This window comes from Marinobacterium sp. NO-S09 (assembly GCF_059179545.1).
Genome location: NZ_CP168954.1, coordinates 1,094,823 through 1,151,282 on the forward strand (window position 1 = coordinate 1,094,823; position 56,460 = coordinate 1,151,282).

General features: G+C 55.8%; 53 protein-coding genes, 4 tRNA genes and 1 pseudogene (2 of these 58 running past the window's edge). 27 read left to right on the forward strand and 31 right to left on the reverse strand.

The window, feature by feature from the left end:
• The 11 genes from alaS to O3C79_RS05225 form a co-directional block, all read left to right on the forward strand.
• Window positions 1–337: the 3' portion of an alanine--tRNA ligase gene (alaS, locus tag O3C79_RS05175; RefSeq protein ID WP_494385775.1), read on the forward strand. It extends 2,258 nt beyond the left edge of the window; 337 of the gene's 2,595 nt are visible here — the last part of the coding sequence; the start codon falls outside the window, past its left edge; the stop codon is at window positions 335–337.
• A 54-nt stretch (window positions 338–391) separates the two neighbouring features.
• On the forward strand, window positions 392–1,627 hold the full coding sequence (locus O3C79_RS05180) for an aspartate kinase (RefSeq protein WP_010323509.1): 1,236 nt from the start codon (window positions 392–394) through the stop codon (window positions 1,625–1,627).
• Between the two features lie 178 nt (window positions 1,628–1,805).
• Complete coding sequence (csrA, locus tag O3C79_RS05185) at window positions 1,806–1,994, forward strand: carbon storage regulator CsrA (protein ID WP_010323508.1); 189 nt, start codon at window positions 1,806–1,808, stop codon at window positions 1,992–1,994.
• Between the two features lie 64 nt (window positions 1,995–2,058).
• A tRNA-Ser gene (locus O3C79_RS05190) sits at window positions 2,059–2,146 on the forward strand.
• Between the two features lie 9 nt (window positions 2,147–2,155).
• Window positions 2,156–2,232 (forward strand) — tRNA-Arg (locus O3C79_RS05195).
• 28 nt (window positions 2,233–2,260) lie between these two features.
• Window positions 2,261–2,337 (forward strand) — tRNA-Arg (locus O3C79_RS05200).
• Between the two features lie 20 nt (window positions 2,338–2,357).
• Window positions 2,358–2,434: transfer RNA gene (locus O3C79_RS05205), tRNA-Arg, on the forward strand.
• Window positions 2,435–2,503: 69 nt separating this feature from the next.
• On the forward strand, window positions 2,504–3,964 hold the full coding sequence (thiI, locus tag O3C79_RS05210) for a tRNA uracil 4-sulfurtransferase ThiI (RefSeq protein WP_494385076.1): 1,461 nt from the start codon (window positions 2,504–2,506) through the stop codon (window positions 3,962–3,964).
• Between the two features lie 346 nt (window positions 3,965–4,310).
• On the forward strand, window positions 4,311–4,559 hold the full coding sequence (locus tag O3C79_RS05215; RefSeq protein WP_010322725.1) for an OadG family protein: 249 nt from the start codon (window positions 4,311–4,313) through the stop codon (window positions 4,557–4,559).
• A 44-nt stretch (window positions 4,560–4,603) separates the two neighbouring features.
• Window positions 4,604–6,397, forward strand: a complete 1,794-nt coding sequence (gene oadA / locus O3C79_RS05220) for a sodium-extruding oxaloacetate decarboxylase subunit alpha (protein WP_494385077.1) — start codon at window positions 4,604–4,606, stop codon at window positions 6,395–6,397.
• 11 nt (window positions 6,398–6,408) lie between these two features.
• Window positions 6,409–7,710: a sodium ion-translocating decarboxylase subunit beta gene (locus O3C79_RS05225; RefSeq protein ID WP_076464548.1), complete on the forward strand. Its 1,302-nt coding sequence runs from the start codon at window positions 6,409–6,411 to the stop codon at window positions 7,708–7,710.
• A 95-nt stretch (window positions 7,711–7,805) separates the two neighbouring features.
• Here the strand turns inward: O3C79_RS05225 and O3C79_RS05230 are convergent, their stop codons facing one another.
• Window positions 7,806–8,729 (reverse strand): histone deacetylase family protein, encoded by a 924-nt coding sequence (locus tag O3C79_RS05230; RefSeq protein WP_494385078.1) that lies wholly within the window; start codon window positions 8,727–8,729, stop codon window positions 7,806–7,808.
• A 317-nt stretch (window positions 8,730–9,046) separates the two neighbouring features.
• Between O3C79_RS05230 and O3C79_RS05235 the strand changes: the two genes are divergently transcribed.
• Window positions 9,047–10,654 carry a response regulator gene (locus O3C79_RS05235; RefSeq protein WP_494385079.1) on the forward strand — a complete coding sequence of 536 codons (1,608 nt, stop codon included), beginning with the start codon at window positions 9,047–9,049 and terminating at the stop codon, window positions 10,652–10,654.
• A gap of 1 nt (window position 10,655) precedes the next feature.
• Here the strand turns inward: O3C79_RS05235 and O3C79_RS05240 are convergent, their stop codons facing one another.
• Together O3C79_RS05240 and O3C79_RS05245 are read right to left on the reverse strand one after the other, a co-directional pair.
• Window positions 10,656–12,185 (reverse strand): cryptochrome/photolyase family protein, encoded by a 1,530-nt coding sequence (locus tag O3C79_RS05240; RefSeq protein WP_494385080.1) that lies wholly within the window; start codon window positions 12,183–12,185, stop codon window positions 10,656–10,658.
• Between the two features lie 165 nt (window positions 12,186–12,350).
• The gene (locus O3C79_RS05245) at window positions 12,351–12,572 is read right to left on the reverse strand and encodes a hypothetical protein (RefSeq protein WP_494385081.1); all 222 of its coding nucleotides are present in this window, start codon (window positions 12,570–12,572) and stop codon (window positions 12,351–12,353) included.
• Between the two features lie 175 nt (window positions 12,573–12,747).
• Between O3C79_RS05245 and O3C79_RS05250 the strand changes: the two genes are divergently transcribed.
• Together O3C79_RS05250 and katG are read left to right on the forward strand one after the other, a co-directional pair.
• Window positions 12,748–14,004, forward strand: a complete 1,257-nt coding sequence (locus O3C79_RS05250; RefSeq protein ID WP_494385082.1) for a GGDEF domain-containing protein — start codon at window positions 12,748–12,750, stop codon at window positions 14,002–14,004.
• Window positions 14,005–14,248: 244 nt separating this feature from the next.
• Complete coding sequence (gene katG, locus O3C79_RS05255) at window positions 14,249–16,429, forward strand: catalase/peroxidase HPI (RefSeq protein WP_494385083.1); 2,181 nt, start codon at window positions 14,249–14,251, stop codon at window positions 16,427–16,429.
• Window positions 16,430–16,525: 96 nt separating this feature from the next.
• On the opposite strand, the gene O3C79_RS05260 is transcribed toward katG, so the two are convergent.
• Window positions 16,526–16,948 carry an acyl-CoA thioesterase gene (locus O3C79_RS05260; RefSeq protein ID WP_494385084.1) on the reverse strand — a complete coding sequence of 141 codons (423 nt, stop codon included), beginning with the start codon at window positions 16,946–16,948 and terminating at the stop codon, window positions 16,526–16,528.
• A 110-nt stretch (window positions 16,949–17,058) separates the two neighbouring features.
• The gene (locus tag O3C79_RS05265; protein WP_494385085.1) at window positions 17,059–17,982 is read right to left on the reverse strand and encodes a LysR family transcriptional regulator; all 924 of its coding nucleotides are present in this window, start codon (window positions 17,980–17,982) and stop codon (window positions 17,059–17,061) included.
• A gap of 97 nt (window positions 17,983–18,079) precedes the next feature.
• Between O3C79_RS05265 and O3C79_RS05270 the strand changes: the two genes are divergently transcribed.
• Complete coding sequence (locus O3C79_RS05270; RefSeq protein ID WP_494385086.1) at window positions 18,080–20,014, forward strand: FAD-dependent monooxygenase; 1,935 nt, start codon at window positions 18,080–18,082, stop codon at window positions 20,012–20,014.
• 77 nt (window positions 20,015–20,091) lie between these two features.
• Here the strand turns inward: O3C79_RS05270 and pobA are convergent, their stop codons facing one another.
• The 5 genes from pobA to O3C79_RS05295 form a co-directional block, all read right to left on the reverse strand.
• Complete coding sequence (pobA, locus tag O3C79_RS05275; RefSeq protein ID WP_494385776.1) at window positions 20,092–21,303, reverse strand: 4-hydroxybenzoate 3-monooxygenase; 1,212 nt, start codon at window positions 21,301–21,303, stop codon at window positions 20,092–20,094.
• A 216-nt stretch (window positions 21,304–21,519) separates the two neighbouring features.
• Complete coding sequence (gene aroQ / locus O3C79_RS05280; protein ID WP_417533414.1) at window positions 21,520–21,948, reverse strand: type II 3-dehydroquinate dehydratase; 429 nt, start codon at window positions 21,946–21,948, stop codon at window positions 21,520–21,522.
• A gap of 15 nt (window positions 21,949–21,963) precedes the next feature.
• Entirely contained in the window at window positions 21,964–23,232 is a 1,269-nt protein-coding gene (locus O3C79_RS05285) for a TRAP transporter large permease (protein ID WP_076464574.1), read from the reverse strand.
• A gap of 1 nt (window position 23,233) precedes the next feature.
• Window positions 23,234–23,707, reverse strand: a complete 474-nt coding sequence (locus tag O3C79_RS05290; RefSeq protein WP_076464576.1) for a TRAP transporter small permease — start codon at window positions 23,705–23,707, stop codon at window positions 23,234–23,236.
• A 93-nt stretch (window positions 23,708–23,800) separates the two neighbouring features.
• Entirely contained in the window at window positions 23,801–24,820 is a 1,020-nt protein-coding gene (locus O3C79_RS05295; protein ID WP_076464579.1) for a DctP family TRAP transporter solute-binding subunit, read from the reverse strand.
• A gap of 447 nt (window positions 24,821–25,267) precedes the next feature.
• Between O3C79_RS05295 and O3C79_RS05300 the strand changes: the two genes are divergently transcribed.
• The 3 genes from O3C79_RS05300 (at window position 25,268) to O3C79_RS05310 (ending at window position 29,135) form a co-directional block, all read left to right on the forward strand.
• Complete coding sequence (locus tag O3C79_RS05300; RefSeq protein ID WP_494385087.1) at window positions 25,268–26,119, forward strand: shikimate dehydrogenase family protein; 852 nt, start codon at window positions 25,268–25,270, stop codon at window positions 26,117–26,119.
• Window positions 26,120–26,298: 179 nt separating this feature from the next.
• Window positions 26,299–26,970 carry a GntR family transcriptional regulator gene (locus O3C79_RS05305; protein WP_494385088.1) on the forward strand — a complete coding sequence of 224 codons (672 nt, stop codon included), beginning with the start codon at window positions 26,299–26,301 and terminating at the stop codon, window positions 26,968–26,970.
• Window positions 26,971–27,290: 320 nt separating this feature from the next.
• Window positions 27,291–29,135 carry a bifunctional sugar phosphate isomerase/epimerase/4-hydroxyphenylpyruvate dioxygenase family protein gene (locus O3C79_RS05310; protein ID WP_494385089.1) on the forward strand — a complete coding sequence of 615 codons (1,845 nt, stop codon included), beginning with the start codon at window positions 27,291–27,293 and terminating at the stop codon, window positions 29,133–29,135.
• Window positions 29,136–29,189: 54 nt separating this feature from the next.
• Here O3C79_RS05310 and O3C79_RS05315 read toward each other — a convergent pair whose 3' ends face one another.
• The 8 genes from O3C79_RS05315 to O3C79_RS05350 form a co-directional block, all read right to left on the reverse strand.
• Window positions 29,190–30,122 carry an AEC family transporter gene (locus O3C79_RS05315; RefSeq protein ID WP_494385090.1) on the reverse strand — a complete coding sequence of 311 codons (933 nt, stop codon included), beginning with the start codon at window positions 30,120–30,122 and terminating at the stop codon, window positions 29,190–29,192.
• A 72-nt stretch (window positions 30,123–30,194) separates the two neighbouring features.
• Window positions 30,195–31,118, reverse strand: coding sequence for a helix-turn-helix domain-containing protein (locus O3C79_RS05320; protein WP_494385091.1), 924 nt, complete (start codon window positions 31,116–31,118; stop codon window positions 30,195–30,197).
• Window positions 31,119–31,177: 59 nt separating this feature from the next.
• Complete coding sequence (locus tag O3C79_RS05325; protein ID WP_076464596.1) at window positions 31,178–32,464, reverse strand: TRAP transporter large permease; 1,287 nt, start codon at window positions 32,462–32,464, stop codon at window positions 31,178–31,180.
• Window positions 32,461–32,973, reverse strand: coding sequence for a TRAP transporter small permease (locus O3C79_RS05330; protein ID WP_494385092.1), 513 nt, complete (start codon window positions 32,971–32,973; stop codon window positions 32,461–32,463). The genes O3C79_RS05325 and O3C79_RS05330 overlap by 4 nt, the downstream gene beginning before the upstream one ends.
• Before the next feature lie 21 nt (window positions 32,974–32,994).
• The gene (locus tag O3C79_RS05335) at window positions 32,995–34,023 is read right to left on the reverse strand and encodes a TRAP transporter substrate-binding protein (RefSeq protein ID WP_494385093.1); all 1,029 of its coding nucleotides are present in this window, start codon (window positions 34,021–34,023) and stop codon (window positions 32,995–32,997) included.
• Between the two features lie 105 nt (window positions 34,024–34,128).
• Window positions 34,129–35,124, reverse strand: coding sequence for an aldo/keto reductase (locus O3C79_RS05340; RefSeq protein WP_494385094.1), 996 nt, complete (start codon window positions 35,122–35,124; stop codon window positions 34,129–34,131).
• 47 nt (window positions 35,125–35,171) lie between these two features.
• Window positions 35,172–36,125 carry a Gfo/Idh/MocA family oxidoreductase gene (locus tag O3C79_RS05345; protein WP_076464607.1) on the reverse strand — a complete coding sequence of 318 codons (954 nt, stop codon included), beginning with the start codon at window positions 36,123–36,125 and terminating at the stop codon, window positions 35,172–35,174.
• A 164-nt stretch (window positions 36,126–36,289) separates the two neighbouring features.
• Entirely contained in the window at window positions 36,290–37,510 is a 1,221-nt protein-coding gene (locus O3C79_RS05350) for a LysR family transcriptional regulator (protein ID WP_494385095.1), read from the reverse strand.
• 184 nt (window positions 37,511–37,694) lie between these two features.
• Between O3C79_RS05350 and O3C79_RS05355 the strand changes: the two genes are divergently transcribed.
• Genes O3C79_RS05355 through O3C79_RS05380 form a run of 6 tightly spaced genes read left to right on the forward strand, consistent with a single transcriptional unit; the run spans window position 37,695 to window position 42,562 of the window.
• Window positions 37,695–38,708: an amidohydrolase family protein gene (locus tag O3C79_RS05355; protein WP_494385096.1), complete on the forward strand. Its 1,014-nt coding sequence runs from the start codon at window positions 37,695–37,697 to the stop codon at window positions 38,706–38,708.
• Window positions 38,709–38,722: 14 nt separating this feature from the next.
• Window positions 38,723–39,400, forward strand: coding sequence for a 4-carboxy-4-hydroxy-2-oxoadipate aldolase/oxaloacetate decarboxylase (locus O3C79_RS05360; protein WP_494385097.1), 678 nt, complete (start codon window positions 38,723–38,725; stop codon window positions 39,398–39,400).
• Entirely contained in the window at window positions 39,393–40,457 is a 1,065-nt protein-coding gene (locus O3C79_RS05365) for a 4-oxalomesaconate tautomerase (protein WP_494385098.1), read from the forward strand. The genes O3C79_RS05360 and O3C79_RS05365 overlap by 8 nt, the downstream gene beginning before the upstream one ends.
• Window positions 40,458–40,478: 21 nt before the next feature.
• Window positions 40,479–41,351, forward strand: a complete 873-nt coding sequence (locus tag O3C79_RS05370) for an amidohydrolase family protein (RefSeq protein WP_494385099.1) — start codon at window positions 40,479–40,481, stop codon at window positions 41,349–41,351.
• 16 nt (window positions 41,352–41,367) lie between these two features.
• Window positions 41,368–41,730 carry a protocatechuate 4,5-dioxygenase subunit alpha gene (locus O3C79_RS05375; protein ID WP_076464621.1) on the forward strand — a complete coding sequence of 121 codons (363 nt, stop codon included), beginning with the start codon at window positions 41,368–41,370 and terminating at the stop codon, window positions 41,728–41,730.
• Window positions 41,723–42,562, forward strand: a complete 840-nt coding sequence (locus O3C79_RS05380) for a class III extradiol dioxygenase family protein (RefSeq protein WP_494385100.1) — start codon at window positions 41,723–41,725, stop codon at window positions 42,560–42,562. Before O3C79_RS05375 ends, O3C79_RS05380 begins: the two co-directional genes overlap by 8 nt.
• 282 nt (window positions 42,563–42,844) lie before the next feature.
• On the opposite strand, the pseudogene tatA reads toward O3C79_RS05380, so the two are convergent.
• From tatA to O3C79_RS05395, 3 genes and pseudogenes are all read right to left on the reverse strand, one after another.
• Window positions 42,845–42,988 (reverse strand): annotated as a pseudogene (gene tatA / locus O3C79_RS05385) (twin-arginine translocase TatA/TatE family subunit); the annotation flags it as partial.
• Between the two features lie 57 nt (window positions 42,989–43,045).
• Window positions 43,046–44,614: an amidase gene (locus O3C79_RS05390; RefSeq protein ID WP_494385101.1), complete on the reverse strand. Its 1,569-nt coding sequence runs from the start codon at window positions 44,612–44,614 to the stop codon at window positions 43,046–43,048.
• 14 nt (window positions 44,615–44,628) lie between these two features.
• A complete protein-coding gene (locus O3C79_RS05395) occupies window positions 44,629–45,933 on the reverse strand; it encodes an OprD family outer membrane porin (RefSeq protein WP_494385102.1) in 1,305 nt (434 codons plus the stop codon).
• 209 nt (window positions 45,934–46,142) lie between these two features.
• Between O3C79_RS05395 and O3C79_RS05400 the strand changes: the two genes are divergently transcribed.
• On the forward strand, window positions 46,143–46,913 hold the full coding sequence (locus O3C79_RS05400) for an IclR family transcriptional regulator (RefSeq protein ID WP_494385103.1): 771 nt from the start codon (window positions 46,143–46,145) through the stop codon (window positions 46,911–46,913).
• 197 nt (window positions 46,914–47,110) lie between these two features.
• A complete protein-coding gene (locus tag O3C79_RS05405) occupies window positions 47,111–47,647 on the forward strand; it encodes a hypothetical protein (protein WP_494385104.1) in 537 nt (178 codons plus the stop codon).
• Between the two features lie 148 nt (window positions 47,648–47,795).
• Here O3C79_RS05405 and O3C79_RS05410 read toward each other — a convergent pair whose 3' ends face one another.
• The 9 genes from O3C79_RS05410 to O3C79_RS05450 all read right to left on the reverse strand — a co-directional run bounded on the left by O3C79_RS05410 (window position 47,796) and on the right by O3C79_RS05450 (window position 55,136).
• Window positions 47,796–48,308: a DinB family protein gene (locus O3C79_RS05410; protein ID WP_494385105.1), complete on the reverse strand. Its 513-nt coding sequence runs from the start codon at window positions 48,306–48,308 to the stop codon at window positions 47,796–47,798.
• Window positions 48,309–48,312: 4 nt separating this feature from the next.
• Window positions 48,313–48,747 (reverse strand): hypothetical protein, encoded by a 435-nt coding sequence (locus tag O3C79_RS05415; RefSeq protein WP_494385106.1) that lies wholly within the window; start codon window positions 48,745–48,747, stop codon window positions 48,313–48,315.
• Between the two features lie 103 nt (window positions 48,748–48,850).
• The gene (gene pqqE, locus O3C79_RS05420) at window positions 48,851–50,014 is read right to left on the reverse strand and encodes a pyrroloquinoline quinone biosynthesis protein PqqE (protein ID WP_494385107.1); all 1,164 of its coding nucleotides are present in this window, start codon (window positions 50,012–50,014) and stop codon (window positions 48,851–48,853) included.
• Window positions 50,007–50,285 (reverse strand): pyrroloquinoline quinone biosynthesis peptide chaperone PqqD, encoded by a 279-nt coding sequence (gene pqqD / locus O3C79_RS05425; RefSeq protein WP_494385108.1) that lies wholly within the window; start codon window positions 50,283–50,285, stop codon window positions 50,007–50,009. The genes pqqE and pqqD overlap by 8 nt, the downstream gene beginning before the upstream one ends.
• Entirely contained in the window at window positions 50,278–51,036 is a 759-nt protein-coding gene (gene pqqC, locus O3C79_RS05430; RefSeq protein WP_494385109.1) for a pyrroloquinoline-quinone synthase PqqC, read from the reverse strand. Before pqqC ends, pqqD begins: the two co-directional genes overlap by 8 nt.
• Window positions 51,037–51,046: 10 nt before the next feature.
• Window positions 51,047–51,967, reverse strand: a complete 921-nt coding sequence (pqqB, locus tag O3C79_RS05435; protein WP_494385110.1) for a pyrroloquinoline quinone biosynthesis protein PqqB — start codon at window positions 51,965–51,967, stop codon at window positions 51,047–51,049.
• 94 nt (window positions 51,968–52,061) lie between these two features.
• On the reverse strand, window positions 52,062–52,136 hold the full coding sequence (gene pqqA, locus O3C79_RS05440) for a pyrroloquinoline quinone precursor peptide PqqA (RefSeq protein ID WP_091827356.1): 75 nt from the start codon (window positions 52,134–52,136) through the stop codon (window positions 52,062–52,064).
• A gap of 2 nt (window positions 52,137–52,138) precedes the next feature.
• A complete protein-coding gene (locus O3C79_RS05445) occupies window positions 52,139–54,250 on the reverse strand; it encodes a PQQ-dependent dehydrogenase, methanol/ethanol family (protein WP_494385111.1) in 2,112 nt (703 codons plus the stop codon).
• A gap of 10 nt (window positions 54,251–54,260) precedes the next feature.
• Entirely contained in the window at window positions 54,261–55,136 is an 876-nt protein-coding gene (locus O3C79_RS05450; RefSeq protein WP_417533903.1) for a transporter, read from the reverse strand.
• A gap of 168 nt (window positions 55,137–55,304) precedes the next feature.
• On the opposite strand from O3C79_RS05450, the gene O3C79_RS05455 reads away from it, so the two are divergent.
• Entirely contained in the window at window positions 55,305–56,210 is a 906-nt protein-coding gene (locus O3C79_RS05455) for a helix-turn-helix domain-containing protein (protein ID WP_076463629.1), read from the forward strand.
• Here the strand turns inward: O3C79_RS05455 and O3C79_RS05460 are convergent.
• A protein-coding gene (locus O3C79_RS05460; RefSeq protein WP_494385112.1) for a winged helix-turn-helix domain-containing protein crosses the window boundary here: on the reverse strand, window positions 56,197–56,460 show its 3' end. 432 nt of this gene lie beyond the right edge of the window; the window shows 264 of its 696 coding nt (coding positions 433–696); its start codon lies beyond the right edge, outside the window — the gene reads right to left on this strand; it ends in the stop codon at window positions 56,197–56,199. The two genes, O3C79_RS05455 and O3C79_RS05460, sit on opposite strands and share 14 nt — an antisense overlap.

Consider the following 56,460-nt stretch of genomic DNA (forward strand, 5'->3'; position numbering starts at 1 on the left):
GGTTCAGGAAGTCGGCGGCATCAAGGTTCTGGCTGCTCAGTTGGACGGCGTTGAGCCCAAGGCACTGCGTGACATGCTGGATCAGCTGAAGAACAAGCTGGGCAGCGGTATTGTGGTATTGATGACCGCTCAGAATGACAAGGTCAGCCTGGTGGCGGGCGTCACCAAGGATCTGACCGGTCAGGTCAAGGCGGGCGATCTGGTACGCGAGCTGGCCTCGCGTCTGGGTGGCAAAGGGGGCGGGCGTCCAGACATGGCGCAGGGCGGCGGTACCGATGTTGGTGCCATGCCGGCTGCGCTGAGTGCGGTGCCCGAACTGGTAGCGGCAAGCCTGTAACAACAGGCACTGCCGGCACTGCTTCGGTGTCGGCAGCCGATTGGAAGCTGTGAAATGGCATTATATGTGCAAAAGTTTGGTGGCACTTCGGTTGGTTCGGTAGAGCGAATCGAAGCGGTTGCCGAGAAAGTGAAAGGCTTTCGCGAACAGGGACATGATGTGGTTGTGGTTGTCTCCGCCATGAGCGGAGAAACCAACCGGCTGATCGCCCTGGCCAATGAAATTCAGTCACGCCCCGATCCGCGTGAGATGGACACCCTGGTGTCCACCGGGGAGCAGGTCACTATTGCCCTCTTGAGCATGGCGCTCAAGGCACGGGGGGTGGATGCCAGCTCTTACACCGGCGCGCAGGTCCGTATTCTGACTGATCGCGTGCATACCAAAGCACGTATACAGGATATTGAAACCAGCCGTATGCGCGCTGACCTGGACCAAGGGCGCGTTGTTGTCGTGGCCGGCTTCCAGGGTGTCGACGAAGACGGCAATATCACGACCCTGGGGCGTGGCGGTTCGGATACCACCGGTGTGGCTCTGGCAGCGGCGCTCAAGGCTGATGAATGTCAGATCTATACTGATGTGGACGGCGTCTACACCACCGATCCACGTGTGGTTGAAGGTGCTCGACGACTGGAAAAGATTACCTTTGAAGAGATGCTGGAAATGGCCAGCCTGGGTTCGAAGGTGTTGCAGATCCGGGCGGTTGAGTTTGCCGGCAAGTACAAGGTCCCGCTGCGGGTACTGTCCAGTTTTGAGGACGGCCCCGGCACACTGATTACGATAGAGGATGATGCCGCTGTGGAAAAACCGGTTATCTCGGGTATTGCGTTCAACCGTGACGAAGCCAAACTGACCGTGCAGGGCGTGCCGGATATCCCCGGTGTGGCCTCCCGCATTCTGGGGCCGATCAGCCAGGCGAATATCGAAGTCGACATGATTGTGCAGAACATCGCGGCTGACAAAACCACCGACTTTACTTTCACTGTGCATAGAAACGACTATGATAAAGCGGAGCAGGTCTTGCAGCAGGTCAAGCAGGAACTGGGAGCTCGCGAAGTAGTCGGAAACAATAAGATCGCCAAGGTGTCCATCGTTGGTGTGGGAATGCGTTCCCATGCCGGGGTCGCCAGCAAGATGTTCGACGCGCTTGCCGCCGAGAATATCAATATCCAAATGATCTCGACATCCGAGATCAAGGTGTCCGTGGTGATCGCCGAGAAATATCTGGAGCTGGCTGTACGCGGCCTGCATTCTGCGTTTGATCTTGACGATTCAGATACAGTCAGGGAATAACGACAGTACCGGATGACGGGGGTATGCAAGTGTTCTATCATTACGCGCATGCCCCCACGATCGGCTTGAGAGGGTCGCCGCTGTACTACCTGTATGGTCGAATGGACGATTAGGAGAAAGTGCGACCGCTTTCATGAAGAGAACTCAGCGCCCCAGGACAAATTAAGGAGAGCCACAAATGCTGATTCTAACCCGCCGTGTCGGCGAAACTCTGATGGTCGGTGATGACGTCACCGTCACTGTGCTCGGTGTTAAAGGCAACCAAGTCCGCATCGGTGTCAATGCGCCCAAGGATGTATCTGTTCATCGCGAAGAGATCTACCAGCGCATCCAGCGTGAAAAACAGCAAGACGAAGATCAGGAATAATTTTTTTCAATTAACCCTTTTCTTTTTAAAATCAGTCTTGTACTATTTGCGCCGTTGTTGACGAGGTGAGTTGGCCGAGTGGCTGAAGGCGCGCCCCTGCTAAGGGCGTATACCGCAAGGTATCGAGGGTTCGAATCCCTCACTCACCGCCATCACGATGTGCGCCCGTAGCTCAGCTGGATAGAGTACCTGGCTACGAACCAGGCGGTCAGAGGTTCGAATCCTCTCGGGCGCGCCATCTACTTCAACGACATGAAAACATGTGTGCGCCCGTAGCTCAGCTGGATAGAGTACCTGGCTACGAACCAGGCGGTCAGAGGTTCGAATCCTCTCGGGCGCGCCATCTTTTCTCCCCATCGGTATGCGCCCGTAGCTCAGCTGGATAGAGTACCTGGCTACGAACCAGGCGGTCAGAGGTTCGAATCCTCTCGGGCGCGCCATCCCCTCTTGAATTAAGCTTTTCCTCTCAGGCCGGATGCCTAAATTAAACGCTATCTTCCGGAACGACCATGAAATTCATCGCTAAGCTGTTTCCCGAAATCACGATCAAAAGTCGTCCTGTTCGCCGTCGCCTTATTCAGCGCCTGCAAAGTAATCTGCAGATCGTGCTCAAGCGTCTGGATGACGATATCAAGGTCAGTGGGTTCTGGGACAAGGTTGAGGTGAGTTACCCGGGTCAGAACGAAGCACTGTGCGAGCAGATCATTGAAGCCATGGCATGCGTGCCGGGTATTCAGAGCTTCCTGGAAGTGCGCGAGTATCCCTTGGGTGACTTCGATAACGCATTCGAATTGACCCGTGAGGCCTATGCTGAACGCCTCAAGGGCAAAACCTTCAAGGTGCGCGTCAAGCGCAGCGGCAAGCATGACTTCACCTCTGTAGAGCTGGAGCGCTACGTCGGTGGCGGCCTGCGTCAGCACACAGAGGCAGCGGGTGTTGATGTCCGTAACCCTGAAATTTGGGTTGACCTGGAAGTGAAGGACAACAAGCTGTTTGTTGTGACCGCGATACATCAGGGGCTCGGCGGTTACCCGCTGGGCACACAGGAAGATGTACTGTCCCTGATCTCCGGTGGCTTTGACTCTGTTGTCGCGTCCTATATGACCATGCGTCGTGGCAGCAAGACCCACTTTCTGTTTTTCAACCTGGGCGGCCATGCCCATGAGATCGGGGTAAAACAGGTCGCGCTATACCTGTGGAACCGTTATGGTTCTTCCGCGCGCGTAAAATTCATTACCGTGCCTTTTGAAGAAGTGGTTGGCGAAATTCTGCAGTCAGTTCATCACTCGCATATGGGTGTGGTGCTCAAGCGCATGATGATGCGAGCGGCCGACAAGGTGGCCGACCGTATGAAGCTGAATGCGCTGGTGACCGGCGAGAGCGTGGCCCAGGTGTCCAGTCAGACACTGCCCAACCTGCGTTTGATCGATGAAAGCTGTGACCACCTGGTATTGCGTCCGCTGGTTACCATGGATAAGCCGGATATCATCGAAATCTCACGCCAGATCGGTGCTTTCGAGTTTGCCAGCGCCATGCCGGAGTTCTGCGGCGTTATCTCTGACAAGCCGACCACTCACGCGCGTCGTGAACGGGTTGAAGAAGAAGAGAGCAACTTCGATTTTGAAGTGCTGGAGCGCGCGCTGGAGCAGACAGAAGTCATCCGCATTGATGACATAGTGGAAAATCAGAATATCAATTCTGAGATTGAAGCGATGACGCGGGTGGCTGACAACCAGACGTTGGTGGATATTCGTCCGCCGCGGGAGCAGGAGCGCAAGCCCCTGAATATGCCGGGTTGCGAGGTTCGCGTGATTCCCTTCTACCAGCTGGAAGCCGATTTTGCCGCCTTGCCGCAGGAGCGGGAGTACCTGCTGTACTGCGATAAGGGCGTGATGTCCCAGATGCATGCCCAGCATTTGCATGAATTGGGTTTCAATAATGTGAAAGTTTTCCGTCCAGCCACTCAATGAGTGGCTTTTTTGTTTCCCTTCCTTGTAAATTAGCCGAAAGGCTAATGTCTTATTGTTGCCATTATCGGCATTACTAGTACCTGTATGCGTTGGATTGTCGCACGTTGAAGCCATGGAGGCCGTTTCTGTAAAAAAATTACAGATTGTCGACAATCTTGCATTGGCCCCCTGAGTTTGCGTTAGAATAGATTTGATCGATTATGTGAGTCAGGTCGATAGCTATCAGCCAACCTGCTCACAGAGTCAGAACATCAGCCTGTAACTCATCTCTGATGCCAGAGGAGGTGAGTGCGGCCAAAAGTCGCTGACAGGTTTAAGGGTTTCAACTACACAGGAGCACCCACAGATGGATAGTCTGTTCTCGGAAGGCCTTACGCTAATGGCCTTCGGCATGGGTTTCGTCTTCGTCTTCTTGACGTTGCTGGTGTTTGCAACCGGCATTATGTCGCGATTGGCCACACGGTTTCTGCCAGAACCGGTCGCCAAGGCGCCCCAGCCTCGTCCCCAGCCGGCAGCCGCCGGTGGAGCAGCCAGCAACAACGATGAAATTGTTGCCGCGATTACAGCGGCGGTACACAAGTACCGCTCCAAGTAACGCAGCTGAATAACAAGAACATTTTGCTAGATAAAGGCTAACTCATGTCCGACGTAAAAAAACCGCTAGGCATCACCGACGTCGTACTGCGTGACGCGCATCAGTCTCTGTTTGCGACACGTCTGCGACTCGATGACATGCTTCCGATCGCCGAGAAACTGGACAAGATCGGTTACTGGTCCCTGGAAAGTTGGGGCGGCGCGACCTTCGATTCCTGCATCCGTTACCTGGGCGAAGACCCTTGGACACGCATCCGCGAATTGAAAGCCGTAATGCCGAACACCAAACAGCAGATGCTGCTACGTGGCCAGAACCTGCTGGGCTACCGTCACTATGCAGACGATGTTGTCGACAAGTTTGTTGAGCGTGCTGCGACCAACGGCGTTGATGTTTTCCGTATCTTTGATGCCATGAACGATCCGCGTAACCTGGACCGTGCCATCAAGGCGGTGAAAAACTGCGGCAAGCATGCACAGGGGACTATCTCCTACACCACCAGTCCGGTGCATACGATCGAGACATGGGTCGACTACGCCAAGAGTCTGGAAGATCTGGGCGCTGACTCCATCGCCATCAAGGACATGTCCGGTATTCTCACGCCGTACAATGCTTTTGACCTGATCTCCCGCCTGAAAGCGCAGACCGGCCTGGAAGTTCAGTTCCACGCTCATGCAACAGCGGGCCTGTCTGACATGACTATCCTCAAGGCCGTTGAAGCCGGCGTTGATCGTGTCGACACTGCCATCTCCTCCATGTCCATGACCTACGGCCACACCGCGACCGAGTCCGTGGTTGCCGCTCTGGCGGGCACCGACCGTGATACCGGTCTGGATCTGCTGGCGCTGGAAGAGATTGCAGCCTACTTCCGTGAAGTGCGTAAGAAGTACGCCAAGTTTGAAGGCTCTCTGCGCGGCACCGATTCCCGTATCCTGGTTGCTCAGGTACCGGGTGGCATGCTGACCAACATGGAAAGCCAGCTCAAGGAGCAGGGCGCTGCCGACAAGTTTGATGACGTGCTGGCGGAGATCCCGCGTGTACGTGAAGACCTGGGTTACATCCCGCTGGTGACACCGACGTCCCAGATCGTGGGTACTCAGGCAGTTATTAACGTCCTGATGGGCGAGCGCTACAAAACCATTTCGAAAGAAGTTCAGGGTATTCTCAAAGGCGAATACGGTGCTGCACCGGCGCCCTACAATGCCGAGCTTCAGGCCCGTGTACTGGATGGTCAGGAACCGCTGACTTGCCGTCCGGCCGATCAGTTGCAGCCGGAGGTCGACAAACTGACCACCGAACTGAAGCAGATTGCCGGTGAAAAAGGCATCCTGCTGGAACAGGGTGACAATGAGATCGACGACGTTCTCACTTATGCACTGTTCCCGCAGATTGGCCTGAAATTCCTGGAAAACCGCGGTAACCCTGACGCCTTTGAACCTGTACCGACTCTTGAGGACGCAAAAACCATGGCAGCCCCGAAAAACAATGGACCGGAAGTCTACACCATCAACGTTAACGGCCAGAACTATGTGGTTCAGGTGACTGAGGGCGGCGATGTGTCCTCCATTCAGTCGGCTCCGGCTGCCGCGCCTGCCGCTGCTCCGGCAGCTGCACCTGCAGCAGGTTCTGGTGAGCCTGTGGGTGCACCGCTGGCCGGTAATATCTGGAAGGTTCAGGTTGCTGCTGGTCAGGCTGTTCAGGAAGGCGACGTGCTGGTCATCCTGGAAGCGATGAAGATGGAAACTGAAGTCCGTGCCGCGCGCGCCGGTACTGTGGTCTCCGTAGACGTGAAAGAGGGTGATGCCGTTCAGGTCGGTGACTCTCTGGTCACCCTGGCCTAAGGTAAAGCTGCATGGATAAGCTACTCGATCTGTGGTTGGCCTCGGGGGTATACAATATCTCCTTCGGCCAGCTGACCATGATGATTATTGGTCTGGTGCTGCTCTTTCTTGCTATCCGCAAGAACTTTGAGCCGCTCCTGCTGGTTCCGATCGGCTTCGGCGGTATTCTGGCGAATATCCCGGAAGCGGGTCTGGCGATGTCGGCAGTGGAAAATGCGATCCACTTTGCCAAACCGGAAGTGCTGCAGGGCCTGGCCAGCGTGCTGGGTGTCAACAGCACCGACGTGCACGAGCTTGCGCATGCATACCACAACTCCAATGCCAGTACCCACGCTGCAGCCAGTCTGGTTGCGCAGGATAATGGCTACAACAACGGTATGCTGTACAACTTCTATACTGTTGCCATAGCCTCTGGTGCCGCTCCGCTGATCATCTTCATGGGTGTTGGTGCCATGACCGATTTCGGTCCGCTGCTGGCTAATCCCAAGACGCTGTTCCTGGGCGCGGCCGCTCAGTTCGGTATCTTTGCTACCGTGCTGGGTGCCGTGGCATTGAGCAGCTTTGGCATTCTGGACTTCAGCATTCAGGACGCAGCGGCTATCGGTATCATCGGTGGTGCTGACGGTCCGACTGCGATCTATGTGGCGAGCCTGCTGTCTCCGCACCTGCTGGGTGCCATCGCTGTGGCAGCTTACTCCTACATGGCGCTGGTACCGCTGATTCAGCCGCCGATCATGCGTGCCCTGACCACCGAGTCCGAGCGCAAGATCAGCATGAGCCAGCTGCGTCACGTATCCAAGGTCGAAAAGATCATGTTCCCGATCCTGCTGTTGATCCTGGTAGCCATGCTGCTGCCGGATGCGGCACCGCTGCTGGGTATGTTCTGTTTCGGTAACCTGATGCGTGAGTGTGGTGTTGTGGACCGTCTGAGCGATACCGCCCAGAACGCACTGATCAACATCGTCACCATATTCCTGGGTCTGTCCGTTGGCTCCAAGCTGTCTGCTGACAAATTCCTGGATGTGCAGACACTGGGTATTCTGGTGCTGGGTATTGTTGCCTTCGGTATCGGTACCGCCTGTGGTGTACTTATGGCCAAGGGCCTGAACAAGCTGCAGGGCGGCAACGCCATCAACCCGTTGATCGGTTCAGCAGGTGTATCCGCAGTGCCTATGGCCGCGCGTGTTTCCAACAAGCTGGGTCTTGAAGCCAACCCGCAGAACTTCCTGCTGATGCATGCCATGGGTCCGAACGTGGCCGGTGTTATCGGCTCGGCGGTTGCGGCAGGTGTGATGATCAAGTTTGTCGGCTGATACAGCGACAGAGAGTTGAACTAAAAACGGAGCCCCAGGGCTCCGTTTTTTTATGACTGTTTACAGGCGGCAACGAGAAGAAAAGAAAGGCCGGATCAGAAACCGGCCAGTACTTCCAGGTGTGCCTGCACACTGAATGCCAGTGCGACCGGGTTGTAGCCTCCTTCCAGCACGGACACGATGCGGCCCTGTGAGTGGCGCTCGGCCACGGCCTTGATCACCTTGGTTACCTGGCGGTAGTCCTCTTCATCCAGGTTCAGGTCGGCCATGGGGTCTTCCTTATGCGCATCGAAACCGGCGGAGATGAAAATCATGTCCGGTTTGTGCGCATCCAGTGCCGGTAGCCAGTGTTCTTCCACGGCGCGGTGGAAAATATGTGGCTCGGTGTGCGCTGCGATAGGGCAGTTGACGATGTTGGGGCGGTCGATCTGGTGGTAGCGCTCCGGGTAATAAGGGTGCTGGAAGGTCGAGCAGACCAGTACCTCGGGGCGGTCCTTGAAGATATCCACAGTGCCGTTGCAGTGGTGAACATCAAAGTCGAGGATGGCCACACGTTGAATATCGGCCTGCTGCAGTGCATGAGCAGCGCCAATGGCCACATTGTTGAACAGGCAAAACCCCATGGCGAGGTTGTACTCGGCGTGATGGCCGGGTGGGCGCACGGCACAGAAGGCATTATCGGCCTTGCCGGCAAGCACGCGGTTAACCGCCAGAATAACGCCGCCGGCAGCAAGCCGTGCAGCATTCATGCTGTCAGGGCACATGGCGGTATCATCATCGGTATAGACAATGCCGGAGCCGGGTTGCTGGGCATCCAGACGCTTGCTGTGCAGCTGATGGTGTGCCAGCGAGATCTGTTCTTCGGTAACGGGTACCGCCGTGATCTGGTCCAGCTGGTCAATCAGGCCAGTACGTTCCAGCACCTTGTGAATTGCTGCCAGGCGAATGGGGCTGTCCGGGTGTTCAGGACCCAGGTTATGCAGCTGGCAGTCCTTGTGTGAAATCAGGGCCGTAGTCATTGTCTTTATTCTTCTCCTCGTATTGTCGACATTCTAGAGGAAAACGGCAGGCAGGCGTGTTAGGCGTTGGTATTAATTGATGCGGGTCAGTTCGTTGCAGCGCAAAAATTGATCGACATCATAAACGCCTACCCGGTGATTCTCTATAGTGAACCCACAGCATAGAACTGTCTTTGATGCCGAGCATGCTCACCCGATGCTCGGCGTTTTTTTGTTTGTGTTCCCCGAGTCTTCTGCGCCCGTACCTCCCTCTGTATACTGTTACCAACCCCGCCCGAGAAGGGTTCCCAGCGTTTGGTAATAGGTAAACAGCCACAGTGGCGTCCAGGACAGTCGATTACTCTAATAAAAGCGTACTCCTGATCGATAGCAGCGGTAACCTGCGGTCGACCATCTACTATATGCTGCGTGAACTGGGCGTCAAAAATCTCCTTGCCACCACTGTGAACGACAAGGTGCTGACGCTGATCCAGGAATCCTCCTACGACATTATCTTACTGGGCCATAACAGCAGCGACTCGGTGACCGGTATGCAACTGCTCGAAGAGGCACGTTACCGGGGCTATATCCGGCCTACCGCCGGCTGGATCTTCATGACCAGTGATGCGTCCCAGGAAGTGGTGTTGCATGCCATCGACAGCCGTCCTGATGATCTGTTGACCCGACCGTTTACCATCGACGAACTCAAAAGCCGTCTTGACCAGCTGGTTCTGCGCAAGCAGGTGTTGCGTCCGGTAGAGCAGTCCATCGAAGTGGGTGACCTGGAAGGCGCCGTTATCGCCTGTGACGATATCCCGCGTCATGACAGTAACTACGACTATGCCTGCCGCCTTAAAGCCAGTCTGCTGATTCAGTTGAAACGTCCCGACGAAGCCTATGAGGTGCTGGAACCCCTGTTCTGGCAGACGCAGGACAAGGAGATTGGTCTGGTGATGGCGGAAGCTTTGGCGGCTATGGAGCGGCTGAGTGAAGCAAAAGAGCTGTTGGGTAGCCTGATCGAAAACTTCCCGTTGCTGATCTCGGCCTATGACCTGCTGGCCAGGGTGCATGAGAAAAACGGTGACCTGGATGATGCGCGAGATATTCTGAAACAAGCTACGTCCAAGTCACCCTTGGGGATTCCCCGCCAGATGGAGCTGGGGCGAGTCGCGACTCAAACCCGTGTTCTGGATATGGCTGAAGGGGCCTACCGCAAATCCATTCAGTTGGGGCGCAGCAGTTGCTACCGTTCTCCTGAACCCTATCTGCGTCTGGCGAATATTCGCCGTCTGGAAATGCTGGATGCTGATAACCGTCGTCAGATTGATCTGCGTAACGACTTTGACACGGTACTGAACAACGCCGAATTTGCCTTCCCAAGGGATAACACGCTCAAGGTGCGCTCCAACCTGCTGCGAGCCAAGATCTGTGAAGACTTGGGAGAAGCTTCCCAGGCACAGCAGTTTCGCTCTGTTGCCAATGAGCATAACCAGTCACTTGAGCAGCCTCTGCAACTGGATCGCGAGCAGTTGCTGCTGTCCGGTGACAAGGTACCCATGCTTGAGCCTGAAACCACTCAGGAGCCTGCAGCCAAGGGTGGTGTGCGTCGCGACCATGCCATGAGTGACAAGGTTAACCGTCTGGGCGTTAAACACTACCTGGCTGGCAAGTTGTCTCAGGCGATCCGCTATTTTGGCCTGGCTATCGAATATGATCCGGGCAATGTGCCGGCACTGTTGAATCTGGCCCAGCTTTTCCTTGAAGCGGCGCGGGATAATGCCAGCAAGCGCGACGAGCGTTTCCGCATGGTGGACCGCTATCTGCGACTCACGGACCGGCTACCACTGGAGCCGGCGGAAAAGTTACGCCAGTCACAATTGCTCAAGTACCGTAAGCAACCCCTTGATACCCTGCCGCCCGGTTCACTGGGCAGCTTGCTTCGCTGATTCAGTCCAGCTGCTGCAGAAAAATACGCGCACTTTCCTGGATGGCTTCCCTGGCATCGTCTGACATCTTGTTCAGATTGCGGTAGGCCAGCCCCAAGCGCGGATTCTGTTCCAGCTGTTCACGGTTACGTGCCAGAAAATCCCAGTACAGATAATTGAAAGGGCAGGCTTTGGCACCCGTTTTCTGTTTCACGTCGTAGCGGCAGTGTTGGCAATAGTCCGACATGCGGTTGATATAGGCACCGCTGGCTGCATAGGGTTTGCTGGCCATCAGGCCACCATCGGCAAACAGGATCATGCCCTGCACGTTGGGCAGCTCCACCCATTCATAGGCATCGGCATAGACCAGCAGATACCACTCATTCACCTCCGCGGGGTTGGCCCCTACCAGCAGGGCGAAGTTACCCAGCACCATCAGCCGCTGGATATGATGGGCATAGGCATGGCGACGGGTATCCTCAACACATTGGTGCAGGCAGTTCATCGCGGTGGTTTGCCCCCAATAGAGTCCGGGCAGGGGGCGGTCGGCATTCAGGTAGTTGCCTTCTTTATATGCCGGCATCTGTAGCCAATAGAGGCCACGCACATACTCACGCCAGCCCAGAATCTGGCGGATAAACCCCTCAACGGCGTTAAGAGGCGCCTTTTCCTGTTGATAAGCCTTTTCAGCCGCTTCGATCACCTCACGAGGGTCCAGTAAACCCAGATTGATATAGAAACTCAGATGGGAATGAAACAACCAGGGATCCTGCTGGCGCATGGCGTCCTGGTAGTCACCAAACAGGGGCAGGCGTTCAAGGATGAACTGGTCCAGTACCTCAAGTGCCTGGGCGCGGGTGACGGCATAGTGAAAGTCATCCAGCTCTCCAAAGTGGTCGGGAAAGCCTGTCTGAATCAGGTCGATAACGTTTTGGGTGATGCTGTCAGGCTCAAAACGGGCGGGGGCGGGTGGTGTCAGGCCTGCGGGCATGGCCTTGCGGTTGGAGCTGTCGAAATTCCATTGCCCACCCACGGGTTTGCCCTCATGCATCAGAATACCGTAGCGCTTGCGCAGGTTGCGGTAAAAGTACTCCATCCGCAGCTGACGCCTGCCCTGGGCCCAGTCTCTGAAATCGTCTGTTGAGGACAGAAAACGGTCATCTTCGCGCAGTTCAATATGTGCATCAGAGTTTTGTTGCCACTGCTGAAACTGTTGCAGCAATCTGTATTCGCCAGGTTTGGTGATGACACAGTGGCGGCAGCCGGAGGTGTTGAGAATATGCTCAACTTCCCGGGTAAAGTCAGAATCTCGATCCGTATCGTCCAGGCGTCGATAGCAGACGCGATAGCCTTTTTCCTTCAGCGTCTTGGCAAAGTGCCGCATGGCTGCCAGCACCAGAACGAGCTTCTTCTTATGATGCGCAACATAGGTTGCTTCGCTGTGCAGCTCACACATCAGAATCAGATCCTGCTCGGGATCGATATCTTTCAGGCTGCTTATATTCAGGCTTAGTTGATCACCCAGAATCAACCTCAAACGGGGATGGGACACAGGGATACTCCACACACATGGACATGAGATCTACGCGAGAGAGGTGCAGGTGGATTTCAGGGGCAGGTAACCATCAGACGAAAAAAATGCCCACAGGCAGAACCTGTGGGCATCAAACAACAAACAACAGATAAGGAATCAACACCATGAAGTGAAGATCGTGCGTTACGCCTTGCAGACGTGACGCGGTGCGCCAATACGGCAACCATAAACACCGACTTCACCTTTCCAACGCATCCACGTCAGCAGATCAGTCAGCTGGTTGACCAGCTTGGCAACAGCACCCTGGCTTTCAGATGCCTCGGCATCCGTGTAACCCATGGCCACCAGTTCCTGGTGGATACGACGATCTTCATTGGCAAGACCGGTGTAGTGCTTCTGATTCATAACAACACTCCCCAAAATGTGTGTTAGACCTTAGTATTATACATAGAGTTAACATGTGAAGCAATTGTCTGTTTAGTGATCAACAGACAATTGCAGGAAAAAAACAGATCGCCAGATGCTTGAAGCCTGAACAAACCCTTATATTCTTTAAGGAGTCTTCAAGAGTGGGAAATGGATGCAACTGCGCCAGCTGTTCCTGATCAACCTTATCGTCGTGCTGCTGTGCAGCCTTATCGTCGGCTTTTCCTGGCTGGTGAATCGGAATGCGCTCGAAGGGGCGGGGTTGTCCGTGTTCCAGGCCCAGGGGCGTGCGGCGTTCGAGTTGATTCGGGCAGCACGTCACTGGAATGCTGATACGGAAGGCGTCTATGTTCCCGTGTCCTCTGATATTCATCCCAACCCCTATTTACACCTGCCGGATAGAGACATCACTGATAACCATGGGCGCCAGCTGACGCGTATCAACCCTGCTTACATGACGCGGCAGATATCGGAGCAGCTTGAGGGCCAGGATGTGGCCCTGCGCATTACCAGCCTGAAACCGCTTAACCCCACCAATGCACCGGATGAATGGGAGCGCTCTGCCCTGAGCTGGATGGAGCAAAGCGGAGAGTTGGAGCGGGTGGAGTTGTTTGAAGGCCGTTATCGCTATATGGCAGGGCTCAATATTGTCCACAGCTGCCTGCCTTGCCATGAACAGATGGGGTACAAAATAGGGGACCTGCGCGGGGGTATCAGCTTCAGCCGTGATGCCAAACGCATGGACCCTCTGGTTAACGGCATGCTTGAACGTGTGGATAAAATGCATCTCTGGGTTTGGGCGGTTCTGGTGGTGTGTGCGTCTGTGTTGGCCAGCCTGACCTTCGGCTTCTGGCAGCGCCTGGTAGGCAGTGAATCGGTGCAACAACGACTGAGGTCCCTGGTAGAAACTGACTATCTGACCGGTGTGTTGAGTCGCCGAGAATTGATGAGTCGTCTGGATCAGGAGGTCGAACGGGCACAGTGTTTTGTTTCCCCGCTGGCATTGATGATGATCGACCTGGACCACTTCAAGCAGGTCAATGATCGTTTTGGCCATGCTCAGGGTGACAAGGTGTTGGTTGAAGTCGCTCAGGCATTGCAGCACGAACTGCGTAAGGTCGATAGCATCGGCCGATATGGTGGTGAGGAATTCACCGTGATTGTGCCAAACACGGAGTCAGATGATGCTTTGAATCTGGCTGAACGCTTGCTGCAGCGTGTTCGTGAGCTGGAGATCAGGACCGAAAATGGTGAGCACATCCAGATCACCATTAGCGTTGGTCTGGTGTGTAACCGGGATTTGTCACAGGTGCTGACAGCCGATTCATTGCTACGAGGGGCTGATCAGGCGCTTTACAACGCCAAGCATGCGGGGCGAAATCGGGTTGAGCAGGAACATCCTTCCGGATAACACCTTTCTTTCTCCAGTAACTTTGCGTCGGTATGTGCCGACTGGATTTGCATTCATCCCGATAGGTCTTGCCTATCGTTGCCATTAGAAATGTCACTTTGGCTAATCCACAGCCAGCGTCTAGTCTGAAGCTAACCAAAACACAACAGGTCCAACTCAAGGTTGAGAGCGGTGTGTCCTGAGTAATCAGGCACTTATGAACACCGGTTTGTGAGTCTTTGGATAACAAGCAGAGGAAATGGAAATGAGCCAGAACAACACAGGTAAATGCCCTTTCATGCATGGCGGCAACACCGCCAGCGGTAACGATAATATGGAATGGTGGCCGAATACGCTCAACCTGGACATCCTCCACCAGCATGACACCAAGACAAACCCTCTGGGCGAAGACTTCGACTACGCAAAAGAATTCAAGAAGCTCGACCTGGAAGCGGTCAAGAACGACCTCAAGGCGCTGATGACTGATAGCCAGGACTGGTGGCCGGCCGACTGGGGGCACTACGGTGGTTTGATGATTCGTATGGCCTGGCACGCTGCGGGTTCCTACCGTGTGGCCGACGGTCGCGGCGGTGGTGGTACAGGCAACCAGCGTTTTGCTCCGCTCAACAGCTGGCCGGACAACGGCAACCTCGACAAGGCGCGCCGCCTGCTGTGGCCGATCAAGAAGAAATACGGCAACAAACTCTCCTGGGCCGATTTGATCATCCTGGCCGGTAACATGGCCTATGAGTCAATGGGCTTCAAAACCTTCGGCTTCGCCGGTGGTCGCCCCGATATCTGGCACCCGGAAAAAGACACCTACTGGGGCTCCGAGAAAGAGTGGCTGGCGCCGACCGGCAGTGAGGGCTCGCGTTATTCCGGTGAACGTGATCTGGAAAACCCGTTGGCAGCCGTGATGATGGGCCTGATCTACGTTAACCCCGAAGGTGTGGATGGTAACCCTGACCCGCTGAAAACCGCTCAGGACATGCGTGTCACCTTTGAGCGTATGGCGATGAATGATGAAGAGACCGTGGCCCTGACGGCCGGTGGCCATACAGTGGGTAAGGCACACGGTAACGGTAATGCCGATGATCTGGGGCCTGAGCCTGAAGGCGCTGACGTAGAAGAACAGGGCCTTGGCTGGAACAACAAGGTGGGGCGTGGTATCGGCCGCAACACCGTGACCAGCGGGGTTGAAGGTGCCTGGACCAGCGAGCCGACCAAGTGGGACTATGGTTACTTCGATATGCTGCTCAACCACGAGTGGGAGCTGACCAAGAGCCCGGCGGGCGCCAACCAGTGGAAGCCTGTGGATATCAAGGAAGAGGATATGCCGGTGGATGTGGAAGACCCCTCCATCCGCTGCATGCCGATGATGACCGATGCCGATATGGCACTGAAAATGGATCTGGAATACCGCAAAATTTCCGAGCGTTTCTACAAGGATCCCGAGTATTTCGATGATGTCTTTGCCCGCGCCTGGTTCAAGCTGACCCACCGTGACATGGGGCCGAAAAGCCGTTACCTGGGTGCTGATGTGCCCAGTGAAGACCTGATCTGGCAGGACCCGATCCCAGCTGTGGACTACACCCTGACGGACGCTGAAGTAGAGGACATCAAGGGCAAGATTCTGGCCACTGGCCTCAGTGTGGGCGAACTGGTTGCAACCGCCTGGGACAGCGCGCGTACCTTCCGTGGTTCCGACTTCCGCGGCGGCGCCAACGGTGGTCGTATTCGCCTGGCACCGCAGAAAGACTGGGAAGGTAACGAACCTGCCCGCCTGGCCAAGGTCCTCAAGGCGCTTGAAGGTGTGCAGTCTGGTTTGAGCAAGCCGGTCAGCATGGCCGACCTGATTGTACTGGGCGGTACAGCAGCGGTTGAGAAAGCCGCTCAGGATGCAGGTGTCAGCATCAAGGTACCTTTCGCACCGGGTCGTGGTGATGCCACAGACGAGATGACCGATGCCGATTCCTTCCAGTACCTGGAGCCGCTGCATGATGGCTTCCGCAACTGGGTGAAAGGCGACTATGTGGTCAGCCCGGAAGAGATGATGCTGGACCGTACCCAGTTGATGGGCCTCACCGCACCGGAAATGACTGTACTGGTCGGTGGTATGCGCGTGCTGGGCACCAACCATGGTGGCAGCAAACACGGTGTGTTCACTGATCAGGAAGGCGTGCTGAGCAATGACTTCTTTGTCAATCTGACCGACATGCAGTACAGCTGGAAGCCGACCGGCAAGAACAGCTACGAGATTGTCGAACGCAACAGTGGCGCCGTTAAATGGACAGCCACCCGTGCCGATCTCGTGTTCGGTTCCAACTCAATCCTGCGCGCCTACGCTGAGGTTTACGCTCAGGACGACAACAAGGAGAAGTTCGTGAAGGACTTCGTCGCGGCCTGGACCAAGGTGATGAATGCGGATCGCTTTGATCTGAGCTAAATCTGCCCTGGTTGGCGTGAGCTCAAAAACAAAACGCCGGCTCCTTGAGAGTCGGCGTTTTTTTATGGCTGGGCAAGTGTGCGGTAAGCCGTTTGCTCAAGCCTGAGTCAACAGGAACCGGCTCAGGGCCTCTTTGGCTTGAGATGATAGCGGCTGGGATTTGCGTGTTGTTTCGTTCATCTGCACGATGATTGTCTCAGCCGTGGCGACGCACTGCTCGTTCTGATACAGCTGTTGATACAGTGTCATTGAGCTGTTGCCGATTTTCAAAACGCCTGTGCCGATATCCACACGTCCGGGCCAGCGGACCTCACCCAGTAACTGCAGGTCCAGTTTGGCGATCACATAGACGGCACCCTCGGCCACCAGCGGGGCTTCGGCATCGTAGAGCATCTCGGCACGGCCCGTTTCCAGAAAGGTGGAAAATACGGCACTGTTCACGTGTCCCTGACTGTCGGTATCGGCAAAGCGCAGCTTGTCGTAGGTTTGCAGGGGGAAATCGCTGAGTGTATGCGTCATAAGTCTGTCCTTGAACATCAGCAGTTAGGATCAAGCGAGTCGTAGAGCGTCGCACAGCCTTGGCTGCAAGTCATTACCATTTCACGACAGTTCCATATCCGATCACAAGCCTAAAGCGAAAGCCCGTAGGTGGGTTTATCCCGATCCAGCTGGCGCATAAGCTCGCTGATAATGTGGCGCACTTTCAGCATTTCAGGCCGTTCCTCTCGGTCGATGCGGGACCAGAGTGCCAGGTCACGCCGGGGGCCGGGCTGGCCGTCCACTTGCAGCAGTTGCTCCGGTGATACCCGGCCGGTCATCAAGGTCAGGCGTGCCGGCAAGCGCACCAACAGGTCGGTGGTATTCAGCAGGTGCAGCACCGAGTGGATGCTGCCGGTCAGTGCCATGCGTGCCGGCAGGGGGGCGGTCAGGTTCTCTTGAGTATCGAGGAAGCCAGCGCTGGCGCCCGCAATCATCCAGTTGTGTTCTGCCAACTGGGTGGCGTCTACCGGTGTGTGAGTACTTACAAGCTTGTTCTTGCGGCCGGCAAATACACCGGTGCGATCCCGGAACAGGATGTCACGATTCAATCGCCCCTGGGATACGGACAGGTGGGCATGAGAAATCAGGAAATCCAGCTTTCCCGCTTGCAGCAACTGGATCTGGGTGGCCGCAGATGCCGTCCTCAGGTGAAACACGTAGCGGCTTTCCTGCAGAAGTGCGGAGGTCATCTCCTCTACTGCCGCGAACTCCCAGAGCGGGTCGATCCCGATCACGAACTCCTGATGGTAGCCACTGTGCCATTGCCGGATCACTTCGTCGCCATGATCGGATTCAGCCAGAATGCGTTCACCGATCCGGGCCAGCCGCGCACCGATTTCGGTGGGTTCCACGCCGTAACGGGAACGGGTGAGTAAGGGAGCGCCCACTTTCGCTTCCAGCTGCTTGATACTGCGGGTCAGTGTCGGTTGGGTCACATAGAGGTGCTCAGAGGCACGACTGATCGACCCCTGTTTCACGACAATCGCCAGTTGTTTCAACAGGTTGGGGTTCATGTATGCAAATTCTTTTTATCTGGGTATAAAAACCTATTTTTGCTGATATCTGAAACTGTTTAAAGTCTTTCCCATAATAATGAGAGGAGAGTATCCCATGCAGTTTCACGTTGATGGTTTCTACCCAGGCGACCCGCGTTTTTCCGACCCTCAGGACCGAGTTGTTCCTCCGCCGATTAAGCGTCCCTTGCCGGAAAAGGTGGATGTGTTGATCGTGGGCTGTGGCCCGGCCGGGTTGAATCTGGCGGCACAGCTGACCAAATTTGCCGGTATCCAGGTGGCCATTATTGATCAGAAGGACGACAGGCTATTGGTTGGACAGGCCGATGGCATCGCCTGTCGTACGATGGAGATGTTCCAGGCGTACGGCTTTGCTGATCAAATCATCCAGGAAGCCTATCAGGTGAATGAAGCGGCGTTCTGGAAACCCGATGTTGATCAGCCCGGCCATATTGTACGCAGCAGCAAGGTGCAGGATGTGGCCGATGACCTGTCGGAAATGCCGCACCTGATCATCAACCAGGCCCGTGTGCACGACATGTTTCTGGATGTGATGCGTCAAAACCCCGGTAAGGTGGAGCCCCATTACCAGCGCAAACTGCTGGAACTGGAGGTTAATCCCGATGCTGGGGACTACCCGGTGACGGCGCGAGTCGAACGGCTGGTGAACTACTCCCAGTACTCGCAGGAGATTGAAACCGTCAAAGCCCACTATGTGGTGGGCTGTGATGGCGCTCGCTCCAATGTCCGAACGGCCATTGGCAAGGAGCTGGTGGGTGATGCACTGAATCAGGCCTGGGGCGTGATGGATGTGCTACTGAACACCGACTTCCCGGATATTCGTCTTAAATCGCTGATCCATTCCAGTCATGAAGGCAATATGCTGATCATTCCGCGTGAAGGCGGTTACATGGTGCGTATCTATATCGAGCTGGACAAACTGAAAGCAGGCGAGCGTGTGGCCCGTGATCAGATGACCCCCGAGGTGCTGATCGCAGCCGCCAACCGTATCCTCCAGCCCTACAGTATCGATGTAAAAGAGGTGGCCTGGTGGAGCGTGTACGAGATAGGTCAGCGCATTACCACTGCGTTTGATGACTCTACCGATACCCGCGCGGCTCGCGTATTTCTGGCCGGGGATGCCTGCCACACCCACAGCCCTAAAGCGGGACAGGGGCTGAATACCTCGGTGATGGATACCTGGAACCTGGGCTGGAAGCTTGCGCATGTGCTCACCGGTCGTGCGGATGAGTCAATTCTGAAAACCTACTCCGATGAGCGTCGTGAATACGGCCAGGCACTGATCGATTTTGATCGCGAGTTCTCGCGTATGTTCAGTGCCAAACCCAGATCGGCCGAAAACCCGGACGGTGTCGATCCGGAAGAGTTTCAGCGCTATTTTCAGCTGTTTGGCGAATACACCGCCGGCGTCTCCATCCAGTACCGTCCTTCCATTATGGTCGGTGAAGGGCAGCATCAGGCGTTGGCCAAGGGCTTTACGGTTGGTAAGCGCTTCCATTCGGCCCCTGTTGTGCGCCTGGCGGATGCCAAACCGGTGCAACTGGGACACTGTCATCTGGCTGATGGTGCCTATCGTCTCTACGCCTTTGCCGGTAGTACCGAGCCCATGTCAGATAACTGTGGCGTGAAGGCACTCTGTGAGTTTCTGGACAGGGATGAGCGCTCACCGCTGAGGAAGCACACGCCCGCGAATGCGGAGCAGGATGCGGTGATCGATGTGCGGGCGATTTTCCAGTCGCATCATCAGACTATTGAAACCGGCAGTCTGCATCCGCTGCTGACGCCTGAGAAAGGCAAGTACGGGCTGCGTGACCATGAAAAGGTGTTCACGGTGGATAACCGACCGTCGTCATCGGGTGGTGGCATGAACATTTATGAGATGCGCGGCATCGACAGGGAGAAAGGCTGCGTCCTGATCGTGCGACCCGATCAGTATGTAGCAGAAGTATTGCCACTGGACGATTATGCCGGGGTGGCCAACTTCTTCAGCAGGGTCCTGCTGGACGCCTGATTAGACTCCTGTGTGATACTACGAAAAAGGCCGGAGCATTTCGCATCCGGCCTTTTCATATCGGGAGCTGAAGAGCTTCAATACTCTTTCAGTTCTTCGTAGGGCAGACCCACATACTGCTCGGCGATCACCTTGCGACCGTGTTCTGAGTTCAGGTAGTAATCGATTTCTGAGGTCATGAAGCGGCCGAACATCTGGCCTTCCAGCCCGTTGTTACTCACCTCGGTGCCGAAGTCGTGCATCATATTGGTCATCCACCAGCTGAAGCGCTCACCGTTCCAAACCCGGCGCAGGGCGATCTCGGAATACTGCTCGATATAGCGATGATCACCGGTTTCGTACACGCGGGTCAGAATCTTGTACAGGGTAGCCACGTCCGACGCGGCCAGGTTCAACCCCTTGGCTCCGGTGGGCGGGACAATATGTGCAGCATCGCCGACCAGAAACAGGTTGCCGTACTGCATGGGCTCACAGACAAAGGAGCGCAGTGGGGCGATGCTTTTTTCCAGACTGGGACCGGTCACCAGTTTAGCCGCAATTTCTTCAGGCAAGCGTTTCTTAAGCTCGTTCCAGAAGTCGTCATCCGACCAGTCTTCAGCCTTGTCGGTCAGATGCACCTGCAGGTAATAACGCGAGCGTGTAGTCGAGCGCTGGCTGGCCAGGGCGAAGCCGCGTTCGCTCTTGGCGTAGATCAGTTCATCGTGGCAGGGCGGAGTGTCAGCCAGCAGGCCCAGCCAGCCGAAGGGGTAGACGCGTTCAAACTCGGTACGCACATCTTCCGGGATGGTCTGGCGGGATACACCATGGAAGCCGTCACACCCGGCAATGAAGTCGCAGTCCAGACGGTACTCTTCGCCGTTGTGCTCAAAAGTGACAAATGGTTGATCGCTTTTGACGTCATGGGGCTGAACCTGGGCAGCTTCGTAATAGGTATCCAGTTCGGCTGCCTGACGTGCTTCCATCAGGTCGCGCGTGATCTCTACCTGTCCATAGCACACCACCACATCACCGCCGGTGAGTTCTTTCAGATCGATGCGGGTGCGCGTGCCGTCCACCACCAGCTCCACGCCTTCGTGGACATGCCCTTCGGCATCCATGCGCTCGGCGACACCGGCTTCACGCACCAGGTCGGCGAAACCCTGCTCCAGAATACCGGCGCGGATACGGCCCAGCACATAGTCCCCGGTCACGCGTTCCAGAATGATATTGCTGATACCCTTGCGTGCCAGCAGCTGTCCCAACAGCAGACCGGAAGGGCCTGCACCAATGATGGCAACCTGAGTCTGAATCGTCTTCATGGCGTTCTCTTATTCTTGGTTAATATGAATCGCGTATGGCCTTCATGATCGGGGATAGTGGTCAGACGATGAATGGAATAAAGCAACGCTTGCCGGTACTTTTTGAACACTTGAGGGACGTGGGAAAGGGAACAGTCCTAATAGAAAAGGCCCCGTGACAGTTGCCTGTCGACGGGGCCTGGAAGGTGGGGCTTTCGGAAGCTCTGTTTACTGCGCGAAATAGTCCAGTGCCAATACGTAGCCCAGCGTACCCAGACCGGCAATCACGCCTTCGGCACGGCTGGAAACATAGGAGTGATGGCGGAAGGCTTCACGCTTGTGGATATTGGAGATATGCACCTCTACCACCGGACCTTCAAAGGTGTTGAGAGCATCCAGAATAGCCACTGAGGTGTGACTATAGGCGGCCGGGTTGATCACAATACCGGCGGCCTGCTCACGAGCCTGGTGAATAATATCCACCAGCTCTCCTTCGTGATTGCTCTGGAAAAACGCAATCTCCAATCCGAGTGCATCCCCTTTTTCTTCCATGCGCTTCTGCACATCGGCCAGGGTTTCATGGCCATAAATTTCCGGCTGGCGCTTGCCCAGCAGGTTCAGATTGGGGCCGTTCAACACATAAATCAGCTTGCTCAAAATCCGATCTCCAAGTTAATAACCAAACAGACGTGGCAGGAAGGTTACGGTGTCGGGGATGAAGGTGACAATTGCCAGAACGGCCAGTTCAACCAGGAACAGCGGCATGATCTTCCTGGAGATGGCACCAACCCCCACATTGGCGATGGAGTTCGACACGAACAGACATATCCCCATGGGCGGCGTGACCAAGCCTATCATCAGGTTGAAAATCACCACAATGCCGAAATGAACCGGGTCCAGCCCCAGCTGCATGGCGATTGGGTGCAGGATCGGCAGCAGAATCAGCATGGCGGCAATCCCTTCCAGGAACAGCCCGATCACCAGCAGAATCATGTTTACCGCCAGCAGGAACATCCAGGGGCTCGAGACCTGCTCCAGCACGATCTCACTGACTTTCTGCGGTACCTGCGAGAAGGTCAGCAGCCAGTTGGCCACGGAGATCACCGCGATGATGATCAGAATCACCGAGGAGTCACGCATGGCCCGCACAAAAATGCTCGGCAGCTGGTTCAGATGCAGGCTTTTCAGAATGAACATGCCGGCAAAGAGGGCGTAGCCTGCCGCCAGTGCAGCCGCTTCTGTCGGTGTCACGATACCGGTGAGGATTGAGCCGACAATGAAGATCGGCATGAACAGCGGAATCCAGGCGTCCTTGAGTGCGATCAGACGTTGCTTGAACGGCATGCGCGGATGCTGAGGCGCATAGTGGGCAGCCTTGATACGGACATAGATGGACAGGCCGACGGCCAGCAGCAACCCCGGTACTACACCGGCCAGGAACAGCGCCGGCACGGACACGCCCGACGTGATCAGGGCATAGATAATGACCGGAATACTGGGCGGAATCATGGGCCCGATCACGGATGAAGCGGCGGTCAGGGCTGCGGCGAAGTCACGCGGATAGCCCTCTTTTTCCATCTCGGGGATGAAGATACGGCCCAGTGCCGAGGTGTCGGCAACAGCGGAACCGGACAGGCCGGCGAAGATCACCGAGGCCCAGATGTTGACCTGAGCAAGGCCCGCCTTCATGTGACCGACACAGGCATTGGCAAACTTGATGATACGACCGGTGATACCGCTCTCGTTCATCAACTCGCCGGCCAGCACAAACAGGGGAATCGCGAGGATGGCAAAGGAATCCAGACCGGAGAACAGACGCTGACTGATCAGGCTGATGGGAAAAGGTGTCTGGGTCAGGTAGCCAGTGACTGCCAACAGAATGGCAAACGCAATGGGGCTGCCGATCAGCAGCAGAAACAGGAGAATCAGAAAACCGGTCATATCATTCTTCGCTCTGTGCTTGCTTGGCGCGCAGGTGGTCGGGCAGCTTGAGCAGTGCCGCAATGGCCAGGCCCACGCCGGCGACAATCATGGCGGACTGGAACAGGCTCATGGGGAGTCCGGTGCCGGGCGCATCGATACCGCCGCGCTTGAGCACAAACTGATAGCCGGACCAGGCCACGATAATGCCGGTTCCCAGTGCAATCAGGTCTGATGCCAAATGGAGTAGGCGCTTCACAAAGGGCGGTACGCTGTGCTCCAGAAAGCCGAATTTGATATGCAAATCCTGCAGGTAACACAGAATCGTGCCGAACATGGCGCCATAGATCATGGCGTAGCGGGCAACTTCTTCACTCCATTGAATCGGGTAGTTAAGCAGGTAGCGGGACAGGCTGCTGCACAGCACTACGGCAAAGACGATGAACAGAGAGCCCCCTGTCAGCCAGGCCAGCAGCTTGGAATATAGAAGTTTCATCGGACTATCCAACACATAATAGGGCGTCAAAAAACCGGGAATGGATGGGGTTCCATCCCCGGTTTTTGTTAATTACTTCCTGTGGCTGGAAGTTTAGTTGGATTCAGCGGCCTTGACGGCGTTCTGGGCTTTATCGATCCAGCTGCTGTCGATCTCGCCTTTCAACCATTCGATAACGGCGGGCTGAGCGGCCTGACGGAACTGGGCCATCTGGTCAGCCGTCAGCGAGGTGATCTCCATGCCTTCAGCTGCCAGTTTGGACAGGCCTTCGGCAGAGTTGAACTGCTGGATGGCACGGCCTACGGTGCCGGCAACCTTGGAGGCGCGGTCCACGATGGCGCGATCAGCATCGGACAGGCCCTGATAGATGTCATCGTTGATGACCAGGAAGTCAGTGCCGTACACGTGGCCGTCCAGGGTCAGGTAGTCCTGCATTTCATAGAACTTGGCGTTGTAGATAACGCCGACCGGGTTTTCCTGACCATCAACAACGCCGGTTGTCAGCGCTGATGGCACTTCAGGCCAGGCGATCGGTGTGGGCTCACCGCCCATGGCTTTGACCATTTCCACGTACAGCGGCGTAGTCATCACGCGAATTTTGAGACCATCCAGGTCGGCCGGAGTTTTGATCGGGCGCTTGGAGTTGGTGAAGTTGCGGAAACCGGTTTCACCGTAGGCCAGGGTGCGCAGGCCGGTTTTGCTCTGGCAGTGCTGGCTCAGGTTTTTGCCGAATTCACCATCCAGTACTTCCCAGGCGACAGGCGCAGACGGGAACAGGTAGGGAATCTCCAGTACGGCAGCTTCCGCGCAAAGCTTTGAAAAGGCACCGGACACCATGGCCATGCTCAGTGTTCCGTCCTGTGCGGACTGCAGCAGTTCGGTTTCACCGCCGAGCTGACCGGCCGGGTAAACATTCACCTCAATACGACCGCCACTTTCGGCTTCGACCAGGTTTTTGAACACCTGAGCAGCAGCGCCTTTCTTGGAGGAGGTCCATTCCTGAGGATCAACATGGCCCAGGGTGAGGGTTAGATCGGCAGCCTGTGCCTGGAAGGAGATAGCAGCGACCGCAGCCGCAAGTCCCAGTTTTATTTTTGTTGTGGAAATTTTCATGCTTCGTTCCATCTCTGTTTGTTGGGCAGGTATGCCTGCTGATTGTTGTTTTGGGTCGATCAACTGTCCGAATCGATAGGTTGGAGGCTAGCAACAGGATTGGGTGAGGTCAATATTATGGGGTTAAAAGAAAAATATCCTATACTTTTACGTGTTTTTCCTTTGCCTAATTAACTACTAATAGGCCATAAGTCCAAATTTTGTCAGCAATTTTGCGATTTTAAGCGGTTTTTTGCGGGAAAAATGTAGCTCTGACACGGAATTGGTTGAAAAAAAGCAGTTGTCATTGAGTGTAAAATTATAGGATGATTTTATAAATATCCTATAAATGGGCCGGGTGAGTGTCTTTCCGTACATCCGAGAGGCCAGGCCCACAACAGAATAATAAGCGGACAGCCCTGCTACAGGCTGTAAGGGGACTGCCGCATGCATGATGGAGACACAAACATGTTGAAGCTTGGCCTGATCGGGCAGTCCATTGCTCAATCCCGAGCGCCCGCCCTGCATACCATGCTGGGTGAGTTGCATGGACTGGAGGTGAGCTATGCACTGCATGAACCCAAAGATGCCAGCCCTGAAGCCTTTGCTGACACACTACGGGAGCTGCAACAGGCCGGTTACCGTGGCTGTAATGTCACCTTTCCCTACAAACAGATTGCCGTCAGCCATGCACAGGAGATGAATAAAGCGGTGCAGCGGGTAGGATCCACCAACACGCTGGCCTTTGGCGAGCAGCTGTTTGCCGGCAATACCGACTACACAGGTTTCATCCGTGGCTATCAGGCGCGCATGGGCGATAAGGCTGCCGGCTCAGTGCTTCTGCTGGGCGCAGGAGGTGTCGGGCGGGCGGTGGCCTTTGCATTGCTGGAGCTGGGCGCCACGGAAATTGCGGTGTATGACCTCAGCCATGAAGGGGCCGAATCCCTGGCCGCAGCGCTCTGTGCAGCCGGTATCAAGGCCCTTGCCGTCAGCGACGATAAACTGGAGCAGGCGGCACGGCAGGCAGACGGGCTGATCAACTGTACGCCGATTGGTCACTACAAGACGCCGGGCATTCCGCTGCCTGCCGAGTACATTCAGGGACAGCACTGGGCCTTCGATGCGGTCTACACGCCGCTGGATACGCCGTTTCTGGTGGCTGCCAAGGCGGCCGGTCTTGAACTGGTCACGGGGTTCGACCTGTTCTTTTTCCAGGGGCTGGATGCGTTCGAAATTTTTGCCGATATGAAGGTTGATCCGGCACGCGTACTGGAGCCTTTCAAGGCGCGTTTTGATATCAAGAGTGCGCTGTTCGGCTGATGTAGAGGTTTTGCGGTGTTCAAGCCAACGTGTATCGGTTGCAATGTTGGTTGCTTGGGGTGGCAGGTACACCCCTTTTTTATATGAGCTATGGCGCTGTTCCGGCAAAGGTGGCGCGACGCTGGGCCTGATGTAGTAACATACTGCCGGTTGGTGACATTCATTTTGCAGGACAGAGTATGAACAGCGACCTTGATCGCAAACTTGTAGGGCAGTCAGCGTACGAGCAGTTACGCAATGACATCATGAGCGGTAGCCTGATGCCGGGTGAGAAGCTCAAGCTGAATGCGCTCAAGTCACGCTACAGCGTGAGTGTGAATACTCTGCGCGAGACCCTGATGCGCCTGGTATCCGATGGCTTTGTCGTTGTTGAAGAGCAGAAAGGCTTCAAGGTTAAGCCGGTATCCGTTGCCGATCTGGAAGAGTTGATCGAGCTGCGTGTGGTGCTGGAAACGCTGGGACTGCGCAAGTCCTTTGCCAACGCTGATACCGGCAATCCGGTGGAATGGAAAGCACACCTCATCAGCGCTCACTACCGACTCAGCTGCATGGAAAAGCTGATGATGGAAGACGAGACAGTCAATGTCAGCGAATGGGAAAGGGTCGACCGTGACTTTCACATGGCGATTGTATCCAACTGTGGCTCCAACCAGCTAATCCGCTATCACGCCTCCGTGTTGGAGCAGTTCATGCGCTATCAGCTGTTGGCGCTGAAGAAGCGCCCCTTCCGTGGTCAGGAAGTCGCCGATGAACATCGTGCTCTGCTGGACGGTCTGGTCAATGACGATGTCGAAGGCGCTGTTGAAGCGCTGGAAGCCCATATCCGCAAGGGCAGTCAAGTCCCCGTATAAGCCTGTTCAAGGCTGGCTCCCTCTCCTGTAGCTGATTTATCGCTATTTCGAACATGCAGACCGCTCTGGCGAGTGGTCGTCTGTCGCGTGCCTGCTTGGGCTGTTTCACCCTGTACACAACACTGAGTTATCCACATACCGCCACCAGGCAGGCGCTACTGGGTGCCGCTGTTTGTCTGAGTGCAATCGATGTATTTTCATCCTATGATTTATAAAAATATAGGGTATTATTGGTTTTGTCAGATAATTAAAACAAGATGCCAGCGGCTGACCAAAGGACGGCAGGCTGGTGAGCATCTGCACAATCGGGGTAGCAAACAATGAAAACTGCACTGGCGACAGTAACCCTGTCCGGCACCTTGCCAGCCAAACTGGAAGCTGCTGCGGCGGCCGGATTCCAGGGCGTCGAAATCTTTGAAAATGACCTGCTGCAATATGAAGGCTCGCTAGCCGATGTTCGGCGTATGGCTGAAGGGCTGGGGCTGGAGATCATCGCTTTGCAGCCATTCCGCGATATGGAAGGCATGCCTGAGCCCTACCGCAGTCAGAAATTCAGCTATCTGCAGCGCAAGTTTACCCTGGCTCATGAGCTGGGCACCTCGCGCCTGCTGATGTGCAGTAACGTGTCACCTCATGCCAGCGGGGACCGCGACCAGTGTGCAGCCGATCTGCATGCACTGGCGGACATGGCGGCTCAGGAAGGGCTGACACTGGGGTATGAGGCTCTGGCCTGGGGGCGCTTCATAGCCGACTATGAGGATGCCTGGGATCTGGTCAAACGTGCCGGCCACCCCAATCTGGGGATCAATCTGGATACCTTCCACATGTTTGCCCGCGGTAATACTCTGGATTGCCTCCGGGATGAAATCCCGGTGGATAAGATTGCACTGGTACAGATTGCCGATGCACCGATCATGCAGATGGATGTGCTCCAGTACAGCCGTCACTTCCGCTGCTTCCCCGGCCAGGGTGATCTGCCGGTGGTGGATTTTGTGCGTTGTCTGCAGGAAAAGGGCTTCGACGACTACCTGTCGCATGAAATCTTCAATGATGAGTTCCGCTCTTCGTCGGCGAAAGAGAAGGCGGTTGACGGCATGCGCTCGATGATCTGGCTGCAGGAGCAGGCGACACAGAAAGAGCCGGAGCAGGCCAGCGAAATCACCGATATCGAATTCGTGGAGTTCGCCGTTGAAGGCGACACGGGAGAAGAGCTGATCGGCCTGCTTAACCAGCTGGGCTTTCGGGAAACTCATCGCCATCGCTCGAAAAACGTCAGCCTCATGCGTCAGGGTGACATCAACCTGATCCTCAACCGCGAGCCGGAGAGTCAGGCACATGAGCACTTCCAGCGTCACGGAGTGTCCGTCTGTGCACTTGCTTTCGCCAGCAGCGATCTCAAGTCGACCCTGGCCCGTGCCGACCGCTATCACCTGCAGCGCTTTGAGCATCAGGCCGGCCCCGGTGAGTTGAATATACCGGCGATTCGAGGCGTGGGTGACAGCCTGGTGTATTTCGTCGAGCGTAACGGCGCTTACCGCTTCTTCGATATCGACTTTGTTCCGGTTGAAGCTGAGCAGGAACAGTTGGGGCTGCAGCGCATTGACCATATGGGGCAATCAGTCGCCAAAACCGACTTCCTGTCAGCCTCGTTTTTCTACAAATCCCTGTTTGATTTTGATATTGAACCCAGCCAGGACCTGCCCGACATCTTTGGTCTGGTGGTCAGCCGCACCGCTAAAAGCGCCAACGGCCTGGTGCGTATTCCGATCAACATGACAGACGCCCGTGAGGCATCGCCGCAGCGCTTTATTCAGCGTTCCAAGGGGTCGGGCTTCCAGCAGGTTGCCTTCGAATGCGAGGATATCTTCAAGGCAGCGGCCGGTGCCGGGCCCGAGAACCTGCTGCCGATTCCGGCCAACTACTACGACGATATCGAAGCGCGTTTTGCTCTGGAGCCGGAGTTTGTGGCCAAACTGAAAGCTCACAACCTGCTGTATGATCGCAGCGAAGAGGGCGGTGAGCTGTTCCACTTCTACACCCGGGAAACCCACGGGGTGTTCTTTGAAGTGCTTCGGCGTACTGGTGGCTATAACCGCTATGGTGAGGCTAACGCGCACATACGTCTGGCGGCGCAGTCTCGTCAGTATGCATTGGCGCAGGCCTGATTTTTCCACACCGCCCTCATTCGAGGGCGGTTACCCCTTTCCTTATCGATCGCCTCAGGTCAGCAAACCAATCATCAGTGTCAGCGTAAAGAAGGACATCAGCGTGGTGATGATCAAAATGCTGGCGCTGGTTTGGCCAAAACCGTAGTTGCCGGCAATGATCGGGAAGACGCTGAACATGGGCATGGAGGCGAGCAGCAGCATGGAAAGCCTCAGGTCCGGTTCCATCCCCGGTACCAGCATCAGCAGCAGGAACACCAGCAAGGGATGCAGCAGCAACTTGCCCGCTACGACTGCCGGAATAGCCGAGACATTACCTCGAATGGAAGTACCCACCAGAACCCCCCCGATACTGAATAGCGCGACCGCTGCCGAGGCCTGAGCCAGCATGCTGAGGGTCTTGTCGATGACCTGGGGAATAGGCAGCTGAAGTAGTGAAACCAGCATGCCGGCACCGATGGCCAGTACCAGCGGATTCTTCAGCACGCGGGCAAATACGGCAGCGAAATGCTGGCGTCTGGAGGTGGCGTCATCCCGTCCACCGGATTCGATAATGATCAGTGCCAGTGGAATGATCAGCAGATTCTCCACCATCAATGACATGGCAAACGCCTGCGCGGGCGGCTCACCAAAAACCTGCAATAGCACCGGATAGCCGATAAAGGCACTGTTGGAGACGGCCATGCCCATGCCTTTTACGCCGCTTAACGGCAGCGTATTGCCCACCAGTTTGCGGTGCAGGGTGACGCCGATCAGCAGTGCCAACAGGGATGCGGTGGCATACACCAGCAGATAGCTGGGCTCGATGACCTCACTGAACTCCATGCGCGACAGCGTCCCGAAAATCAGTGCCGGCAGGCTGAAATAGAGTACAAAACGCCCCATGCCCGGGGCAGCAGCTGCGGGCATAATGCCGCTTTTGACAGCCAGGTAGCCCAGACCAATCAGGATGAAAATGGGGGCGGTAATGGACAGCACGCTCAGCATGCAGCAACTCCTTTTGTGTCAGTTGTATCAGTGTGTACCAGAGGCCGCTGACGCGGTGATGACACTAACCTGTCAGGCCTGTTCACGGTGTTCCCGGAAGATACTGGGTGTAGTCCCCACCCGCCGTTTGAAGAAGCGGGCGAAATAGGCCGGGTCGGCAAAGCCCAGCTCATAGGCGATCAGGGATACCGGGGCCGAGGAGTATATCAGCATGCGCTGGGCTTCCAGCGCCAGGCGGTCCTGCAACAGGTCACCCAGGCTTTTTCCGGTCGTGGCTTTGCAGGCCCGGTTAAGGCCAATCGGAGTGGTACACAGGGCATCGGCATAGAACTGGGACGGCAGGTGCTCACGGTAGTGCAACTCAATCAGTTCGCTCAGTTGCTGATAGCGGGTATCGTAATGTCCCTCGTGGCGCTGGCGATGGTGGGCGTGCAGGTGACGCCCCAGCTTGATCAGCATGGCGAACAACAGGCACTCGAACAGCTGCTGCTTGCCCGGTTCATTGTTGTTGTATTCGTTCAGCAGCTGATTGATGGATTGGTCGATAAACTGTCTGTCTTCAGGGTGGTTCTTTAACCTTATCACCTGTGCCGAGCGCATGAGTTCATCATGGACGGCCGAGTTACGGCTCAGCCGTTCATCACTGAGCAGCAGCTGAGACAGGGTAATGACATAACCGAGAGTGACATCGCGCTCGAACTCAAAGCCATGGGGCACCGAGGGCGGCAAGGTAAACAGGCAGGGCCCTTCCAGACAATGCTCCTGACCATCAAGGTGTGCCTTGACCTGGCCATGGCTGACATACACCAGCTGGTACATGCGCGGGTGTTGGTGAATACCAATATTCCAATTGAACAGGCGGGCGCGGGACTTGATATCCTCAATGTGGAAAAACTCGGGATCCTGCTGGGAAGGGGCTTCCCGGTAGAGGGCATAGGTTGAGATACCTGCCTCTGATGGGCAATGACCTCTGTCTGTTCGGGTGGTAGAGGGCATGCCGGGTGCCTCCTGTGAACAAATACTGACCCCGGAGACCGGGGCCAGTCAGGTGAGGACTAGAGTAGCCCCAGAGCCAGAGCCGGGAAAGTGATCAGCAGGGCCAGACGGACCAGATCGGAAATCACAAAGGGCATGACCCCCTTGTAAATGGAACCGATGGACACGTCCTTGGCAAAGGCCTTTATCACAAACACGTTCATGCCTACCGGTGGTGTGATCAAGCCCAGTTCCACCGTAATCACGGCGACAATACCGAACCAGATGGGGTCAAAGCCGGCGGCTTCCACCAGTGGGTAAACCACGGGCACGGTCAGCAGCAGCATGGCGATACTGTCCATGACGCAACCGAGCAGCATGAATAGCACCAGTACGCAGATCAGAATCATGAACGGTGTAAGCTGCAGGCTGTCTACGAAGCTCACGAGCTCGAAGGAGATTCGGGATACACTGAGGAAATACCCAAAAATCTCTGCGCCTATAATCATGAAAAAGATCATTGCCGAAGTGGTGAGGGTTTCCTGAATGGCGCTGCGAAAACCTTCAAAGTTCATCCCGCGAATGACCGCCATTACCAGCGTGGCAAAGGCTCCGATGGCAGCGGCTTCGGTCGGGGTGAAAATACCCAGGTAGATACCACCAATGATGATGGCGAATACTGCCGAGAAGGGGACAAGACCCTTGAGCCCCAGCAGTTTTTCTTTCAGGGAAGTCGCTTCACCCGGTGTGGCCAGTTCGGGCTTGAGTTTGACCAGTACACTGATGGTCACACAGTAGAGCACCAGGCCCAGAATGCCCGGAATCAGGCCGGCGATGAACATGTCACCCACCGACTGTTCGGTGATCAGGGCATACAGCAGCAGCGCAATGGAGGGCGGAATCATGATACCTAGGGTACCGCCGGCAGCCAGAGTGCCGGTGGCGAGAGAGTCAGCGTAGCCATGCTTGCGCATTTCCGGCAGGGCTACGCGCGACATGCTGGCCGCAGTCGCCACTGAAGAGCCCGAGATGGCAGAGAATATGCCGCAGGACAGAATCGCCGCCAGGGAAATACCACCGCGCCAGGCACCGAACAGGGAGCGTGCGCCACTGAACAGCTGGTCCGACATCTTGGCCCGAGAGGCAAACACACCCATCATGATGAACATGGGAATGGGGCTGAAGCTGTAGTTGGAGAGGGTCTCGAAGGGGCCTCCTTCCAGAATGGCCATGGCCGGATCAAAGGCGATAATCCAGGCAAAGCCGATAAAGCCAACAGAAGCCATGGCCAGCGCGATGGGTGCGCGCAGGGCCATCATGACCAGCATCAAGGCGATGCAGGTCAAACCGATCATGGCAGAACTCATGTGTTAAACCCCATTGCAGTGCAGAAGCGTCGTTGTGCCGTCAGCAGGGCGCGAATACCCAGCATGGCGGTGCCAAAAACGGTGGCCGCGTAGATGTAACTCATGGGCATCAACAGATCCTGAGTGGTCTCGCCGGTCATGTTGGCGGCATGGACCGCTTCAAAGAAGCGGATGGTCATACCCAGCGCCAGTAACATGTAGCCCAGAAAATAGATGCCTTCGAGAAAGGCTTTCTTGCGTTCACTGAGTCGTTCGGTAAACAGGTCCACCACGACCTGAGAACGGTCAACACAATAGGGAAGCGAATACAGAATCGTGAACAATAGGCCGAACTTGATGATTTCGATGCCACCAATAAAGGTAAGGTCGATGCCACCGTCGGTAACCCCGAACAGGAAGCGGGTGGTGACGTCCAGAAGGACTGTCACCATCATTGTCACGATCACAACGCCACTCAGCTGCATCATCCAGAAGGCGATGGCATCAATCAGGTGTGCGATCTGTTTCATATTTGACTCCAGGGCGCAGGCTTACTGACAGCTGTTAGCCAGTTCAAGTGCTCGAGCATACACTTTGCGTGCCGGAAGTCCCTTGCTTTCCAGTTCGGCGAGGTAGTTCTCGGTTGCGGCGGCGACGACCGGTTTCCAGGCCGGGTTATCCACACCGCCTTCAATGGTCAGGATCTCATGACCGGCATCTACAGCATCTTTTCGGCCTGCGGCATCCTGTTGGTCGAACACCTTGCCGGCGTTAGCGGCCCAGAGCTGGCCCGAGTTGTCATCGATCACCTTCTTCAGGTCATCCGGCATGGAGTTGTACACACGCTTGTTCATGGTGACCACAAACGACAGGCTATAGATACCCACTTCTGTGTGTTTGGTGGCCAGTTCATTCAGGCGGAAGGATTTCTGACCTTCCCAGGGCAGGGAGACGCCATCAATTACGCCACGCTGCATGGACTGGTAAGACTCGGGTGCCGGCATGCCCACTGGTTGGGCTTCAACCTCTTCCAGAATCTTGGCGACCACCGCAGTGGGGCGACGGATACGCATACCGGCCAGGTCAGATGGCTGCTCGATCAGCTTTTCCTTGGTGTGAATGTGACCCTGACCGTGGGTGAACATGAACAGCGGCTTGGTTTCCTTGTACTCGTCGGCAACCAGGCCTTCATCGTACAGGGACTGGATCACACAGGAGCCCTGCTGCGCATCGGTCACGATACCGGGCAGTTCCACGATCTGGGTCAGTGGGAAACGGTTGGCAGTATAACCCTGCACCGTGGCGCTGATATCGGCGATGCCATTGGCGGCTGCATCATACAGAGCCGGTGGTTTGGCCAGGGTGGAGGAGGGGTAGAGCTCTACTTCAATGCGACCGTTGGAATCGGCTTTCACCTTGTCGGCCCAGGCAACGAACACCTCTTTATGAGGGGCCGCAACGGGCGGGAAGAAGTGAGCAAAACGCAGGGTATAGTCAGCCGCCATGGCGGTGGGTGCGATAACGGTTGCAGTGGCAGCCAGAGCAGCCGAGAACGCAGCGGTCTTGAGCATCTTTTTCATGGGTGGTTGCCTCGGTTTTTATTGTGTTTCTTTTTGTCTTTATTGCGTGCTTGTTATATCGAGCGTTGTTGCAGCGGTGTACGGGTGGAGCCGGTTCGCCTGTTATCAGGCGAACTCTTCGGTATCGATTTCAGCCTGCTGGGCCGCGCTGTAACGCGGGCCATACACGGTGGTCTGGTTAATAAGCGCATCCAGGCGCGCCACCAGTGCCCCGTCCAGGCTGACCTGGTCGGCCAGCAGGTTTTCCTGCATGTGCTCGACCGAGCGAGTTCCCGGAATGGGGATAATGTGATCGCCCTTGGCCTTGAGCCAGGCCAGCGCCAGCTGGGCGGGTGAGCAACCGGCTTCCTCGGCGATGGCGACGTAGCCGTTCAGCAGCTGCAGGTTCTGTGGATAGTTGTCCTCATTGAAACGTGGCATGCTGCGGCGAATGTCCTTTTCCACCAGAGACGTCACGTCCTGCAGGGTGTTGGTCAGGTAACCACGGGCCAGCGGACTGAAGGCAACAAAGGCGGTACCGCTGTCGCGGCAGGCATCCAGTACGGCAATCTCGGCGTTACGGGACCAGAGTGAGTACTCGGTCTGGAGTGCCGCAATCGGGTGCACGGACTGGGCGCGTTTCAGGGTTTCGGCCGATACTTCCGACAGTCCGATGGCGCCGATCTTGCCTTCCTTAACCAGCTCCGCCAAAGCGCCCACACTCTCTTCGATGGGCGTGTTGAAGTCGCGACGATGCAAATAGTAGAGGTCGATATGGTCGGTCTGCAGACGGCGCAGGCTGGCTTCACACTGAGCCTTGAGCGTCTCCGGGCGGCCATCAATCTCCTTGACGCCACTTTCCTGGCCGATACCCATGCCGCACTTGCTGGCCAGAAACAGGGACTGGCGCTGCTCTTTCAACGCCTTGCCGACCAGCGTCTCGTTACGGCCACCACCATAAAGCGTGGCGGTATCGAAGTGACGGTAGCCCATGTCGAATGCCTGCTGCAGGGCACGAACTCCTTCAGCTTCCGCAACGGGCGTTCCGTAGGCATGGGACAGGTTCATACAGCCCAATCCAATGCCGGGGTGGTTGAAGTCTTGGCTCAGCAGCTTGCTCATATGAATATCCCTGTGTTGTAAAAATCAGGTTCGGAAAGTCGAACCGCTTAGCGGTCCGCTTCCAGGCACTGTTCCAGCTGGTGCAGGGTTTCCATGGCCGGCAGACACTGGGCCACGCTGGAGTTAGGTTCACGGCCTTCCTGAATGGCAGCGATGAATTCACGGTCCTGCAGCTCGATACCGTTGTTGGACACGGCAACACCGGTCAGGTCGATCTTGTTCTCGTTGCCGTCAAAGAGATCGTCGTAACGGGCGATGTAGGTACCGTTATCGCAGATGTAACGGAAGAAGGTGCCGAAAGGACCATCGTTATTGAATGACAGGGACAGAGTGCAGAGTGCGCCGCTGCCGGTTTTCATGCCGATGCTCATGTCCATGGCGATGCCCAGATCCGGGTGATGCGGGCCTTCCAGTGCCTGTACCTTGGTGGCGGCTTCACCGGCCTGATACTGGAACAGGTCCACGGTATGGCAGGCGTGGTGCCACAGCAGGTGGTCGGTCCAGGAACGGGGCTGACCCTTGGCGTTGGTGTTGGTGCGGCGGAAGAAATAGGTCTGAACATCCATCTGTTGGATCTTCAGTTCACCGGCCTGGATCTTGTTGTGAATCCACTGATGGCTGGGGTTGAAGCGGCGGGTATGGCCGGCCATGGCGACCAGACCGGTTTTCTGTTGGACTTCGACCAGCTTGCGTGAGTCTTCGATGTTGTCGGCCATGGGAATCTCGACCATCACATGCTTGCCGGCTTCCAGGCACTGAATCGCCTGAGAGGCATGCATCTGTGTCGGGGTGGCCAGAATCACGCCATCCACATCGTCACGGGCCAGGGCTTCCGCCAGATCGGTGGTGTAGTGCGGCACGCCACGCTCTTCGGCAAATTCACGAATCACGTCGATTTTTGTACCCACAACCGAGGTAACGGTCGCGCCGTCGATCGCATCGATGGCGTCCATATGTTTCATGCCAAAAGCGCCGCTGGCGCCTGCAACACAGAGTCTCATCAGCTTGTCTCCTGCTACTCAATGCAAAAATTCTGTTGTCCGCTGGCAGCGACTGACTGCCTCGAGACGTTAGATTAGTACAGGAAATCTAACACCGACCTCGGCAACTGAGTAATTGAATAATCTCTTCAGGTATTCAATTTTTGCAAAGCAGGGTGGTTTTGCTAGATGTCGGAGTAGCGCAAGGCGGCCTCTTTCAGCATCTCCAGAAAATGACTTTGTGTCGGTGTGGGCTGCCAGTCACGACGTACCGTAATGCCGATAGGCCGGCGTGTGTGGCTCAGGGAGAAGGGGATGACACTGAGGATGCCCTGACGTAATTCATGCTCCACCTGATGGGTGGAAATCAGGGTCAAACGGTCACTGCCTCTTAACAGTTCTCGAATAAGTATTTGTGAACTGGTTTCGACGAGGCGGGTTGGGGTGGCAATGCCCCTGTCACTGAACAGGGTATCAAAAAATGCACGTGTGGGCGTGCCGCTTCGGGGCACGACCCAGCTGCTCTGGGCCAATTGATCCAGGCTGAGCGCGCTGGCCTTGCGCAGCGGATGGTCCTTGCGTGCCACGATTGCCAGTGGTGGTGACAGCAGCTCTTCCTGGATGATGTCGTCGGCGGGCGGCGGAAAGCGCAGGGCACCAATCAACAGGTCCAGATCGCCTGAGCGCAGGTGGAACAGCAGGTCATCATAGGGAGCATCAACCACACTGAGACCAATATCCGGGTGCGCTTCGCTGAAGCGGTTGATTACATCCGGGAGAATCGAGGTACGGGCCAGGGGCATGCTGCCCATGACGATCTTGCCCACCTCACGGAACTGCAGGGCGCTGATCTCGTAAAAGCCCTGTTCAATTTCGGAAAAGCCCAGCTTGGCCGCACGGGCTAGAATCTCGGCGGCGCGGGTGGGTACTATGCCGCTGCGAGTCTTTTCGAATAATGTGATACCCAGCAGACTTTCCAGTTCTCGCCCGGCCCGGTGCAGCGATGACTGTGACAGCTCCAGGTGACGGCTGGCGACACTGAAGCTGTGGCTCTCGGTGACGGCTATAAGCGCCCTCAGTTGCGTCGTGGTGAGCAGGGGCAGCAGTTGTGCCGGGCTGCCCGTTTGCGCCTGGCTGCTCTTCAGGGCAGCACGGATACCTCGCTCCAGATAGTCCATGCAACGCCCCACACGGTTGCGCCAGACCTCTCCAGATGGCGTCGGGAACATGCCGTTGGAGTGGCGCTCGAACAAGTCCGTTTCCAATAAAGCTTCCAGTTTTCCTATCGCCTGGGTAATAGCCGGTTGAGACAGAAAAACCTGAGGCGCAGCCTTGCTGATACTGCGGTATTTGGCGACTTCCATGAATACGCGCAGGTGTCGCAGGTTGGGCATTGAAAACTGCATGGAGGCTCCGGAAAGGCTGAGTTGTCGACGAGTCGTTCTCAAAAATCAATAGTATTGCGGTCAAATTGAAATGGCCAGTCTCCATTTCAGTGCCAATACTAGGGGGCATCAGGAAACGCTGTGTTCATTTACGTGATTCAGTCGTGCGATTCAGTTAAAGCAATTCTATTGAAGGTTGTCTGAGATGATTATCGATTGTCATGGTCACTACACCACCACGCCGCCGCAGGTAGGTGAGTACCGAGAAAAACAAAAAGAAGCGGTCGCCAAGGACCCCGGTTTCATCGGTGAGAAAGGCCAGATCATCATCAGTGATGATGAGATCCGTGAAACCATCGAAAATAACCAGCTGCGCCTGCAGCAGGAACGCGGCACCGACCTGACCATCTTCTCGCCGCGTGCGAGCTGGATGGGTCACCATATCGGCAACGAGCATACCAGCCAGTTCTGGACCGAACATCAGAACGATCTTATCCGCCGCGTCTGCGATCTGTTCCCGAAAAACTTTGCCCCTGTTGCGCAGCTGCCGCAGTCGCCGGGTGTTGATCCGGCCAAGTCTGTACCTGAAATCGTGCGGACCGTTGAGCAGATGGGCTTTATCGGCATCAACCTGAACCCGGACCCCAGTGGCGGTCACTGGAACGGTTCCTCTTTGGCTGACCGTTCTTTCTACCCGATCTATGAAAAGATGGTCGAGTACGATATCCCGGCTATGGTGCACGTGAGTGCGGCCTGCAACGAATGTTTCCACACCACCGGCTCGCACTACCTGGGCGCCGACACTACCGGCTTCCAGCAGCTGATGATGTCCGATGTGTTCAAGGACTTCCCCGAGCTGAAAATCATTATCCCGCATGGCGGTGGTGCTGTTCCCTATCACTGGGGCCGTTTCCGTGGCATGGCGCTGGACCAGGGCTTCGAGCTGGAAGAGCGCGTACTCAACAACATCTACTTCGATACCTGTGTGTACCATCAGCGCGGTATCGACCTGTTGCTGGATATTGTCCCCACCAAGAACATCCTGTTCGCCTCCGAAATGATCGGCGCGGTCCGCGGGGTCGACCCGGAGACTGGTCATTTCTTCGATGACACCAAGCGTTATATCGACGGCAATACTGCCCTGACTGCTGAGCAGAAGCAGGAGATCTTCGAGCACAACAGCCGTCGTGTATTCAGTCGCCTGCAAATTCCGGCCTGAGGAAGGAGTCGAGCATGAGAGAGAATATTGTCGTACAGAGTATTGAACGCGCCGAGCAGAGCGTGATCGATGGTCTGGCCGAATGTGGCGTGGCCACCATTCATGAGGCTCAGGGCCGTGTCGGTTTGCTGGCGCATTATATGCGTCCGATCCAGCAGGATGTGGCGGTGGCCGGTTCTGCCGTGACCATCTCCGGTGCTGCCGGTGACAACTGGATGATGCATGTAGCCATCGAGCAATGTAAGCCTGGCGACATGATGGTGTTTGCGCCCACATCACCTTCGGTTCATGGTTTTTTCGGTGACCTGCTGGCAACCTCGGCACAGTCCCGCGGCGTTGTTGGCCTGATCATCGATGGCGGCGTGCGTGATACCCGCGACCTGCGCCAGATGAACTTCCCGGTCTGGTCCAAGGCGGTCTTCGCCGAAGGTACTATCAAGGAGACACTGGGCTCGGTGAATATACCGATGGTGTGTGCCGATGCGCTGATCCATCCCGGTGATGTGATCGTGGCCGATGATGACGGTGTTGTCGTTGTACGCCGCGAGAAGGCTGCCGAGGTGCTGGATCTGGCGCGCAAGCGTATGGCGCTTGAAGAGTCCAAGCGCGTGCGCATGGCCAACGGCGAGCTGGGTCTGGATATCTACGACATGCGCCCGCGCCTGAAAGAGAAGGGCCTGAAGTATGTCTAAGGGCATACGCTGCATGTGGATGCGGGGTGGCACCTCCAAGGGAGGATACTTCCTCGCATCTGATCTGCCTTCTGATGCGGCCGAGCGCGATGCATTTCTGCTGGGCATGATGGGCTCGCCAGACCCGCGTCAGATTGATGGCATGGGCGGTGCTGACCCGCTCACCTCCAAAGTGGCGGTGGTGCAAGCGTCCGAGCGTGATGATGCCGATGTGGATTACCTGTTCCTGCAGGTATTCGTGGATCAGGCCATCGTCACCGATGCGCAGAACTGCGGCAACATCCTCGCCGGTGTGGGTCCCTTCGCTATTGAACGTGGTCTGGTTAAGGCAGCAGATGGCGAAACTGAAGTGCGTATCTTCATGGAAAATACCGGTCAGATCGCCCGTGCCCGTGTCAGTACGCCCAACGCACAGGTGAGTTACTCAGGCGATGCCCGTATCGACGGTGTGCCGGGCAGTTCCGCTGCCTTGCCCATTACCTTCGAGGATACCGCCGGTTCCAGCTGCGGTGCCTTGCTGCCGACCGGTAATGCAGTCGACGTGATCGACGGTGTTGAGGTTACGCTGATCGATAACGGTATGCCGGTTGTGGTGATGCGCGCCGAGGATATGGGCATCAGCGGTACTGAGCCTCGCGAAGAATTGGAAGCCAATACCGCTCTACGCCAGAAGCTGGAGTCGATTCGGCTGCAGGCCGGTCCAATGATGAGTCTGGGTGACGTAAGCGGAAAATCGGTCCCCAAAATGAGCATGGTCAGCCAGGCGACCAATGGCGGCGCCCTTTCTACGCGTACCTTTATTCCGCACCGCTGCCATGCCTCCATCGGTGTGCTGGGCGCAGTGAGCGTGGCCACGGCTGCCGTGCTGCCCGGTTCACCCGCCGCTGCGGTGGCTGATATTCCAGAGGGTGCCCGTAAAATCCTGTCGGTGGAGCACCCGATTGGCGAAATGAGCGTGATTCTGGACATGGACAGCACTGGCCAGGTCACTTCTGCCGCCATCCTGCGCACGGCGCGCAAGCTGTTTGATGGCGACGTGTTTGCCCATAATAATTAACTGAGAACCAGGTGTAGCAAGATGATGGATCCTGATTACCTTCCGTTCCATGCCAACCCGAGCAAGCCTGCGTTCAAGGCGCCCGAGGGTGCCGTGGATGCCCATTGCCACGTGTTTGGCCCGGCGGACAAGTTTCCCTACCACCCCAAACGCAAGTACACGCCCTGTGATGCGTCCAAGGAAAAACTGTTTGAACTGCGTGACTACCTGGGTTTCTCTCGCAATGTGATCGTGCAGGCCTCCTGCCATGGCACCGATAATGCCGCGCTGATCGATGCGCTGGAAAGTGCAGGGGAGTTGGCCCGCGGTGTGGCGGTGGTTGATCCGGCCATCAGCGAAGACGAACTCAAGGCGATGGACGCCGCCGGTGTACGTGCCGTGCGCTTCAACTTCGTTAAGCGTCTGGTGGATACCACACCCAAGGAAATATTCCTGTCTATTGCCGAGAAGATCAAGCCGCTGGGCTGGCATATTGTAGTGTACTTCGAAGCACCGGACCTGGAAGAGCTGACGCCTTTCCTGAATGAGCTGAACACCACGATTGTGGTTGATCACATGGGCCGTCCCGATGTGACCAAGGGCGTAGACCACCCGGATTTTCAGCGCTTTATCGACCTGATGAAAAACAACGACAAAATCTGGACCAAGGTGTCCTGCCCTGAGCGTTTGACCCAGACCCCGCCGGACTATTCCGATGTGGTGCCGTTTGCCAAAACACTGGTGGAAACCTTCCCGGACCGTGTGCTCTGGGGCACCGACTGGCCGCACCCGAATATGAAATCCCATACGCCGGATGATGGTCAGCTGGTGGATGTTATCCCGCAGATCGCCCCCACGGCCGAGTTGCAGCAAAAGCTGCTGATCGACAACCCCATGCGACTTTACTGGTCGTAACTGAGGAGGGTTCAGTATGAGTTCCAAACATCGCGACATCCCGGGCACCATCTTCTTTGACGGTGCCATGGCCACCAAAGGCTATGCACTGAACAAAATGTGCTTTTCGTTCAACAACGCCGAAGGTCGTGAAGCGTTCAAGCAGGACGAAGCTGCCTATTGCGACAAGTTCGGACTGACCGAGGTCCAGAAAGAAGCCGTGCTTAAACGTGACATCATGACGCTGGAGCGCGAGGGCGGCAGTATCTACTACCTGGCCAAGTTTGCCGGTGTGCTCGGTCTCAACGTGCAGGATGTCGGCGGCATCCAAACCGGCCGCACCACAGAAGAATTTCAGGCCTATCTAGACAGTCAGGGCAGGGGTAAAAACAATGGCTAAAATCATCGGTGGAATCACCACCTCCCACATTCCGGCGATCGGCATCGCCATGGATAAGGGCATTGAAGACACCCCTTACTGGAAGGATTTCTTTGCCGGCTACCCGCCCATTCGCGAGTGGCTTAACCAGGAACAGCCGGATATCGCCATCGTGTTCTACAACGATCACGGCCTGGAGATGTTCCTCGACAAGAAGCCGACTTTCGCGATCGGTTGTGCACCTCAGTATGAAAATGCGGATGAGGGCTGGGGTATTGCTACTATTCCGCCGGTGACCGGTGAAACCGAGCTGTCCTGGCACATCATCAATGAACTGGTGGAAAACGACTTCGACCCCACCGTGTGTCAGGACATCAAGGTGGATCATGGTCTGACCGTGCCGCTGTCGATCATGTACCCTGGTCGCAACTACCAGCACATGAAAGTGATCCCGGTGTGCATCAACTGCGAGCGTCATCCCATGCCCAAGCCCTCACGCTGCTTCGCACTGGGTCAGGCGATCGGTCGTGCGGTCGAGTCGTTTGAAGGCGACCAGAAGGTTGTCGTGTTCGGTACCGGTGGCCTGTCCCATCAGCTGGACGGTGAGCGTGCCGGTATCATCAATGCTGACTTCGATATCGAATGCATGGACAAACTGGTCAGCGATCCTGAAGCCCTGACCCAATACAGCATCGACGACCTGGTCGAAATCGCAGGCGCTCAGGGCGTAGAACTGAACATGTGGATCGCCATGCGCGGCTGCATGCTGGGTGATGTGGAAGAAGTTCACCGCAACTACGTTGCACCGATTTCCAATACCGGTGCCGGTACCCAGCTGTTGCTGAACAAGTAACAGCTGCCCAAAAATCATCGCTCAACGCCCCGCCTGCTGCGGGGCGTTTTTTATTCATTGCGGCAAGCCCTATGCTGCATCAGCCTTTCCTCGTCTTTTAGCATACTGGTTTGAGAGTTCTTGGTTGGGACTCCCAAAGAAACCGTGGAGGCACAGATCGATGTTGCTAACCGAAGAAATGGAGCTGACTTAGACCGACTTTATATTTATCTGACCCGAAAGAAGGCTCTTAAGAGCAGAAACTGGCGGAAGGGGAGAGCGCCAGTTCCTGCGCGAGTGTTACTCGTCGTGATTGACCGCTTTGCGAAACGAACTCAAGGCACTGCCCAGGTCCGTACCTGCCGAGCGCAGTTTGTGGGTGCCAAACAGCAGCATAATGATTGCAAATACAATCAACAGCTGCCAGATACTGATACCAGCGAGCATGGCGATTACCTTTTTAAACTATCGGGAACGAGAGGGGCTGAGCCCTCTCAGTTTCGGTTATGACTTGACCAGTGTAGGATTGGTTTGTGTCAGCTTTGCGGCTTGCTCATAGGCATGCGCGATTTTGAGTACTTTGAGGTCTTCCTTGTTTCGGCCGATCAGCTGAATACCCATGGGGCGACCCTGGCTGTCGAAGCCGGCCGGCACATTGGCCACCGGGCAACCGCTCAGCGTGCCCGGAGTCACGACTTCCATCCAGCGGTGATAGGTATCCATGGTGCGGCCGTTGATCTCCTTGGGCCAATGCGTGTCGGCGGAGAACGGGAACAGCTGCGCCGACGGCAGCGCCACCACATCGTAGGTGTCAAAGAGTTTATCCAGTGCGTGGTACCAGCTGGTGCGGGCCTTCGACGCTTTGTACACATCCATGGCTGACAACTTCATGCCTCCTTCGACTTCCCAGATGGCTTCGGGTTTCATCAGCGCACGGTTGCTTTCCTTGGCATACAGGCCGCTGGCGACCCCGGCGATAAGGAAGTGCCTCAGCGTGAGCCAGGTCTGCCAGACCTCTTCCATCGGGTACTTCATATCCACCGCTTCCACGGTGCCGCCGATGGTATTGAAGTGCTTGAGCGCCTGCTCACACACGTCCAATACACCGGGCTCAGTGGCCAGGTAGCCGTTGAAATCGCCCAGCCAGGCCACTTTCAGGCCCTGGGTATTGGTGTCCAGGTTGCCAGCGAAGGAGGTGGGGTTGGACTTCTGTGACAGGGGGACACGTGAGTCGTAACCGGCCATGGTGGACAGCAACATGGCGGTATCCTGCACGGTCCGGCCCATGGTGCCTTCATAGCCCAGCTGCTGGTAGAACACTTCCTTGGTTGGTCCAAAGGGTACTAATCCTTGAGACGGGCGGAAGCCTATGATGTTGTTATAGGCTGCCGGGTTGCGCAGTGAACCCATCATGTCACTGCCGTCTGCTACCGGGACCATGCCCGTGGCGATGGCCACGGCGGCACCGCCGCTGCTGCCACCGGCACACAGGTCCGGATTATAGGCATTGCGGGTTACGCCAAAGACGGTGTTGTAGGTTTGAGAGCCCAGGCCGAATTCTGGGGTATTGGTTTTGCCTATAATGATGGCGCCCGCTTCGCGCAAGCGTTCCACAAAAATGGCGTCATGACCCGGAACCCAGTCTTTCAGAATGGGTGACCCAAGTGATGTTTTCAGCCCCTTGGTGGCGGCCAGATCCTTAACAGCATGGGGGAAACCGTGCATCCAGCCACGATACTGGCCCCGTTGCAGCTCGGTATCCGCACGGACGGCTTCATCCATCAACTGCTCGCGGTCACGCAACGATACAATGGCGTTATAGGTGGGGTTGTACGTCTCGATCTGGTCCAGGTAGGCTGTCATCACCTCGGAACAGCTGACGTTGCCGCCCCGAATGGCCTGCGACAGATCGACCGCCGACAGAGACAGTAGCTGTTCGGGAGAGTTGACGCTGATTTTTTTACCCTTGCCTGTGGCCCAGGCCGGGGTGATCTGAGATGCGGCTGCGAGAAGCCCCAGACCGCCGCCGACCTTCAGCAGGCTCCGGCGTGAAAGAGTGCTGGAAGATGCCATGGTATTACCTCGTATCAGAATTTCACGGTGTAGTTCAGGTAAATCCGGTCGGCGTGATGCGTAATGATGCCGGCAGGAGTAAAGGGAAGGGAGGTGCGGCGCACGCCATCCGGCGTACCTTCAGTATCATGCTCGACATGAAGCCAGGCCAGGTGGAGGCCTTTAAGCGCACCATCGAAACGGTATTGCAGGACGCTTTGCAGCTCGGTGCGCTCAAAGTCATTAAACCCGGCTGCATCGTCAGACCAGGCATAGTGCGCATCCCAACGCAGTTGAGGAATGCCAAGGTCAGCAAAACTCATACCGCCGCTGAGTTTGAGCATCTGCTCGTCTTCAAGGCCGAACCAGTAGAAGTTTTTGGCGGCACTGCTCCAGTGGCCATAGTCTTCGGCAAAAAATACACGGTCATAGTCATCGCCACGGGTCTTGGTAACATGGGCACCCAGGTAATAGGGACCCTGACTGTATTTGCCGCCCAGTTCATAGAAGGTTGCATCGTGATCAGATTCTGCCGTGTAGGGGCCTGCACCCGTGGTTTCAAAAAGATCACCCGCATCCTGTTGATTTCCGAACTTGAAATGAAGTTGGATTTTGGCGTCATTATTGAGGGTGAAGGATTTACTAAGACTGGCAAAAGACGATTTTATATAATCTTTTGATTCGGCGTGCTCCAAATTGGCGCTTATATTAAAAGGAAGCTTTAAATTGGTGCCTAATATTCGAAGGTGGTCAATTTTATCACCATTGAAGTTTTCCAATGAGTTGGATGAAGCTGAAGTATTCCTTGGACTAAAGCCTTCAATTTGAGTGAAATAAACCGACCCGTGTTTGAACGCGTAATCCAGATCGGCACCGACAGTGCTGGCTGGAAGGATACGGGTGGTATTGTCGGCATACTGAGTTCGAGACCTGACCTTCTTGCCGATACCCAGTTTAAGCCCCGTATTGTCTGCCCCCAAAGGCTGGAAGCGCAGGTAGGCTTCAGTCAGTTTGCCGATTCCGTGAGGGTCCTGAATACTGGTGTTCGGGCTCAAGTTGGTCAGGCTGTTGGCCTCGCCGCCTACGTTCAGGTCCCCGGCCAGAGCGGCACTCAGGTCCAGACCGACTCGGTTAGCGAAGTAGCCGGATTTGAAGGTCGCTTGAATGGCATGTACCCACTCATCACGGGTAGGGCCGAATCCTTTATCAGGATCTTCATCCCAGTAATATTGTGCATACCGAATGGATGTTTCGGAGTGATCTATAAAATCGCTTGCGCTTGCAAGCACCGGAGCCGCCAGTGCCAGAGCGCCCCAATATAAATAATTTTTTTTCTTCATGTGTCTGCTTTTTAGTTTTAGGGTCGAATCCAAGGGGGCGTATATCGATCCTATGGAAAAATTCGGCAGAGTAAACAAAGCATGGTTCCATAATATGGAACAAGAAAATTAATTAACAAAAAGGATAAAAACGTTACATTATAAAACCACCAGTTACATGCCGTTACATACGAGGTGCTATACTGCGGTAATGTCTAAAAGAGCATCTGGTGATGGCAGGCAAAGCGACAGAAAAAGCCAAAGCACTGATTGAGCTGCTTTCGACCTCCGATCTGGATTCGGCGGGGCTCGAAACTCTGCACATTTTATCCGGCTACCCCAAGCCCACGATTACACGCATCATGGATGATCTGCAGACTCTGGGAGTTGTGTACAGGCGGTTGGGAGACAAGCGCTATGTCGTGCTCAGTGTCGACAGTGACAATTATGATCCCCTCTACCTGCTGGCGCGGGATATAGCACCAGTCTTACGTCAGTTGCACCAGGAGACCGGTTTACTATCTGACTTTGTCATATCCAGAAACGGCACTCCGGAAATTATCGAAAGTAATTTCAGCCTGTCCAATATTCGCACAGCGGCGGGGACCGTGATTGGTGCCAGACCATCTCCTCTGGTGTCGGCTGCCGGACGAGCATTGTATGCAGAACGGCAGGATATCTGTGTTCAGGCAGCAGCAGAGAATCAGGATTGCTTGTCGTCACTGGAGCGTGAAAAGCAGCAAGGCCTGTATGTTCGCATCGACAATACCTGGGAATACAACTTCGCCCAACCCTTCGTAATTGCTGCCCGAGCGGTCCCGGTCCGTTATGAGGGGCAAACGCTGGCCGCCCTGAGTCTTTATGCGGATGCTCAAAGCCTGAGAGTGACCGAACAAAAGTGCGATCTGGAAGGTATGCTGCAGCAGGCCCGTGCCAGTATTGAGCACCTTTTAATTGAACGCAGTCGGCTTTATAAACGGGCAGCGCTGGCATTGAACTAAAACTTTGCCCTTTGTGGCATGTCTGTCGGCTTCAATTGTCGAGCTTTATACCCTGGATCCTCCCGTATTCCCTTTTCAGTGCCCTGTAGAGTCCGCCATGTAGGCCTGAACTACACTTATCAGCACGACTTGTCAGTTGCCAAAATTTGCTGGCAAGCGGTCAGTAGTACCCGAGAAATAAAAAGCAGGGTAGTAAAATGAAAACGTTGATAGGCAAATGGCTGGTCATGGCAGGACTGGCCGCAGTCACTGTATCAGCACACGCCGAAGATCATGGTGTTCTGATTGAACTTGCACGCTCTGCAGCGCCCGCGATGGTGAGTGCAGATGCAACCGTCATGTATAGAGGAGAAGTGCTGGCAGAAGGTAGCAATGGCTGGGTGTGTTTACCCGAAACAATGCCTGATGATGGATCACCCATGTGTAACGATGCTGCCTGGATGGAAATGATGCAGGCCGTAGGAACCAAAGCGCCCTATGAAGCCAGTCAAATGGGGTTCTCGTACATGTTGCAGGGGGATGGTGAGAAAGGCGGTGTGAGTAACTCCGATCCCTACCATGCCGATCATATGAATGCGGATGACTTCATCAGGGAAGGCCCTCACCTGATGATCATTGTGCCCGGCAATCTTGCCGATTCCATCACTGATGACCCTGATGCGGGTGGACCCTATGTGATGTGGAAAGGGACGCCCTATGCGCACATCATGGTGCCGATTGGAGAACGGAAATAAGCCTGGTTGATGTGTTAACTACATGATCAGAAAGGGGAGCCTCGTTAGTAGCAGGCTCCCCTTTTGTATGGCTCAGCGCTTTGACCCCTGCCTTATGATCAGAAGCTGCCACAATCTATTGTTATGTGCAGGCTCTTGCCCCCATGATTTACAGACTGTTGCGCTCAATTACGTCGGGCAGCCAAATAAGGTCCGTTACGCCGCAATCCTGTCCCGCCTGACTCAGCAGGGTAGTGAGCTGGCCGCGATGATGGGTCTGGTGATTAAAGAAATGCGCCACCGCCAGCCACATTTCATAGCGACGTGGCTGAGGATTCACCACACTGGTATATTCCAAAGTGCCCTGCAGGGACTCGTCCGTTAAAGTGTTAGCCCAGTCTGTAATCCTGCGATCGGTTGCTTCACGGTCTGCAAGCAGGGCGCTGAAGTCGGCATGCAGTTCCTGGTCGAGGCCGGTGATACTGAAAGGCGTATCCGTGAAGCGGCCCAGCCAGATTTTATCGCCCACCAGCAGGTGGTTCAGCGTGCCGTGGATAGAATTGAAAAAGGCGCCTCTATCCTGTTTCAGCTGTTCATCAGTAAGTTGTCCACAGGCGGCAAATAACCGTTCATTCATCCAGCGATTGTAGGCGGCCATATCCCGCGCCTGGGCTGCGATCATTTTTTTATTCCTTGTATTTCGGGTCGGGCTGGCCGGTGACTTCGATAAACCACTTCGGCTTGATGCGGCCGAAATCCTTTCGGGTATTGGATTTAAGTGCCTGTTTGGAGTCCAGTACTCTGGCCACGCCGTTTTCTCTAACGAATACCACCCAGTGCCAGAACGGAGTGTCTTGCTCCAGGTGCCATTTGATCGCCAGCAGGGCTCGATCAGGCAGGGCATCCCAGGATGTGAAGGCTGTTTCTGAAGATGATGCTGAGATATCGAATGCCGCCAGCAGCCTGCGCACATATTGGGTATCGGACCAGAGCGCCTTATCGGCGGCTCGGATACCCAGATTGCCGGCAAGCTGTTTGGCTTCCTTGTAGCTGACGCCGGCAAGCGCTGCACAGGCAGCGATGCCACAGCCGGTGGTTTCTTCCTGAATAATGGGCTTCATCTTGTAAGTCCTTTCGCCTGGGGCCGATTCTTGGCGGTAGACCCCTGAGAATGCCGCTGTTTCAGCGACTTTTCAACAGGGCCTGACCGGGCGAAAAAGGCGTTCAGCCTTTGGCAAAGACACGGGAATTGCGGTGGTTTCGGAAGGTGATGGGCGCATCTGCATCAGTCTGCTCAGCCACCGCACGGGCGTCAAGGATCTTCTGATGATGCGGTGACTTGCTGCATACCGGGTCTGCCGCGTTCATGTCACCGGCCAGCATATAGGCCTGGCAGCGGCAGCCCCCCAGATCGTTTTCCTTTTCATCGCAGGAGCGACAGGGTTCTTGCATCCATTCATCGCCGCGGAAGTGGTTAAACCCGAACGACTCGTGCCAGATATGCTGCAGCGTATTGTCTTTCACGTTGGGGAACTCGATCGGCAGCATGCGGGCACTGTGGCATGGCAAGGCGGTGCCATCCGGCGTCACGGTGAGGAAGATTTCGCCCCAGCCGTTCATGCACTTCTTCGGCCGTTCTTCGTAATAATCCGGCGTCACGAAGATCAGCTTGATCGGGTTGCCTTCAGAGGCGAGCTTGTCACGGTATTCGTTGGTGATGCGCTCGGCCCGTTCCAGCTGTGCCTGTGTTGGCAGCAGGGCTTCCTTGTTCTCGTAGGCCCAGCCGTAATACTGGCAGGTGGCCAGTTCGACAAAGTCCGCTTCAAGTTCCACACACAGCTCGATGATGCGGTCGATCCGGTCGATGTTGTGCTTGTGGGTGACGAAGTTGAGCACCATGGGATAACCCTGGGCTTTGACTTCGCGGGCCATTTTCAGCTTCTGCTGGAACGCCTTGTCGGAGCCGGCCAGCATGTTGTTCACGGTTTCGTCCGAGGCCTGGAAGCTGATCTGGATATGGTCCAGCCCCGATTCACGGAAGGCGGCGATGCGGTCAGCATTCAGACCGATGCCGGAGGTGATCAGGTTGGTGTAGTAACCCAGCTTGCGCCCTTCGGCGATCAGTTGCTCCAGATCCCGCCGTACCAGCGGCTCGCCACCGGAGAAGCCCAGCTGCGCCGCGCCCATCTTGCGTGCCTGACGGAACACCTCGATCCACTGATCGGTGGTCAGTTCTTCGCCGTGGGCGGCAAAATCCAGCGGGTTGCTGCAGTAGGGGCACTGCAGCGGGCACTTGTAGGTCAGCTCGGCCAGCAGCCAAAGCGGCTGGCTCTGGTGCTGGGGCTTCTGCTGTTGTGTAGACGCTTGTTCAGGCTTGAGCTCAGACATAACCGATCCAGTTCTGCTCATGGGCGACGGCCAGAAACTCCAGCACATCCGGCCCCAGTTCGCCGGCCTCGGGGAAGCGGGCTTCCAGTGCCTGAATGATGGCGGCACAGTCCTGCTCGCCATTCACTTCACTGAGGATGGCACCGGCGCTGTCGTTCAGTTTGATCATCCCTTCCGGGTACAGCAGCACATGGCAGTTCTGCGCCTCTTCCCACTGGAAGCGGAACATGCTGTTCAGCTGCGGGGTCTGGTCCAGCGCCGGTTTAGTCATTGAACAGTCCTCGATGGTACACCTTCTCCTGGGTCACGGTATGGAACGGCGGGCGTTCCAGTTCGTACGCCATGGTCATGGCATCGAGCATACTCCAAAGCACATCCAGCTTGAACTGGAGGATCTCCAGCATGCGCTCCTGCTCGGCACGGGTGGTGTAGTGATCCAGGGTGATCTGCAGACCATGCTCCACATCGCGGCGGGCTTCGGTGAGGCGGTTGCGGAAGTACTGGTAACCCTCTTCCTTTATCCACGGATAGTGCGTGGGCCAGGTGTCCAGACGGGACTGGTGGATGTGCGGTGCAAACAGCTCGGTCAGCGAAGAGCTGGCGGCTTCCTGCCAGGTGGCGCGGCGAGCAAAGTTCACATAGGTATCCACGGCAAAACGTACGCCCGGCAGTACATGCTCGTGGGACAGGATCTCTTCGCGTGTGAGGCCCACCGCTTCACCCAGCTGCAGCCAGGCTTCGATGCCACCCACGGCGCCGTCATAGCCGTCGTGGTCCATGATGCGCTGCAGCCACTGACGGCGTACGTCGCGGTGCGGGCAGTTGGCCAGAATGGCGGCATCCTTGAGCGGGATATTCACCTGATAGTAAAAACGGTTGGCGACCCAGCCACGGATCTGCTCCGGCGTGGACTCACCGGCATACATGGCGACGTGGTACGGATGATGAATATGGTACAGATCGCCCTTGGCACGCAGGGCCTGTTCGAATTCACTGCGGCTCATCGGTTCGGTGTTGCTCATGATGCTCTCCTCAGAGTTCGATGCTCATGCCGTCAAAGGCCACTTCGATGCCATGCTCGGACAAAACGCCCCGCTCGGGGGAGTCTTCGATCAGGATCGGGTTTGTGTTGTTAATGTGGATCAGCACCTTGCGCGGCTTATTCAGGGTATCCAGATAGGCGATCATGCCGTTCTCGCCAGACTGCGGCAGGTGGCCCATATGCACGCCCAGTTTGTCGCCAACACCGGCGTGGATCATTTCGTCTTCGCGCCAGAGGGTGCCATCCACCAGCAGGCAGTCGGCCTCTTCCATAATCGGACGCAGATGTTCTTCGATCTGACCCAGACCCGGTGCATAGAACAGGGAACGCCCGGTGGCGTCATCCTTCAGCAGCATGCCGATGTTATCGCCCGGATGCGGGTCGTTACGGTGCGGCGAGTACGGCGGTGCGCTGGAGCGCAGCGGCACGGCCGTCAGAGTGATGCCCGGTACTTCGGGAATGGTGAATTCGTTGTAGGTCTCGGTGCTGGGGATCTGGTTCCACGCCAGCCCACCGTTCCAGTGCTCCAGCATGTTGAAGACCGGGAAACCGGTGCTCAGGTCCTGCTTGACCATATCGGTGCAGTAGACCTGATGCGGGCAACCTTCGCGCAGCATCAGCAGGCCGGTGGTGTGGTCGATCTGACTGTCCATCAACACAATCGCCGCAATGCCGGTATCGCGTTTGCCCTGCTTGGGTTGCAGGGGCTCGAAGCTTTCCAGCTGAGCGCGGATATCCGGTGAAGCGTTAAACAGGATCCAGTCACGTCCGTTGAGGCTGGCCGCGATGGAGGATTGGGTACGGGCCTTGGCGTTGAGGGTGCCGTTGCGCAGGCCTTTGCAGTTGTCGCAGTTGCAGTTCCACTGCGGAAAACCGCCGCCCGCAGCGGAGCCAAGAATTTGTATCAGCATTGTTTTACCCAAGAGTCTAAGCAGAGGGAGTTTGAGCAGAAAAAGGTTTATTGTTGTAACGCAAAAGCGGCCCCGAAGGGCCGCTGGATAATTGTTAGCGGTTGGCGAAGTACATGGTGACTTCAAAACCGATGCGCAGATCGGTGTAAGCCGGTTTGGTCCACTTCATGGTCATTCTCCTTTGCTGTTGTTCTTCTGCTCTTCAAGCGACTGATGAGCGCGGTGGATGACATAGGCTTTGATAGCCTGAGCATCTTTGGATTCGATCACATCACCGAAAGGCACCATGCCTTTATTACGATAGAGACCTTCAAGCACGATGGATTCCCAGTTCTGGAAGGTCCAGTCCGATGCATAACGCAGGTCCGGTATCACACCACCGCTGACGGCAGAGTCACCGTGACAGGTAGTGCAGTACGTCTGGTACTGCTTCTGGCCGAATTGCACGGTTTCAGCATCAGCCGTTGCTGGTGGGGGTGTCAGCGGTTTGCTGACCTGCTTGAACTCCGGCAGCTGTGCCTTGCCATCCAGACCAAACACCAGCAGACGGTTGGTTTTGGTTGCCAGAGATTCGGACAGAAGCTCACCACCGACCACCAGCGGTACGGCACCACCCCAGCCTGCCATGACGGCAACATATTGCTTGCCATTGACGCTGTAGCTTACAGGCGCTGCCACGATGCCGGTCTGGGCGAACCAGGACCATTTTTCTTCACCGGTCTGAGCGTCGAACGCCTTGAAGTTACCCTTGCCATCTCCCTGGAACACCAGGTCGCCAGAGGTGCTCAGTGTACCGCCATTCCAGGGAACGGGCTGATCCACACCCCAGGCTTCTTTCTGTGCAACCGGGTCCCAGGCAACCAAACGGCCCTTGGTCGCTGCCTTGATGGCAGACTTGATGGCAGGGTCCTGTGGCATGGCGGCCGCATTCAGATCGGCACCCAGGTTGACCTTCTTCGCGCCCGGATCAAAGTTGGTGTCCGGCACGTACGGGAAGCCCATTTCACGTGTCGGGAAGTACACCAGTCCGGTTTCCGGGTTGAAGCTCATCGGCTGCCAGTTGTGGCCACCGAAAGGTGAGGGCGCTGCGATCCAGGGCTTACCAGTGCTACCGTAACGTGCTTCAGGTACGATTTGCGGGCGACCATTTTCGTCGAAGCCGGTCATCCAGTTCACATTGACGTAGTTTTTGGCAGAAATGAACTTGCCTGTTACACGGTCCAGAACGTAGAAGTTACCGTTCTTCGGTGCCTGCATCAGCACTTTGCGAACAGCGCCGTCTATCTCCAGGTCAGCCAGAATCATGTGCTGGGTCGCGGTGTAATCCCACTCTTCACCCGGTGTGGTCTGGTAGTGCCAGACGTACTCACCGGTGTCCGGGCGCACAGCCACTATGGAGGACAGGAACAGGTTGTCGCCTTCACCGTTACTGCGAATTTCACGGTTCCACGGAGAACCATTACCTACGCCTACGTACAGCAGGTCCAGTTCAGGATCATAGGCCATGGAGTCCCAGGCAGTACCACCACCGCCCAGTTTCCACCATTCACCACTCCAGGTAGATGAAATCTCTTTCATCAGCGGGTCGGTTTCGTTGGCCGGGTTGTCCGGTACGGTGTAGAAACGCCACAGCTGCTTGCCGGTTTCAGCGTCGTAGGCCGAGAAGTATCCACGCACGCCAAACTCGCCACCACCGTTACCGATCATGACCTTACCCTTTACCACACGCGGCGCGCCGGTGATGGAGTAATACTTGTCCGGATCTGTGGTCTGTACTGTCCAGGCCGGTTTGCCCGTCTTCTGATCCAGTGCGATCAGACGACCGTCCAGCGTACCCATGTAGAGGTTATCACCCCAGGCGGCCAGACCACGGTTGACGGCATCACAGCACAGCTTGATGCCGATGCCGCGATCGATTTCGGGGTCAAAGCTCCACAGCAGCTCGCCGGTTTCGGCGTTGAAGGCGTAGACCAGGTTCCAGTTTCCGGTCGTGTAAAGTACACCATCAATTACCAGGGGGGTCGCTTCAAGACCACGTGTCGACTCAAACTCGTGATACCAGCTCAGGCCCAGCTTATCGATGTTGTCACTGTTGATCTGATCCAGTGGGCTGTAGCGTTGTTCGCCGTAGTCACGGCCATGGCTCATCCAGTTGCTTGTGTCTTCAGCGGCCTGGTTCAGGCGTTCAGCTGTTACGGCTGCAGCAACCGCTGAGGACAGCGGTGCTGCTGCCAGCGCTGCCAGCAGGGGCAGCGTCGACAAAACAGAATTTAAACGGCGCATGTTGCTCTCCTTAGAAGGGTACTACCAGACGCAGGGTCACGCCGTCGGTCTCGAAGCCGTTTTCAACTTCAAGGTCGCGGGTGTATTCAGCCTGCAGCTGGAAGTCCTGGCCGACCCAGTGGCTGTAACCCAGGCTCATGGTGTCGGTGTCCATCTCATTATCCTGCGCAGCGCCGCTGACAGACTCTTCACCGCCGACCTGTTTGGTGTAGCGGCCCCAGACATAGCGGCCCGGGCCGACATCGTAGGAGAGCATAGTATTGAAGCGGTAGGTTTCGTCCTTGGACAGGGTGGTGCCGCCAACGTAGTCATCGTTGTCGCCGTACCATTCGACTTCACCGACCACTTCGAAGAACAGGCCGTCGGTCAGACCTTTGGTGTAACCGGCCTGAAGCACGTAGCTCCAGCGGTTGGCACCCAGGTTAACGCCCTTGTCAGAGTTGTATTCACCGGTCGGCATGTAGATGAAGGGAGTAATACCGAACCATTGTTTGTTCTCTGCATCAGCCAGCGGCCAGAAAGTAGAGCCGAAGAAGATGTCACCGACACCCTGGCTTTCCTGACCCGCGATACCTACGTCCAGATCAACGACCGGGATGATGACCTGGGGATCGGCTGGCATGCCCATGAACTCGGTGAAGTGGATAAAACGCTGAATCATTGCGTTGGCTTCAAAGCCCGCGTTTTTGGAAACGGTGTCACCGTCGACATTCATGTTGTCCGCACTGCGGTGATCCAGGTAGGTCACAGACAGGTTGGTACCAGCCGGAGCCGGAATGTAGTCGCGCGGGTGAACGGTTTCGGCGATCGCCATCGCCTGCTGAGCCACTGACAGGCTGCCCAACAAAATAGCACTTGAGAGGATTGTCTTCTTATAGTTGATCATGCTGTTGCTCCAGTATGTTGACCGGAGCAGCATAAAATTGGAGACACTTTGTTTAAATTAATGCATGATCAGTGTTTTGTAACAGGCCTATAACATCTTGTAACATCTTGTTACATTTGTCATCCGGGACATGTTCGTTAGACTGGAAGATAAAAAAACAAGGCCGCTATGTCTAAAAAAATCATCTCCCCAAAAGAAAAACTGGCTTTGTTGCCCTTTACGCCGACTCGGTCCAATCATGAAGATCAGCGTTCTAAGCTTATAATTGAAGAGTATGAACCCCTGCCGGAAGTGGACCTGAGTCTTCCCGGTATGGATCATCATGTGCTTATTCTGAACAGCAGCCCGCCTGAGTGCGAGGTGGTCTACAAGTGCGCGGATGAGGTCAATAAAGGGGTGTGGAAACCCTTCGATTTTGCCTTTGTACCAGCGTTAAGTGATAACACCTGGTTAATTGAAGAGCCGGACTCGACCTGCGTACACTTTATTATGCCAGCATCCGAGTTGGCGCTGTTTTTGGAGCAGGAAGCGGATGTGGATGCAAATGGTGTCGAGATGGAGCTGTTTTTTAATCGGCAGGATGAGGTTTTGAAAGGACTAACCTCGTTATTACATGCGGAGCTGAAACAGAATTTCTATCATGGTACCACCTATACCGAGAGCCTGGAAAAAGCTCTTTTCGCCCATCTGCTGCAGCATTACAGTAATAAGCAGGATATTCAAGAGAGCGAGGCTGGTCTGTCCAATCGTCGCTATAAAATGGTGGCTGAATATATAGATGCAAACCTGAATAAATCTATCTCGCTGGATGCGCTGGCGCAGATCTGTCACTGCAGCCCGCACCACTTTGCTCGCATCTTCAAGCGCGATATGGGCATCCCGCCACATCGCTATATTATTCAGCGACGTGTGAAAGTGGCGGTAGACTTGATCAGGAATACCCATAAATCAGGCCTGACACTGTCGTCCATTGCCAGTCAGTGCGGCTTCACTGACCAAAGCCATATGACTCGGCATGTGAAACGCGAAACCGGCATGACTCCCACCGAAATCAAACGTCTCAGCTCGCTCTGAGCATATAGCCAACACCACGCACGGTTTCAATGGCGGGAAACTGTTCTTCAGTGTGATCTCGGAACCGCCCACGCACCTTGCAAATCAGCATATCGATCGATTTATCGGTTGGGTCCCACTCACGGCGAAATACATGCTGTGAAATTTCACTGCGTGTTATCACTTCACCTTTCTTTTGCAATAGCAAATCAAGCAACTTGCATTCATTGTGGCTAATACGGCGGGCATCCTGGCTGGGCGAAACGATTTT

What these genes read in the sequence shown, in the direction of transcription:
- O3C79_RS05300 (WP_494385087.1), top strand. Translation starts at nt 25,268, where the DNA reads ATGTTGAAGCTTGGCCTGATCGGGCAGTCCATTGCTCAATCCCGAGCG.
- O3C79_RS05395 (WP_494385102.1), bottom strand. Translation starts at nt 45,933, where the DNA reads ATGAAGAAAAAAAATTATTTATATTGGGGCGCTCTGGCACTGGCGGCT.
- O3C79_RS05365 (WP_494385098.1), top strand. Translation starts at nt 39,393, where the DNA reads ATGTCTAAGGGCATACGCTGCATGTGGATGCGGGGTGGCACCTCCAAG.
- O3C79_RS05325 (WP_076464596.1), bottom strand. Translation starts at nt 32,464, where the DNA reads ATGAGTTCTGCCATGATCGGTTTGACCTGCATCGCCTTGATGCTGGTC.
- O3C79_RS05340 (WP_494385094.1), bottom strand. Translation starts at nt 35,124, where the DNA reads ATGAGCAAGCTGCTGAGCCAAGACTTCAACCACCCCGGCATTGGATTG.
- O3C79_RS05450 (WP_417533903.1), bottom strand. Translation starts at nt 55,136, where the DNA reads ATGATCAACTATAAGAAGACAATCCTCTCAAGTGCTATTTTGTTGGGC.
- O3C79_RS05245 (WP_494385081.1), bottom strand. Translation starts at nt 12,572, where the DNA reads ATGAATCAGAAGCACTACACCGGTCTTGCCAATGAAGATCGTCGTATC.
- O3C79_RS05295 (WP_076464579.1), bottom strand. Translation starts at nt 24,820, where the DNA reads ATGAAAATTTCCACAACAAAAATAAAACTGGGACTTGCGGCTGCGGTC.
- thiI (WP_494385076.1), top strand. Translation starts at nt 2,504, where the DNA reads ATGAAATTCATCGCTAAGCTGTTTCCCGAAATCACGATCAAAAGTCGT.
- O3C79_RS05270 (WP_494385086.1), top strand. Translation starts at nt 18,080, where the DNA reads ATGCAGTTTCACGTTGATGGTTTCTACCCAGGCGACCCGCGTTTTTCC.
- O3C79_RS05230 (WP_494385078.1), bottom strand. Translation starts at nt 8,729, where the DNA reads ATGACTACGGCCCTGATTTCACACAAGGACTGCCAGCTGCATAACCTG.
- O3C79_RS05445 (WP_494385111.1), bottom strand. Translation starts at nt 54,250, where the DNA reads ATGCGCCGTTTAAATTCTGTTTTGTCGACGCTGCCCCTGCTGGCAGCG.
- O3C79_RS05305 (WP_494385088.1), top strand. Translation starts at nt 26,299, where the DNA reads ATGAACAGCGACCTTGATCGCAAACTTGTAGGGCAGTCAGCGTACGAG.
- pqqD (WP_494385108.1), bottom strand. Translation starts at nt 50,285, where the DNA reads ATGACTAAACCGGCGCTGGACCAGACCCCGCAGCTGAACAGCATGTTC.
- pqqC (WP_494385109.1), bottom strand. Translation starts at nt 51,036, where the DNA reads ATGAGCAACACCGAACCGATGAGCCGCAGTGAATTCGAACAGGCCCTG.
- O3C79_RS05350 (WP_494385095.1), bottom strand. Translation starts at nt 37,510, where the DNA reads ATGCAGTTTTCAATGCCCAACCTGCGACACCTGCGCGTATTCATGGAA.
- csrA (WP_010323508.1), top strand. Translation starts at nt 1,806, where the DNA reads ATGCTGATTCTAACCCGCCGTGTCGGCGAAACTCTGATGGTCGGTGAT.
- O3C79_RS05375 (WP_076464621.1), top strand. Translation starts at nt 41,368, where the DNA reads ATGAGTTCCAAACATCGCGACATCCCGGGCACCATCTTCTTTGACGGT.
- O3C79_RS05455 (WP_076463629.1), top strand. Translation starts at nt 55,305, where the DNA reads ATGTCTAAAAAAATCATCTCCCCAAAAGAAAAACTGGCTTTGTTGCCC.
- O3C79_RS05390 (WP_494385101.1), bottom strand. Translation starts at nt 44,614, where the DNA reads ATGGCATCTTCCAGCACTCTTTCACGCCGGAGCCTGCTGAAGGTCGGC.
- O3C79_RS05260 (WP_494385084.1), bottom strand. Translation starts at nt 16,948, where the DNA reads ATGACGCATACACTCAGCGATTTCCCCCTGCAAACCTACGACAAGCTG.
- O3C79_RS05330 (WP_494385092.1), bottom strand. Translation starts at nt 32,973, where the DNA reads ATGAAACAGATCGCACACCTGATTGATGCCATCGCCTTCTGGATGATG.
- O3C79_RS05320 (WP_494385091.1), bottom strand. Translation starts at nt 31,118, where the DNA reads ATGCCCTCTACCACCCGAACAGACAGAGGTCATTGCCCATCAGAGGCA.
- O3C79_RS05225 (WP_076464548.1), top strand. Translation starts at nt 6,409, where the DNA reads ATGGATAAGCTACTCGATCTGTGGTTGGCCTCGGGGGTATACAATATC.
- O3C79_RS05335 (WP_494385093.1), bottom strand. Translation starts at nt 34,023, where the DNA reads ATGAAAAAGATGCTCAAGACCGCTGCGTTCTCGGCTGCTCTGGCTGCC.
- O3C79_RS05370 (WP_494385099.1), top strand. Translation starts at nt 40,479, where the DNA reads ATGATGGATCCTGATTACCTTCCGTTCCATGCCAACCCGAGCAAGCCT.
- O3C79_RS05290 (WP_076464576.1), bottom strand. Translation starts at nt 23,707, where the DNA reads ATGAAACTTCTATATTCCAAGCTGCTGGCCTGGCTGACAGGGGGCTCT.
- O3C79_RS05310 (WP_494385089.1), top strand. Translation starts at nt 27,291, where the DNA reads ATGAAAACTGCACTGGCGACAGTAACCCTGTCCGGCACCTTGCCAGCC.
- O3C79_RS05380 (WP_494385100.1), top strand. Translation starts at nt 41,723, where the DNA reads ATGGCTAAAATCATCGGTGGAATCACCACCTCCCACATTCCGGCGATC.
- katG (WP_494385083.1), top strand. Translation starts at nt 14,249, where the DNA reads ATGAGCCAGAACAACACAGGTAAATGCCCTTTCATGCATGGCGGCAAC.
- O3C79_RS05215 (WP_010322725.1), top strand. Translation starts at nt 4,311, where the DNA reads ATGGATAGTCTGTTCTCGGAAGGCCTTACGCTAATGGCCTTCGGCATG.
- O3C79_RS05360 (WP_494385097.1), top strand. Translation starts at nt 38,723, where the DNA reads ATGAGAGAGAATATTGTCGTACAGAGTATTGAACGCGCCGAGCAGAGC.
- O3C79_RS05250 (WP_494385082.1), top strand. Translation starts at nt 12,748, where the DNA reads ATGCAACTGCGCCAGCTGTTCCTGATCAACCTTATCGTCGTGCTGCTG.
- O3C79_RS05405 (WP_494385104.1), top strand. Translation starts at nt 47,111, where the DNA reads ATGAAAACGTTGATAGGCAAATGGCTGGTCATGGCAGGACTGGCCGCA.
- oadA (WP_494385077.1), top strand. Translation starts at nt 4,604, where the DNA reads ATGTCCGACGTAAAAAAACCGCTAGGCATCACCGACGTCGTACTGCGT.
- O3C79_RS05285 (WP_076464574.1), bottom strand. Translation starts at nt 23,232, where the DNA reads ATGACCGGTTTTCTGATTCTCCTGTTTCTGCTGCTGATCGGCAGCCCC.
- O3C79_RS05180 (WP_010323509.1), top strand. Translation starts at nt 392, where the DNA reads ATGGCATTATATGTGCAAAAGTTTGGTGGCACTTCGGTTGGTTCGGTA.
- pqqB (WP_494385110.1), bottom strand. Translation starts at nt 51,967, where the DNA reads ATGCTGATACAAATTCTTGGCTCCGCTGCGGGCGGCGGTTTTCCGCAG.
- O3C79_RS05315 (WP_494385090.1), bottom strand. Translation starts at nt 30,122, where the DNA reads ATGCTGAGCGTGCTGTCCATTACCGCCCCCATTTTCATCCTGATTGGT.
- O3C79_RS05415 (WP_494385106.1), bottom strand. Translation starts at nt 48,747, where the DNA reads ATGAAGCCCATTATTCAGGAAGAAACCACCGGCTGTGGCATCGCTGCC.
- O3C79_RS05345 (WP_076464607.1), bottom strand. Translation starts at nt 36,125, where the DNA reads ATGAGACTCTGTGTTGCAGGCGCCAGCGGCGCTTTTGGCATGAAACAT.
- O3C79_RS05265 (WP_494385085.1), bottom strand. Translation starts at nt 17,982, where the DNA reads ATGAACCCCAACCTGTTGAAACAACTGGCGATTGTCGTGAAACAGGGG.
- O3C79_RS05410 (WP_494385105.1), bottom strand. Translation starts at nt 48,308, where the DNA reads ATGATCGCAGCCCAGGCGCGGGATATGGCCGCCTACAATCGCTGGATG.
- O3C79_RS05355 (WP_494385096.1), top strand. Translation starts at nt 37,695, where the DNA reads ATGATTATCGATTGTCATGGTCACTACACCACCACGCCGCCGCAGGTA.
- pqqE (WP_494385107.1), bottom strand. Translation starts at nt 50,014, where the DNA reads ATGTCTGAGCTCAAGCCTGAACAAGCGTCTACACAACAGCAGAAGCCC.